The sequence below is a fragment of the Sinobaca sp. TMA16-18 genome (assembly GCF_059510535.1).
This window is the reverse complement of the sequence record NZ_JCAKFM010000006.1, coordinates 114,979-172,649: the sequence shown is the minus strand read 5'-3', so window position 1 is coordinate 172,649 and position 57,671 is coordinate 114,979. Positions and strand designations below refer to the sequence as shown.

55 protein-coding genes (2 of these 55 only partly in view) are annotated in these 57,671 nt (G+C 45.2%); 48 read left to right on the top strand and 7 right to left on the bottom strand.

Annotated features, from left to right (window positions below; genetic code table 11):
- The 7 genes from AC5W14_RS12465 to AC5W14_RS12435 form a co-directional block, all read left to right on the top strand.
- Window positions 1-1,221: the 3' portion of a polysaccharide biosynthesis protein gene (locus AC5W14_RS12465; RefSeq protein WP_496194593.1), read on the top strand. The gene continues 609 nt to the left of window position 1, outside the view; the window shows 1,221 of its 1,830 coding nt (coding positions 610-1,830); its start codon lies beyond the left edge, outside the window; it ends in the stop codon at window positions 1,219-1,221.
- Window positions 1,222-1,298: 77 nt separating this feature from the next.
- Window positions 1,299-2,621: a UDP-glucose dehydrogenase family protein gene (locus AC5W14_RS12460; protein ID WP_496194592.1), complete on the top strand. Its 1,323-nt coding sequence runs from the start codon at window positions 1,299-1,301 to the stop codon at window positions 2,619-2,621.
- A gap of 53 nt (window positions 2,622-2,674) precedes the next feature.
- Window positions 2,675-2,902, top strand: a complete 228-nt coding sequence (locus tag AC5W14_RS12455; protein ID WP_496194591.1) for a hypothetical protein — start codon at window positions 2,675-2,677, stop codon at window positions 2,900-2,902.
- Window positions 2,903-3,140: 238 nt separating this feature from the next.
- The gene (locus AC5W14_RS12450; RefSeq protein WP_496194590.1) at window positions 3,141-3,776 is read left to right on the top strand and encodes a CpsB/CapC family capsule biosynthesis tyrosine phosphatase; all 636 of its coding nucleotides are present in this window, start codon (window positions 3,141-3,143) and stop codon (window positions 3,774-3,776) included.
- Between the two features lie 139 nt (window positions 3,777-3,915).
- Window positions 3,916-5,013 (top strand): alanine racemase, encoded by a 1,098-nt coding sequence (locus tag AC5W14_RS12445; protein ID WP_496194589.1) that lies wholly within the window; start codon window positions 3,916-3,918, stop codon window positions 5,011-5,013.
- A gap of 287 nt (window positions 5,014-5,300) precedes the next feature.
- The gene (locus AC5W14_RS12440) at window positions 5,301-5,942 is read left to right on the top strand and encodes a CpsB/CapC family capsule biosynthesis tyrosine phosphatase (RefSeq protein WP_496194588.1); all 642 of its coding nucleotides are present in this window, start codon (window positions 5,301-5,303) and stop codon (window positions 5,940-5,942) included.
- Window positions 5,943-6,051: 109 nt separating this feature from the next.
- Window positions 6,052-6,576: a 5' nucleotidase, NT5C type gene (locus AC5W14_RS12435; RefSeq protein ID WP_496194587.1), complete on the top strand. Its 525-nt coding sequence runs from the start codon at window positions 6,052-6,054 to the stop codon at window positions 6,574-6,576.
- Window positions 6,577-6,652: 76 nt separating this feature from the next.
- Here the strand turns inward: AC5W14_RS12435 and AC5W14_RS12430 are convergent, their stop codons facing one another.
- The gene (locus tag AC5W14_RS12430) at window positions 6,653-7,786 is read right to left on the bottom strand and encodes a type II asparaginase (RefSeq protein WP_496194586.1); all 1,134 of its coding nucleotides are present in this window, start codon (window positions 7,784-7,786) and stop codon (window positions 6,653-6,655) included.
- Window positions 7,787-8,126: 340 nt separating this feature from the next.
- On the opposite strand from AC5W14_RS12430, the gene AC5W14_RS12425 reads away from it, so the two are divergent.
- The 5 genes from AC5W14_RS12425 to AC5W14_RS12405 all read left to right on the top strand — a co-directional run bounded on the left by AC5W14_RS12425 (window position 8,127) and on the right by AC5W14_RS12405 (window position 14,464).
- Window positions 8,127-9,719, top strand: coding sequence for an L-lactate permease (locus AC5W14_RS12425; RefSeq protein WP_496194585.1), 1,593 nt, complete (start codon window positions 8,127-8,129; stop codon window positions 9,717-9,719).
- A 337-nt stretch (window positions 9,720-10,056) separates the two neighbouring features.
- Window positions 10,057-10,959, top strand: coding sequence for a macrolide 2'-phosphotransferase (locus AC5W14_RS12420; RefSeq protein ID WP_496194584.1), 903 nt, complete (start codon window positions 10,057-10,059; stop codon window positions 10,957-10,959).
- A gap of 94 nt (window positions 10,960-11,053) precedes the next feature.
- Window positions 11,054-12,286 (top strand): hypothetical protein, encoded by a 1,233-nt coding sequence (locus tag AC5W14_RS12415; protein ID WP_496194583.1) that lies wholly within the window; start codon window positions 11,054-11,056, stop codon window positions 12,284-12,286.
- A gap of 101 nt (window positions 12,287-12,387) precedes the next feature.
- A complete protein-coding gene (locus AC5W14_RS12410) occupies window positions 12,388-14,124 on the top strand; it encodes a SulP family inorganic anion transporter (protein ID WP_496194582.1) in 1,737 nt (578 codons plus the stop codon).
- Between the two features lie 106 nt (window positions 14,125-14,230).
- Window positions 14,231-14,464 carry an alpha-L-arabinofuranosidase C-terminal domain-containing protein gene (locus AC5W14_RS12405; RefSeq protein ID WP_496194581.1) on the top strand — a complete coding sequence of 78 codons (234 nt, stop codon included), beginning with the start codon at window positions 14,231-14,233 and terminating at the stop codon, window positions 14,462-14,464.
- Between the two features lie 39 nt (window positions 14,465-14,503).
- On the opposite strand, the gene AC5W14_RS12400 is transcribed toward AC5W14_RS12405, so the two are convergent.
- A complete protein-coding gene (locus tag AC5W14_RS12400) occupies window positions 14,504-15,337 on the bottom strand; it encodes an STAS domain-containing protein (RefSeq protein WP_496194580.1) in 834 nt (277 codons plus the stop codon).
- A gap of 460 nt (window positions 15,338-15,797) precedes the next feature.
- Between AC5W14_RS12400 and AC5W14_RS12395 the strand changes: the two genes are divergently transcribed.
- The 9 genes from AC5W14_RS12395 to AC5W14_RS12355 all read left to right on the top strand — a co-directional run bounded on the left by AC5W14_RS12395 (window position 15,798) and on the right by AC5W14_RS12355 (window position 23,116).
- Entirely contained in the window at window positions 15,798-16,031 is a 234-nt protein-coding gene (locus AC5W14_RS12395) for an AbrB/MazE/SpoVT family DNA-binding domain-containing protein (RefSeq protein WP_496057650.1), read from the top strand.
- Window positions 16,031-16,372 (top strand): type II toxin-antitoxin system PemK/MazF family toxin, encoded by a 342-nt coding sequence (locus tag AC5W14_RS12390; protein ID WP_496194579.1) that lies wholly within the window; start codon window positions 16,031-16,033, stop codon window positions 16,370-16,372. The genes AC5W14_RS12395 and AC5W14_RS12390 overlap by 1 nt, the downstream gene beginning before the upstream one ends.
- A 115-nt stretch (window positions 16,373-16,487) precedes the next feature.
- Window positions 16,488-17,351: a MurR/RpiR family transcriptional regulator gene (locus tag AC5W14_RS12385; RefSeq protein WP_496057648.1), complete on the top strand. Its 864-nt coding sequence runs from the start codon at window positions 16,488-16,490 to the stop codon at window positions 17,349-17,351.
- A 169-nt stretch (window positions 17,352-17,520) separates the two neighbouring features.
- Window positions 17,521-18,198: an RraA family protein gene (locus AC5W14_RS12380; RefSeq protein ID WP_496194578.1), complete on the top strand. Its 678-nt coding sequence runs from the start codon at window positions 17,521-17,523 to the stop codon at window positions 18,196-18,198.
- Window positions 18,199-18,209: 11 nt separating this feature from the next.
- Complete coding sequence (locus AC5W14_RS12375) at window positions 18,210-19,079, top strand: DUF1932 domain-containing protein (RefSeq protein ID WP_496057646.1); 870 nt, start codon at window positions 18,210-18,212, stop codon at window positions 19,077-19,079.
- A gap of 19 nt (window positions 19,080-19,098) precedes the next feature.
- The gene (locus AC5W14_RS12370) at window positions 19,099-20,439 is read left to right on the top strand and encodes a TRAP transporter large permease subunit (protein ID WP_496194577.1); all 1,341 of its coding nucleotides are present in this window, start codon (window positions 19,099-19,101) and stop codon (window positions 20,437-20,439) included.
- Window positions 20,440-20,457: 18 nt separating this feature from the next.
- A complete protein-coding gene (locus AC5W14_RS12365; RefSeq protein WP_496194576.1) occupies window positions 20,458-20,691 on the top strand; it encodes a hypothetical protein in 234 nt (77 codons plus the stop codon).
- Between the two features lie 354 nt (window positions 20,692-21,045).
- Window positions 21,046-21,909, top strand: a complete 864-nt coding sequence (locus AC5W14_RS12360; protein ID WP_496194575.1) for an NAD-dependent epimerase/dehydratase family protein — start codon at window positions 21,046-21,048, stop codon at window positions 21,907-21,909.
- Window positions 21,910-22,075: 166 nt separating this feature from the next.
- Window positions 22,076-23,116 (top strand): aldose epimerase family protein, encoded by a 1,041-nt coding sequence (locus AC5W14_RS12355; RefSeq protein WP_496194574.1) that lies wholly within the window; start codon window positions 22,076-22,078, stop codon window positions 23,114-23,116.
- 175 nt (window positions 23,117-23,291) lie between these two features.
- On the opposite strand, the gene AC5W14_RS12350 is transcribed toward AC5W14_RS12355, so the two are convergent.
- Entirely contained in the window at window positions 23,292-24,464 is a 1,173-nt protein-coding gene (locus tag AC5W14_RS12350) for an ROK family protein (RefSeq protein WP_496194573.1), read from the bottom strand.
- Window positions 24,465-24,711: 247 nt separating this feature from the next.
- On the opposite strand from AC5W14_RS12350, the gene xylA reads away from it, so the two are divergent.
- The 11 genes from xylA to AC5W14_RS12295 all read left to right on the top strand — a co-directional run bounded on the left by xylA (window position 24,712) and on the right by AC5W14_RS12295 (window position 36,133).
- Window positions 24,712-26,040, top strand: coding sequence for a xylose isomerase (xylA, locus tag AC5W14_RS12345; RefSeq protein ID WP_496194572.1), 1,329 nt, complete (start codon window positions 24,712-24,714; stop codon window positions 26,038-26,040).
- Window positions 26,041-26,100: 60 nt separating this feature from the next.
- Window positions 26,101-27,597 carry a xylulokinase gene (gene xylB, locus AC5W14_RS12340; RefSeq protein ID WP_496194571.1) on the top strand — a complete coding sequence of 499 codons (1,497 nt, stop codon included), beginning with the start codon at window positions 26,101-26,103 and terminating at the stop codon, window positions 27,595-27,597.
- Window positions 27,598-27,845: 248 nt separating this feature from the next.
- Entirely contained in the window at window positions 27,846-28,607 is a 762-nt protein-coding gene (locus tag AC5W14_RS12335; RefSeq protein WP_496194570.1) for a GntR family transcriptional regulator, read from the top strand.
- A 16-nt stretch (window positions 28,608-28,623) separates the two neighbouring features.
- On the top strand, window positions 28,624-29,487 hold the full coding sequence (locus AC5W14_RS12330; RefSeq protein ID WP_496194569.1) for a BtpA/SgcQ family protein: 864 nt from the start codon (window positions 28,624-28,626) through the stop codon (window positions 29,485-29,487).
- A complete protein-coding gene (locus tag AC5W14_RS12325; protein WP_496194568.1) occupies window positions 29,477-30,394 on the top strand; it encodes a ribokinase in 918 nt (305 codons plus the stop codon). Before AC5W14_RS12330 ends, AC5W14_RS12325 begins: the two co-directional genes overlap by 11 nt.
- 21 nt (window positions 30,395-30,415) lie before the next feature.
- Window positions 30,416-31,441, top strand: a complete 1,026-nt coding sequence (locus AC5W14_RS12320) for a substrate-binding domain-containing protein (RefSeq protein ID WP_496194567.1) — start codon at window positions 30,416-30,418, stop codon at window positions 31,439-31,441.
- Between the two features lie 28 nt (window positions 31,442-31,469).
- Window positions 31,470-32,225 carry an ATP-binding cassette domain-containing protein gene (locus tag AC5W14_RS12315; RefSeq protein ID WP_496194566.1) on the top strand — a complete coding sequence of 252 codons (756 nt, stop codon included), beginning with the start codon at window positions 31,470-31,472 and terminating at the stop codon, window positions 32,223-32,225.
- On the top strand, window positions 32,222-33,223 hold the full coding sequence (locus AC5W14_RS12310) for an ABC transporter permease (RefSeq protein WP_496194565.1): 1,002 nt from the start codon (window positions 32,222-32,224) through the stop codon (window positions 33,221-33,223). Before AC5W14_RS12315 ends, AC5W14_RS12310 begins: the two co-directional genes overlap by 4 nt.
- A 12-nt stretch (window positions 33,224-33,235) precedes the next feature.
- Window positions 33,236-34,270, top strand: a complete 1,035-nt coding sequence (locus tag AC5W14_RS12305) for a phosphotriesterase family protein (protein ID WP_496194564.1) — start codon at window positions 33,236-33,238, stop codon at window positions 34,268-34,270.
- A gap of 4 nt (window positions 34,271-34,274) precedes the next feature.
- Entirely contained in the window at window positions 34,275-35,378 is a 1,104-nt protein-coding gene (locus AC5W14_RS12300; RefSeq protein ID WP_496194563.1) for a M28 family metallopeptidase, read from the top strand.
- Window positions 35,375-36,133 (top strand): glutamine amidotransferase, encoded by a 759-nt coding sequence (locus AC5W14_RS12295; protein ID WP_496194562.1) that lies wholly within the window; start codon window positions 35,375-35,377, stop codon window positions 36,131-36,133. The genes AC5W14_RS12300 and AC5W14_RS12295 overlap by 4 nt, the downstream gene beginning before the upstream one ends.
- A 55-nt stretch (window positions 36,134-36,188) precedes the next feature.
- On the opposite strand, the gene AC5W14_RS12290 is transcribed toward AC5W14_RS12295, so the two are convergent.
- Window positions 36,189-36,974, bottom strand: a complete 786-nt coding sequence (locus AC5W14_RS12290; RefSeq protein ID WP_496057638.1) for a formate/nitrite transporter family protein — start codon at window positions 36,972-36,974, stop codon at window positions 36,189-36,191.
- 130 nt (window positions 36,975-37,104) lie between these two features.
- On the opposite strand from AC5W14_RS12290, the gene AC5W14_RS12285 reads away from it, so the two are divergent.
- The 3 genes from AC5W14_RS12285 (at window position 37,105) to AC5W14_RS12275 (ending at window position 41,717) form a co-directional block, all read left to right on the top strand.
- Entirely contained in the window at window positions 37,105-38,664 is a 1,560-nt protein-coding gene (locus tag AC5W14_RS12285; protein WP_496194561.1) for a PTS sugar transporter, read from the top strand.
- A 221-nt stretch (window positions 38,665-38,885) separates the two neighbouring features.
- The gene (locus AC5W14_RS12280; protein ID WP_496194635.1) at window positions 38,886-39,929 is read left to right on the top strand and encodes an HD-GYP domain-containing protein; all 1,044 of its coding nucleotides are present in this window, start codon (window positions 38,886-38,888) and stop codon (window positions 39,927-39,929) included.
- Between the two features lie 21 nt (window positions 39,930-39,950).
- Complete coding sequence (locus AC5W14_RS12275) at window positions 39,951-41,717, top strand: bifunctional diguanylate cyclase/phosphodiesterase (protein WP_496194560.1); 1,767 nt, start codon at window positions 39,951-39,953, stop codon at window positions 41,715-41,717.
- Window positions 41,718-41,743: 26 nt separating this feature from the next.
- Here AC5W14_RS12275 and AC5W14_RS12270 read toward each other — a convergent pair whose 3' ends face one another.
- Entirely contained in the window at window positions 41,744-42,613 is an 870-nt protein-coding gene (locus AC5W14_RS12270) for a YitT family protein (RefSeq protein ID WP_496194559.1), read from the bottom strand.
- A gap of 187 nt (window positions 42,614-42,800) precedes the next feature.
- On the opposite strand from AC5W14_RS12270, the gene AC5W14_RS12265 reads away from it, so the two are divergent.
- The 3 genes from AC5W14_RS12265 (at window position 42,801) to AC5W14_RS12255 (ending at window position 44,890) form a co-directional block, all read left to right on the top strand.
- The gene (locus AC5W14_RS12265; RefSeq protein WP_496057634.1) at window positions 42,801-43,850 is read left to right on the top strand and encodes an NAD(P)/FAD-dependent oxidoreductase; all 1,050 of its coding nucleotides are present in this window, start codon (window positions 42,801-42,803) and stop codon (window positions 43,848-43,850) included.
- Window positions 43,851-43,881: 31 nt separating this feature from the next.
- Window positions 43,882-44,385 carry a ferritin gene (locus tag AC5W14_RS12260; RefSeq protein WP_496057633.1) on the top strand — a complete coding sequence of 168 codons (504 nt, stop codon included), beginning with the start codon at window positions 43,882-43,884 and terminating at the stop codon, window positions 44,383-44,385.
- Window positions 44,386-44,557: 172 nt separating this feature from the next.
- On the top strand, window positions 44,558-44,890 hold the full coding sequence (locus AC5W14_RS12255; RefSeq protein ID WP_496194558.1) for a hypothetical protein: 333 nt from the start codon (window positions 44,558-44,560) through the stop codon (window positions 44,888-44,890).
- Window positions 44,891-44,956: 66 nt separating this feature from the next.
- On the opposite strand, the gene AC5W14_RS12250 is transcribed toward AC5W14_RS12255, so the two are convergent.
- Window positions 44,957-46,339 carry a DHA2 family efflux MFS transporter permease subunit gene (locus AC5W14_RS12250; protein WP_496194557.1) on the bottom strand — a complete coding sequence of 461 codons (1,383 nt, stop codon included), beginning with the start codon at window positions 46,337-46,339 and terminating at the stop codon, window positions 44,957-44,959.
- Window positions 46,340-46,402: 63 nt separating this feature from the next.
- Here AC5W14_RS12250 and AC5W14_RS12245 point away from each other — a divergent pair, with 63 nt between their 5' ends.
- From AC5W14_RS12245 to AC5W14_RS12225, 5 genes are read left to right on the top strand one after another with little or no spacing between them, the layout of a single operon-like run.
- A complete protein-coding gene (locus AC5W14_RS12245) occupies window positions 46,403-46,762 on the top strand; it encodes a hypothetical protein (protein WP_496194556.1) in 360 nt (119 codons plus the stop codon).
- Between the two features lie 38 nt (window positions 46,763-46,800).
- Window positions 46,801-49,149, top strand: coding sequence for a glycoside hydrolase family 31 protein (locus tag AC5W14_RS12240; protein ID WP_496194555.1), 2,349 nt, complete (start codon window positions 46,801-46,803; stop codon window positions 49,147-49,149).
- Between the two features lie 18 nt (window positions 49,150-49,167).
- Window positions 49,168-50,157, top strand: a complete 990-nt coding sequence (locus AC5W14_RS12235; protein ID WP_496194554.1) for a TRAP transporter substrate-binding protein — start codon at window positions 49,168-49,170, stop codon at window positions 50,155-50,157.
- Between the two features lies 1 nt (window position 50,158).
- Window positions 50,159-50,650: a TRAP transporter small permease gene (locus tag AC5W14_RS12230; RefSeq protein WP_496194553.1), complete on the top strand. Its 492-nt coding sequence runs from the start codon at window positions 50,159-50,161 to the stop codon at window positions 50,648-50,650.
- A complete protein-coding gene (locus AC5W14_RS12225; RefSeq protein WP_496194552.1) occupies window positions 50,647-51,945 on the top strand; it encodes a TRAP transporter large permease in 1,299 nt (432 codons plus the stop codon). Before AC5W14_RS12230 ends, AC5W14_RS12225 begins: the two co-directional genes overlap by 4 nt.
- A 12-nt stretch (window positions 51,946-51,957) precedes the next feature.
- Here AC5W14_RS12225 and AC5W14_RS12220 read toward each other — a convergent pair whose 3' ends face one another.
- Window positions 51,958-53,142: an ROK family transcriptional regulator gene (locus tag AC5W14_RS12220; protein WP_496194551.1), complete on the bottom strand. Its 1,185-nt coding sequence runs from the start codon at window positions 53,140-53,142 to the stop codon at window positions 51,958-51,960.
- Window positions 53,143-53,235: 93 nt separating this feature from the next.
- On the opposite strand from AC5W14_RS12220, the gene uxaC reads away from it, so the two are divergent.
- The 5 genes from uxaC to AC5W14_RS12195 form a co-directional block, all read left to right on the top strand.
- On the top strand, window positions 53,236-54,636 hold the full coding sequence (gene uxaC, locus AC5W14_RS12215) for a glucuronate isomerase (RefSeq protein WP_496194550.1): 1,401 nt from the start codon (window positions 53,236-53,238) through the stop codon (window positions 54,634-54,636).
- Window positions 54,637-54,700: 64 nt separating this feature from the next.
- Window positions 54,701-55,696 carry a PfkB family carbohydrate kinase gene (locus AC5W14_RS12210; protein ID WP_496194549.1) on the top strand — a complete coding sequence of 332 codons (996 nt, stop codon included), beginning with the start codon at window positions 54,701-54,703 and terminating at the stop codon, window positions 55,694-55,696.
- A gap of 18 nt (window positions 55,697-55,714) precedes the next feature.
- Window positions 55,715-56,779: a mannonate dehydratase gene (gene uxuA, locus AC5W14_RS12205; RefSeq protein WP_496194548.1), complete on the top strand. Its 1,065-nt coding sequence runs from the start codon at window positions 55,715-55,717 to the stop codon at window positions 56,777-56,779.
- Entirely contained in the window at window positions 56,779-57,627 is an 849-nt protein-coding gene (locus AC5W14_RS12200; RefSeq protein WP_496194547.1) for an SDR family oxidoreductase, read from the top strand. The genes uxuA and AC5W14_RS12200 overlap by 1 nt, the downstream gene beginning before the upstream one ends.
- A 15-nt stretch (window positions 57,628-57,642) precedes the next feature.
- On the top strand, window positions 57,643-57,671 hold the 5' portion of the coding sequence (locus AC5W14_RS12195) for a bifunctional 2-keto-4-hydroxyglutarate aldolase/2-keto-3-deoxy-6-phosphogluconate aldolase (protein ID WP_496194546.1). Its footprint extends 598 nt past the window's final position; 29 of the gene's 627 nt are visible here — the first part of the coding sequence; the start codon lies at window positions 57,643-57,645; the stop codon falls past the right edge of the window.

Genomic DNA, 57,671 nt, shown 5'->3' with positions numbered 1-57,671 from the left:
GAACATATAGTTATAGCCATTCCTTCCTTGCAACGTGGCGATATACAAAAAATCTATCAAGAGTGTCAAAAAACAAAAGTGCATACGCAGATTATGCCGATGATGGAAGACATTTTGAACGGTCGGGTGTCCGTTAGTCAATTCCGTGAAGTTCAAATCGAAGATTTGCTAGGTCGTGAAACAGTAGAGCTCGACACTTCCAGTGTTTCAAGCTATGTGGCTTATAAAACGGTTATGGTCACAGGTGCCGGTGGTTCCATTGGTTCAGAAATTTGCAGACAGGTTGTGAAGTTTCATCCCGATAAGATTATTCTATTAGGACACGGTGAAAACAGTATTTATGATATTGAAATGGATCTAAGACAGCGTGACCTCACATGCGAGATCGTTACCGAAATTTCCGATATCAAAGACAAAGTAAAAATCGATGCCATCATGAAGCGTCATCAGCCAGATGTTATATTTCACGCGGCTGCTCATAAGCACGTACCGTTAATGGAACGTAATCCGGAAGAAGCGGTTAAGAATAACGTGGTCGGCACGAAAAATGTGGCGGAGGTGGCTTCTGACAATCATGTTAAAACGTTTGTGATGATATCCAGCGATAAAGCGGTTAATCCAACAAGCGTGATGGGAGCGACCAAGCGTGTTGCCGAAATGGTGGTGCAGCACATGGATACGATCAGCGAAACAAACTTTGTTTCGGTCCGTTTTGGTAATGTGCTTGGCAGTAGGGGCAGCGTGGTTCCTCTTTTCAAAAAGCAGATTCAGCAGGGCGGTCCAGTTACGGTAACCGATCCAAAAATGACGAGATACTTTATGACCATTCCGGAAGCCTCACGCCTTGTCATTCAGGCCGGTGCTTTGGCTAAAGGCGGTGAAATCTTCGTGCTGGATATGGGTAAACCCGTTAATATAACCGACCTGGCGAAAAACGTGATTGAACTCTCCGGTCATACGGTAGAAGAAATTGGGATTACATACACCGGCATGCGACCGGGTGAGAAGATGTATGAAGAGCTTCTTGGCGATGAAGAAGTTCACAGTGATCAGGTGTATCCGCAAATTTATGTTGGAAAAACCCTGCCTGTCGATGTAAACTTAATTACAGAGTTAATTAATGATGTAAACTCACACGATAAAGAAACATTAAAAGCGCACATTTTTGATACCGCGGATTTGCGGAGACGCACCGTGACGAAAGTGAAGTTTAACCAATAAAAGAAAGGGAAGGGAGCTGCTGCTTTCCTTCTCTTTTTCTTCATTAAACGAAAATAGTGTAAAGGGGTTATTGTATAATGAATATTTCCGTAGTCGGCACTGGTTATGTGGGATTGGTTACAGGTGTTTCTTTATCCGAAGTAGGACACCATGTAACGTGCCTGGATATAGACAAAGAAAAAGTGGCGAAGCTTCTTCGCGGAGAATCTCCTATTTATGAACCAGGTATTGAAGAAATGATGAGGCAGAATATCGAAAGCGGTCATCTTCACTTTACAAGTGATTATAAAGAAGCCTGTGAAAAAGCAGAAGCCTTGTATATTGCGGTCGGTACACCGGAAAAAGAAGACGGGACGGCGGATCTTCGTTTCGTGGAAGCTGTTGTTCAGTCCGTTGCTTCCAATATTAAAGCGCCGCTTACTGTGGTGACAAAAAGCACGGTGCCGGTAGGAACAAACGATAAAATCCAGTCTCTTTTCGATGAATTGGCTGACGTGCCGGTCCATGTAGTATCCAATCCAGAGTTCTTAAGGGAAGGATCGGCTATTCATGATACGTTTTACGGTGACCGTATTGTTATTGGCTCGGATAATGAAGAAGCAGGCGACGTTGTAGCTCTTATTAATAAAGCTTTCGGTATTCCTATTTTTCGGACAGACCGCCGCAGCGCAGAAATGATTAAATACGCATCCAATGCCTTTCTTGCTACGAAGATCAGCTATATTAACGAAATTTCTAACTTATGCGAGTTTACTAACGCCAATGTAGAAGATGTGGCTAAAGGAATGGGCCTGGACAAGCGGATTGGCGCTAATTTCCTTAGTGCTGGTATCGGCTACGGTGGTTCCTGCTTTCCAAAGGATACATCAGCCCTTTTAAAGCAGGCCGAAAATCAAGGGATGGCTTTTCCATTAATGAATTCTATTATCACAACTAATGCCATGCAACAACTCAAACTAATTGAGAAAGCAGAAACGCGTTTTGGCAGCTTAAAAGACAAAAGAATAGCGGTACTGGGATTAGCGTTTAAGCCTAACACTGATGACATGCGTGCAGCCCCGTCTATTCCTGTTACAGAGAAATTAGTGCTGGATGGGGCAGAAGTAAGTGTATACGATCCTATTGCCATGGACGCAGCGAAGAATGTTCTTCCGAAGGCTATCTCGTACGCCGATACGATGAAAGAATGTATCGAAGACGCAGATATCATTTTCATTCTGACAGAGTGGAAAGATATTGTCGCTGACCTTCTTCCTCTTATTAAAGAAAACGGTAAGCGAATTGCTTTATTTGATGGCAGAAACTGTTATGGTTATCAGGAACTAAAGGACATCAATATGGAGTACTATTCCATTGGACGTCCCGGACTTACAGCAAAGTTGGAAATGGTTAATCAATAAACACAATAAATCAGACCTGACGAGACCACTCGTCAGGTCTTTTTTCAGCTGATATGCCTGTTTTTGTGGACAAAGGAGAAGTAGCGTTCGTTGTGGTAAAAGGCTTTACGGTAGTAACGGCCTCGTTCGCTTTCGGTTTTGCTTTTATTCGCCAGTTGGAGGAAATGGTTGCTGGAGTAGTTATGGTATTTGATGTATGCGTTATCTTTTATTTTGGTGAACACGCGGACACCTCTTTCTTAATAAAGGATAAACTGTTCGTTAATAAGAATTACTATTAGTATACACGGATTCTGGTGAAATGAAACCTTTGATAACTAAAATAATAATGCTTTTTATTTTACTCATTTAATGCGTTGATTAACTAAAATAATTTATCCCCTTTTAATAGTATTTTCCTTTTCCTGTTTTTGTGTTTGGTCATTTGGTCATAACAGACGGATTAATTGTAGATGGGACTTTTCTATGGTAAGCTGTTCAACACTAGAGAACAAATTGAATAAAGGGAGATTACTACACATGATTGATTCCGAATTTTCTGATAAAAATCCTGTGTCTTTGACCGAGCGGCAGAAGCGATTAAAAGAAACCTTGTCCCAGCCGTTTTCTGATCAGGCGGTGCATCATTCCGGGGTTGGTTCTATTGTCTATACCATCGCTTATGAAGATCATACCGTGTACATTAACGATACGAGATACGCCTATATAGATATTGCACCTATTCAACGTCTGGCTTCTATTGATTCGCTCCTGTATGATCTGGAGCTTGCCGGGTATTCTCCGGTTATACTATATCCGGAACTCTCAGAGGCATTATTAACGCACGAAACGCCGTTCTACCGCCTAGTCCGGAAAGGGTGCCTCGGTATGGTCAGCGCATCGTCCATTCTTGGCCATAACCCGGGAAAAGCAGAGATGATCGCGCTCAACATGGTGCGGGCCAATCTTGCCCATTTTATCGGCTCTCCGGTTGACGAGTCGAGAGAGGACGATATTGAAGCGGCCTACGCGAAAATTGAAAGCAAAATAGACACGACGTCTGCGGAGACATTGCGTAATAACCGGACGCGCGTGATCGCAGATGATGATGTTGAAGTCGATTCCCCGGTGAAGATGGATTACATGAAAAAGCCGAAGCGGCGTTTTTTTAAATGATAGCTCAAGGTAATAGGAATCAGAAGTCCGGCAGCGCAGCTGCTGGGCTTTTTCTTTTGGAAGAATACTAGTTGGAGCAGTGGGAAGAACGAGAAAAATCATGTAGTATTATAGGCAGAAGAGGAAGCTTGGGGAAAGGATGAAGACGATGGATACGCCGTACATAAAGGTAAAAGAACACATAGTAAAAGACAATATCGCCCGGATGCAGCAGATGACGGATCAAAACGGGGTTCAGCTGCGGCCGCATATCAAAACCCACAAGATTCCGATGATTGCCCACTGGCAGCTGGACGCCGGGGCGGTTGGCATTACCACCGCTAAAATCTCGGAAGCAGAAGTCATGGTAGAGGCAGGAATTACGAATATCTTTATTGCGTATCCGATTGTTACGGAGAAAAAAGTGCAGCGCTTATTGGAGCTGCATCAAAAATGTACGCTTGTTGTAGGGGTGGACAGTCTGGAAGGGACCAGGCTTTTATCCAAAATGGCGGGGGAAGCCAAGCAAATGCTACACGTGCGTCTGGAAGTCGATACCGGCCTGAAGCGCACCGGCATAAGAAAAGAACAGCTCACCGATACAGCAAAGGCAATCGCTGCGCTGCCTTCGCTTGTGATCAAAGGCATGTATACGTTCAAAGGACCGGTCCTGGAGAACAAGCCAACGTTGGATGTAAAAGGCGCAGGGCTGGAAGAAGGAAAGCGGTTGATCGAGTATAAAAACGAGCTGTTCCAGGAAGAGATCGGTCTGGGTGTGATCAGCGCCGGATCTTCTCCAACGGCTGCTGCTGTCGCCGAAGTGGACGGGATCGATGAAATACGCCCGGGAACGTATGTGTTTAATGATGCGATGCAGGTAAAATTAGGATTATGCAAGGAAACGCAGTGTGCGGCAACCGTGGTGGTGACGGTCGTCAGTACGCCGGATGACACCACACTCGTCATTGATGGCGGCAGCAAGACGTTCGCCACAGACGTGCAGCCGAATACAGCGCCGCTGTTTCTGGCCGGATTTGGAAAAGTGGTCGGGTATGAAGACGCTATACTTGAGCGCATGAATGAAGAGCACGGCATCATAGGAATACCGTCCGGCCATGGACTTCGTGTCGGCGATCAGCTGGAAATCGTTCCGAATCATATTTGCAGCACGGTAAATCTGCATAATGAGCTGTATCTGCTGAGAGAAAATCAGGAGATGGAAGCAGTGCCTGTAGCAGCACGCGGCCGTTTACAGTAGGAGAAACAGCACAAAAAAACTCCCTGTTCTATAAAAGAACAGGGAGGTCGTGAAGATCGTGCACGTAAAGTGAAACGTGTATCACGGGGGTGATAGTTCATACTATTACCATTATAGGAAATATTAAAACGTCTTTTTGTGATTGATTATGATACCCCTTCCAATGATGTTTCTGGAATCAGGTTTCTCCCGGGTAACTAGGGGGAATAATAAAGTAATTGTTTTTAAATCACATCGTACGTTTTTTGCTTATTTCCCCACCCAAGTCTAACAAAGAGGATGGATGCATGATGATAGATTCGGAATCTTCTCATACACATGCTGCATTAACGGAAAGGCAGAAACGGTTACAGGAAACGCTCGAAAAGCCGCTGTCCGCAGAAGCGTCGTACCATGCCGGAATTGGAACCCCCGTCTACGAGGTGAAATTTGAGGACTATACGGTGTATGTGAATGAAACGAGATATGCGTATATCGATATGGCATCAATAGAAATGGTCTCGAGTATGGAGAGTGTGCTGTATGACCTGGAGCTGGCCGGGTACTATCCGGTGATTATGTATCCGGAGCTGGCCGGGGCTCTGCTGAACCATGAAAACCCGTTTTACCGTCTTGTCCGCAAAGGCTGCCTTGGCATGGTGAGCGCGGCATCGATTGTCGGCCGGAACCGCAGCCAAACCCAGATGATTGCGATGAATATGATCCGCGGCAATCTGGCTCATTTTATTCACGGCCCGGCTGAACGGCAGGGGGAACTTGAAGAGGCATATGCGAAAGTGGAAAGCCGGATCGGGAAAGAAGCGGCCGAGTCGCTGCGGCAGAACCGCGAGCGGGTGATGGCCGATGACCACGTAGAAGTCGACCTCCCCGACAAGATCGATTATATGAAAAAACGAAAATGGCGTTTTTTTGGGTTAAACAACCAGTGAGACGCAAAAAGCAGCCTGTGAGACGGCTGCTTTTTTAGATAGGGCTTTAGCTTTGTCCCGGCGCACGATAAAATAAAAGAAACGTACATAGACCCAGGAGGAGAAACAGATGAAACGAATTGCAATTGATATGGATGAAGTCATGGCTGACCTTATCCCGAAACATTTAAAGCTCTACAATGAAAACTTCGGAGAAGCGCTGACGCTGGACGACCTGCACGGCCGGAAGCTGCGGGAAGTCCGTCCCCACGCGGTGGAAGAACTGCGCGGCTACCTGAGTGACCCCGGCTTCTTCCGCGACCTTGAGGTGATGGAAGGCGCCCAGGACGTTATCCGGGAGCTGCATGAAGACCACGAGGTGTTTATTACGACCGCGGCGATGGAGTTTCCGACATCGTTTAATGCCAAGTACGAATGGCTCAAAGAACACTTCCCGTTTTTAAACGACCTGAACTTTGTGTTCTGCGGTGATAAGGGCATCATTAACGCCGAGTACCTGATTGACGACAACGCCCGCCACTTCAAACGCTTTGAAGGCACCGGGCTGCTGTTTACCTCCCCGCACAACGTGCATGTTACCGGCTACGAGCGGGTGGACAGCTGGGGAGATGTGAGGGAGTATTTTTTGAAATAGGTGTTTGGTTAGACATAAACAAAAAGCTGACGTGGAAGAAATCCCACGCCAGCTTTTTTATTTGTATAAATGAACCTTAGTATTCATTGAAATATTCCTGTATTTCTTCCTGGTCATCCGTTTCCGTCAAGGCAAGCGTCAGGAGGATTCTGGCTTTAACCGGATTTAATGTATCGGCAGTCAGAAATTCGCTCTCCTCATCAGGCGTTACAATGCCGCTTCCGGTACGCGACGATCTTACTACGTTAATGCCGCTTTCTGCTGCTGTTTCGGCGCCTTCCCGTGCATTGGTGGACAGTCCGCCGTCACCGGCTCCTGCAACAACCAGGCCATCTATACCTGCCTCTACGACAGCATCATACAGGTAAGAGCTGTCACTTTGATGGGTATAGAGAATATCTACTTGAGGAAGCTCTTCCAGCTCCGATACATCAAAGACAGAGTCTGTTGTATGTTTTCTTGTAGTGTCTGTATAAAACCTTGGCTCTCCATCAATAATACTTCCGAGGTTACCCATTTCAGCAGATTCAAACGTGTCGATGTGCATCGTGCTCGTTTTTGTTACATCACGGGCGGAACCGATGCGGTCATTCTGTGAGATCATTACCCCTCTATCTTTTGCTTCTTCATTTCCAGCAAGCAGCACTGCATTATAAAGGTTCAGTTCTCCGTCTGCGCCCATTGCCGTGTCCGGTCTCATCGCACCGACCATGACGACCGGCTTTTCGCTGTCGACGACGAGGTTAAGAAAATATGCCGTTTCTTCGAGCGTATTGGTGCCATGAGTGATTACGACACCATCTGTGTCATCCGAAGCAAGCTGTTCATTTACTTCTTTAGCGAGGCCTAGAAGAATCTCATTATCGATGTCGTTGCTGTTAACGCCTGTAAAATCCTGTCCGGTTACGTTGGCAATGTCATCGAGCTCAGGTACTTTTTCAATTAACTCATTTATTTCTATTTCGCCCGCGGTATAGTCTGCCAGATCCGTTCTTTCGTCTCCAACCGCAGCAATGGTGCCTCCGGTTGCGATGATTTCAATATTCGGTTTGTTTTCTTCAGCAGCGTCCGGTGATTCGTTCGTTTCCTCGACGGCAGCATCGGCTTCAACTGATTCCCCCGGTTCGCTCGCATACACAGCCCATGAGCCAAATCCTAATACAGATGCCAGAGCTAACGGCACCACTGCAGCTTTATGTTTCTTACGCATAACTAATCGCTCCCTTTTATGTAGTTGTTTTAAGTGTAACGTAATAATAGTAAAACTTTACAAGTCATGTGATATTTTATACCAATGAATCTTTACAGCTGGTAAAAATTCCTTAGTAACTAACCTTTTATAATAAATAAAGAAGGGTGAAAATTAAAATTGAAAGCGATTTCCTGTCATGATAGAATAGAGATAGGTTAACCTAGTCATCAGATGACCTGATCTTATATACCGGGTTTTTTCATTACTGGATATACATATAGGCTGCATACGTTTCATGGGCATTCATCCGCTTCCAAAAAATGAAAGCGCATTTTTAACTGTTGAAGGAGATACCGTTATGCTAATGCTGACCGCTTTGAGCGCTGTTATTTTTCCATTTCTTTTTCTTGTCCTATTACGCATGCCTGCGATTAAGGGGATGTCGCTGAGTGCCGTTATTGTTATTGTGCTGTCGGTGCTGTTCTGGGGCATGGAAAGCCGGGTTATTTTCTCTTCGATTCTGCAGGGAGCCCATAAAACACTGACCATTCTGCTGATTTTATTCGGGGCACTCGTGCTGCTGAATACGCTGCGGAAAAACGGAGCCGTGGACCGGATCAACCAGGGATTTCAGAGCATATCCGCCGATATGCGGGTGCAGCTCGTTATCGTTGCCTTTTTGTTCGGCTCGTTGATTGAAGGCGTCGCCGGCTTTGGTACGCCCGCGATGATTACGGCGCCTTTAATGGTAGCACTTGGATTCAAGCCGCTGGCCGCTGTTGCAACGGCTCTGATTGCGGACAGCTCGGCTGTTGCTTTTGGTGCCGTTGGAACCCCGGTGCTTGTCGGCCTGAGCACCCTGGATGAAGCCACTCCTGCCTTTTTTCAGGAGGTGGGGGTGACCGTGACGTTAATTGATTTATTCGGCGGCACCTTTGTGCCTTCCATTCTGGTCATCGTGCTCGTATTGTTTTTCGGAAAAGGAAAAGGAAAAGGGGTCAAGGACGTATGGCCGTTGCTGCCGTGGACGCTGATGATTGGTGCGGTGTATACGAGCTCCGCGCTTCTGTATGCGTTTCTGTTCGGCCCGGAATTTGTAGCCATTCTCGGCTCGCTCACCGGCCTGGCTGTTGCCACCATTACGGCGAAGAAAGGGCTGCTGCTGCCTAAAGAAACGTGGACGGATGCCCTGCAGGATGACTTTACGATCAACACGGAAAAATCAGACATGAGCCTGCTTACGGCCTGGTCGCCGTATGTGATTGTCGTAATATTGCTGCTGCTGACGAGAGTCGTGCCTCCGCTTGAGGAATTTACGACAACCGCGATTAACTTATCGTGGATGAATATTCTAGGCGTGGAAGGGGTCAACTCGGAGTGGGAGCTGCTGTACTCGCCCGGGGCGATCCTGACGGTAACGGCGATTCTTGCCGTACTGATTCACCGCCGCTCGTTCCGCAATTTCACCGCGTCGGCGAAAGATGCGCTGTCTACGATTAAGATCACCGGGATTACGCTGTTTGCGACACTGGCGATGGTGCACGTGTTCAGCAACTCCGGCATGAACGCCAATGACATTATCAGCATGCCCGACTATATTGCAGAAAGCATGGCGGCGGCTTTCGGACCGATGTGGATCTTCGCCGCGCCGTTTCTAGGCATGCTCGGCTCGTTTATTACCGGCAGCGCCACCGTTTCAACGCTTACGTTTTCTCCGATTCAGTACAGCATCGCCACCTCCACCGGGGTGGACGTGAATACAGTATTGGGCGCGCAGCTCGTCGGCTCCGGCGCCGGGAACATGATCTGTATTCATAACGTCGTGGCCGCAAGTGCAGTCGTTGGAATGGAAGGCAAAGAAGGCAGTGTGATCCGAAAAACACTGGCCCCGGCCTTGATTTACGGCGTGCTTGCAGGAATCGGCGGCTTTATCGTAATGAATGTGTTTTAATAATCAATAGAAAACGGCACTTTGACTTCCGAATAATCTCTCGATATAATAAGCAGTACTAGAAAGAAAAGGAGGGTTATTGAAAATGTCTGCAGCTATCAGATTGCGTCACCTGGCTTTGAACAAGTAATTTGATACGTTCAAAGGCTCTGTTTCAAGAAGCAGAGCAAACGGGAGCAGTCTGCACATTTTTAATAATCTTCGCCGGACGCAAAGGTATCCAGGGAAGAAGGGCAGATTTTTCTGCCTTTCTTTCTTTTTTTGTGACTAAAATCAGCAGGGTTTGTTCTTTTGTTTGCTCTGGACTGTATGTATACAAAAAGGAGATGTGGAAAAAATGAATAAACAGGAAGTAAAGCAGCTTGCCGCACAAAACGGGCTGGATGTAACAGAAGACACGATGCAGGGAAATGAGTCAGGACTCGATTTTCAGGTGTTTCACGCAGAGGACGAGTCAGGGGAGAAGTGGATTCTGCGCATTCCCCGCCGAAGCGATTCAATGGCAAAAGCCAGCCGGGAAAAAGCCGTGCTCGATGCGGTAAACCAGCATACGTCGATAGAAGCGCCGGACTGGCAGGTATTCACGGAGGAGCTGATTGCGTACAAGCAGCTCGGCGGCGTGCCCGCGGGAACGATTGATCCTGCCATTCAAAACTACGTGTGGCAGTTTGATATCGAAAACAGCCCGGATGCCTATCATTTCTCCTTAGGACGACTGCTTGCGGAGCTGCATCACATGCCTGCAGCACACGTGAAAGAAGCAGGAATCGTCGTACACAACAGTGACGAAGCGAGACAATCGATGGCTGCGAGAATGGAACAGGTCAAGCAGACCTTCGGCGTTGATCAAAAGCTGTGGGAGCGCTGGCAGGCGTGGCTTGCCAATGACGACTTCTGGCCGGATCATACCGGGTTAACGCACGGCGACGTGCACCCGGGCCATATTATCATCAACCCGCAGATGGAAGCGACCGGTTTGATCGACTGGACTGAAGCGGCGGTAACCGATGTGTCCCGTGATTTTGCGGCGCATTATCTTATTTTTGGGGAGTCCGGCCTGGATAAAGCGATCGATGCCTATGAAAAGGCAGGCGGGATCACCTGGCCGCACATGAAAGAGCACATTATTGAACTACGAGCGGCCGAGGCGGTGGTCGTAGCGGAGTACGCCTTGTCTTCCGGCCTGCAGGATATGGAAAACATGGCGAGAGAGATGCTCGGAGCAGCGGAAAAGCCATAGCCTGAAAGATGGTATCATGAGTGTAGTGGAAAGATAAAAGCAGCCGGATTTGGGCTGTTATTATGTCACATCGTTAAAATACGAGGAGGAGAGCATGGACAACAACAGCCGGACGGTCACAGAACAGGGCCCAGCAGGCAATACAGCCAGTATCGGCCTGGTAGCGAGCCCGGAAATGGCTTCCTCTATAGCACAGGCCATAGAACCGGATTTTTCTTTCTTTTTGGAGTTATACGTAGAAAATAAAGTATCGTGGAAGATAGAAGTGATTACCGATGCGTTTGCCGGCTCCGCGGAAAAGGCCTCGGATATTATGAAAGAAGCGGAAGCTGTAAAAGAAGCCCACGGCTGGGATTATGCCGTTTGTCTTACCGATCTTCCCTTTTTTCGAGAAGGCAATTTTCTTGTCGCAGAAGTAAACGGAGAGCGGAAGATTTCCCAGCTGTCGATTCCTGCACTGGGAGCTGTGCCGATGAAAAAACGGGTGCGGGAAGCCTCGCTTCAATTGCTCAGTGAAATGTACCATGGCAGCTCGAAAGAAGTAAGAGACAGGGAACAGGAAAAAATGGAACGAATCCAACGCCGGAGCGAGCAGCATATTCTTAAAAAGAACGCCCGGGATCTGGTTAGAAAAGGATGGTTTGAGCGGTTGGCTCCTATCGATCGTGTTCAGCCCGAAGAAAGCAGCAGGGAGTCTGATGTTCGTTTTATGGCCCGTGCGAAATGGAACGGATACGTTCGTTTAATTACGGGGATGGTTCAGGCCAATAATCCGTGGACCATTTTTTCCACATTTAAAAGTGTAATCGCGCTGGCGTTTGCCTCAGGGGCCTACGCGATGATATTCCCTACCCTCTGGCAGCTCGGGGATGCCTATGAATGGCAGCGTTCCCTTTTATTAATGATTGCTGCTTTTACTGCCCTGACAAGCTGGATTATTATTTCGCACGGCTTGTGGGAACGCCCGTCAAAGGCAGAATCACCGACGATGGTGAAGCTGCATAATACGACGACTATTCTAACGCTGAGTCTGGGCGTGCTTGGTTACTATGTAGTCCTGTTTTTCCTCTTCTTTTTCGCAGTATTTCTATTTATTCCCGTTACGCTGCTGGAATCGAGTGTCGGGTTGGACAGGGAGGTCGGCCTTGCTTATTTCCTTTCTCTTGCATGGATGGTCACGTCGCTTGCGACATGCATCGGAGCGCTTGGAGCGGGCCTTGAAGATGAAGAAGCGGTGTTAAACGGCACCTACGGCTACCGCCAGCGCCAGCGGAAAAAACTGGCAAAAAAAGAACAGGAACAAAAAGAGTACGAGGGAAAAAGATAGGAAATATGATATAAAGGCAAATGAATAAAAAGAGGGGTATTCGTTATCGAGCGGATTCTCCTCTTTTTATGTTTTAATAGAAGAAGACATATATTGGACGAGTGGATAGAAAGAAGGGAACGCACGTGAACCGCACCTATAAAGAACGTCTTACATATAATAAAAGTCTGCTGAAGCAGGACAGTATCGCAAGCTTGACGCTGCTTGTGATGATTATTCCGCAGGGGATGGCGTATGCGCTGCTTGCCGGCGTGCCGCCGGTAATGGGGCTGTACGCCGCGACCATTCCGATGCTTGTCTATGCGCTGCTCGGCTCGTCCCGGCACTTGTCGGTCGGTCCGGTGGCGATTACCTCATTACTTGTGTTTACCGCCGTGTCCGCCTATGCGCCGGCCAATACCGGTGCATACATTCAGTACGTGATTGTGCTCGCCGCGATGGTCGGGCTGATTCAGCTGGTGCTGGGGCTCAGCAAAGCCGGATTTATTGTAAAATTTATTCCGCACTCGGTGTTCAGTGCCTACACATCCGCCGTCGCGATTATTATCGGATTAAGCCAGCTCAATCACCTGCTTGGGGTAAACTCGGAAGGAAACCTGCGGGCGCATTCGATTCTTCTGGACCTCGGCAGCCAGTGGAACAGTATTAATGGCTATACGGTGCTGCTTGGCAGTCTGAGCCTCGTGCTGATTCTCTGGCTGAAAAACAAATGGCCGCGCCTTCCCGCGCCGCTGCTGGCGATCCTGTTAGCGATAGGCGCCGTCGTGTTTCTTGGCCTCCAGGACGCCGGGGTCGCCATCGTCGGGCAGATACCGGCAGGGCTTCCTGCATTTGCACTGCCGACAGTAACCGGCAGCATGATCGTCAATCTGCTGCCGATGGCGGTCGTTATTGCCTTAATGGGCTTTATGGAGTCCCTTTCCATAGGACGTGCCATCAGCAAAAAGGAACACTATGCGGTGCGGCCGAACCAGGAGCTCAAAGCACTGGGGCTGTCGAATCTCGTAGGCTCCTTTTTCCAGGCGTTTCCGGTGAACGGCAGCTTTTCCCGGACGGCAGTCAACCATGAAGCAGGCGGGCAGACAAAAGCCGCATCTGTGCTGACAGCCGTTGGCGTATTGGTCGTGCTGTTATTTTTTACTTCGTTATTTTACTACCTGCCGAACGCAGTGCTCGCCGCAATCATTATTTCGGCCGTGTATAAACTGGTGGACATCCGCCAGGCTAAGCACCTGTTTGACGTCCGGCCGCTCGAAGGCTGGGTATGGGTGCTGACATTTCTTGCTACGCTGATCGTCGGCATTCAGTGGGGCATTATTATCGGAGCGGTGTTTACGCTGCTGTTTATTATCCGGCAGAGCATGCAGCCCAATATCGCCGAGCTCGGCTATTTAAGCGAGCAGGGCGAATTCCGGGACCGGCGCCGGTTCCCGGAGGCGCTGACGTTTCGAAACGGCATGCTTATGCGGATTGATTCCAACATTCACTTTGCCAACTACTCCTATGTGGAAGAGCACATCCGGGAGCTAGCTCGTAAGCGCCCCGGTGTTTACTGGATGGTCATTGACATGTCCGGCGTGAATGACATAGACAGTTCCTCGGTCGAGCAGCTGGAGGAATTCCTGCTGCAGCTGGAAAAAGAAACCGGACTGTCCTTTCACTTAGCGAATGTGAAAGGCTCCGTGCGGGATACGATCGCCAAAGCGGAATGGAAAAAAGACCTCCAGCAGCGCGTCAGCTACCAGAGCGTCGAGCACATTCTCGAACAGATGAACGTCCGTCTGCCGTCTCCCGGCAACAAGCAGACAGCTAAAGGACCAAATGATTTTATGATATAAGTACACTAAGCAGCCATTCCTGGAAATAGGAGAGGCTGCTTTTTAATAGATAGTAGGAAAAGAATCCTTGTACTAAAAAGTAAATTTTAGTACAGTTTTGCTGTTTATGACCAACAGGCATTTGGAAGAAGAATTGTTGATTACGTATGACCTGCGCTCCTTTGAAACCGCAGAAATCATTGAGCATATCGTCTTGGAGCACGACGATCCAAAAGCGGTCAATACGAAAGACCGGGAAGAAGTCGCTCCTCACAATAAAGGAAATGCCATGTTGGAAGAGACAACGCTGCAGGCCGAACTGCCCCGTATGTCCTGGAGTATGGTGCGCGTGAAGCTGTAAAGAAAAAACCGGCTGCTGAACCCAGCGGCCGGTCTTTATTTATGTGTTGGAATCTATCTTCAGTCCAATGGACAGCAAAGCATCCGGCAGGCTCCGTGTAATGCGGAGAGCCTTTAACGAAATGCCCATTCTTACGATCTGCTGGGACAGCTCGGGGCGCATCCCGGAAAGAATCACCTTAATTCCAAGAAGCTTCAGGGCCTGGTGCAGCTGGAGAATGCTTCGGGACACCACGTTATCCATCTGATGGACACCGGACAAATCGACAATCAGATAAGACAGCTCAAGCTCGCTGCCTTTCTGCAGTGTTTTTTCCATCAGCTGCTGGGCCCTCGAGGCATCAAGCGTGCCGATCAGTGTCAGCACGGCCACATCTTCGGTAAGCGGTACGATCGGTACGGACAGCTCCAGAATTTCCTGGCGCGTCAGCTCTGCCGCTTTTCGGTTGTAATCGACGTAGGCTTTGGAAAACGTATAGACCGCCTCATCAATGGCTGTATTCACCTTTGATTCAATCGCATGGTATTCCGTAAATGTGAGACGGCCGTCTCCAATCTCCCGCTGAATATAGCGGAAGACGGCTTCCCGGTAGTGGGGCAGAAACTGGAGCGCTTCATCGAGGGGAAGTTCCTGCTTCGCGGAAAAGGTCCCGATTTCCCTGCCCCAGCGGCTGATTTCCTCCAATGCTTCTTCCCGTTCATGCCTCGACATCGCCTGCCCGACAAGCCCAAGAAACGTGGAGCGGATTTTTATTAATTCTTCGTTTTCCAGGCCGTGCCTGGACGAACGGAGAATTTCCCCGATTTCTCCGGCAAGTTGTTCTCTATGTTGAAAAATGCCCTCTCCTAAAGAGGCAATCTGTACAGCATTCATTGTCACAGCTCCTTGAAGTTTGTAAATGAAGAAGGAGGAATAACCCTCATTTGTAAAGATAAGTCATATTTCTATTTTAGCAGAAGCTTCAAAAACTGGCGAACGATAACATAGGCTGAAGCAATGATAGTTTTTTAATTATAAAAAAACCGATAGAAATAGGATGTAAAAGGAAATATGCTGAATAAGAGGGATTATTGTTTCATCTATGACAAAACAAAAATTGGCCGGCATGAGTCCGGTACATTACCGAACACATGCCAGCCAATCAGCTGCATAATTCTACACTCTAACTTTAAGGGGTCACTACCAGACCGTTAAACATACGGTTTGCTTTTTTTATAGTGTAAGATACTGCCTCATAGAAAACATACTATCTCATTTCTCAAAAGATATACTTATGTATATCTTTTATAGTATAATAAAAAAAGAAAAGATTATAATGAAGGAGGTTCTTGAGATGGCAACTGTACAAAAATGGGGAAACAGCCTGGGTGTACGTATACCTTCTAATATAGCGAAAAATTTTAAATTTACGGACGGAACCAAAGTGGAAATAAAGCAAGTGGGAGGGGCAATCGTTATAGAACCTCTAAGAAAGAAGCCTACGCTCGACGAACTTCTCTCCCGGGTGACGGAGGAAAACAAACATGAAGCAATAGAAGCACCTCCGGTTGGAAAGGAACTTATTTGATGACGCAGGTGCCGGAGCAGGGAGATTTTATTTATATAAACTTTAATCCGCAGGCAGGACACGAACAGGCGGGAAGACGTCCCGCACTCGTTATGTCTCCTGCTTCTTTTAACGAGAAAACAGGTTTTGTGTTTGTATGTCCCATTACAAATCAAAAAAAGAACTATCCTTTTGAAGTAGATATACCAGAAGGAAGCGGTGTCTCGGGTGTTATCTTAACCGATCAAATGAAATCATTGGATTGGAAAAGCCGGGATTTACGTATTAAAGGAAAAGCCCCAGCTGTTACTCTGGTGGAGTGCTCAGACCTAATAAAAACGATTTTGCAGATGGATGATTAGTAATGCATCCATTCGTGCCATCATAGAAATAAATGTAAAGCTGAAAAATACTATGGGAAAATTGGTATTTACTTTCTTGTAGAGATCTTAAATAAACATATAGATGGAGAATGCTATGACAAATCCTTTGGAAGATTTAAAGAATAAGGTATCGAATCTAACCAGCGCACAACGCAGTATTGCTGACTATATACTTAAGAATTCCTCTGAAGCTGCTTTTTTAACGATTAACCAGCTGGCAAAACGTGTGAATACCAGTACTACTACTATTATGAGATTAACATCCAACTTGGGGTACTCCGGCTACAGTGAGTTTCAAAAGGGTTTGCAGCAGCTGCTTCGCGACCGCACGGCTCCCCCAAATCGACTGGAAGATAATTTAAAAAATGTAGGAAGCGATGATTTATGGGGAAAAACAATCGATCATCACCTCAATCATATTCAACAAGTAAGAAGCCAGTTGTCTAAAAATCAGCTGGATGAAGTAGTAAATCAAATACTTTCTTCCCATCAGATCTTCTGCACGAGTGTGCGAAGCGGTCTCCCGGTAGGACAATATCTAACACACGGGCTGAACAGAACAATGGGAAATTGTAAGTTGGTATTGGCGGACACAGTCGACTGGGTGGACGAAGTTATTTCTATGCAATCCGGTGATTTAATTATTGCAGCCAGCTTCCCTCGTTATGCACGAAGAATTATTGACTTTATAAAAGCAGCCAAACTTCGTGATGTAAAAGTGGTGGCTATTACAGATAGTTATTCTGCTCCTATTGTGGAATATGCTGATATCGTTCTCCTTTGTGATTCCAAAAGTCTTGCCTTCCATAATTCTCCTATTGCAGCCATGGTAGTCGTCGATTATCTGATTAACGCTACGGCTATAAGTCAATCAACGAAAACAAAACAGCGGTTAGACGATGTAAACAATGTATTAACGAGCATGAATTATCATTATAAAGAAACGGATGAAGAATGAAATAGTTTGTTTCTCTATATAAAATAAAGATTCCTAAGAGGCTGACAATCCTTTTAGGAATCTTTATTTATTTTTTTGAAAGGGTTTACATTATAAGATTGTGTTGTTATAGTAATAAATATTACTTATAAATTAAATAAAGTAATAAATATTACTAAGGGTGATGAATATGAAAGAAAACCTGCAAGCGGATGAAAATAAAATAATCAGCAGGATGGAAAAGATCGGATCTTCTATTTTTGCTGATGTAATGGAAATGAATAATGTGATGAATTACGCCATAAAACCTGTTAATTTTACGAAGCCCCTTATTGGGAGGGCAAGAACGGTAGACTTAGCCCCGGGCGATAATTTGTTTTTACATCACGCTATTTACCAGGCAGAACCAGGGGAGATACTTATAGTAGACGGAAAAGGATTCACCAATGCCGCCTATTTAGGTGAATTAATGGCAGGAGCTGCAGAGGCTCTTCATATTCAAGGAATTGTAATAGATGGTTTCGTTCGGGATCACCGGGAGCTTCGTGACAGCACTATTCAAATATATGCAAAAGGGTTTGTTCCTGCCGGGCCAAGCAAAGAGGGTCCAGGTTCACTTGATAATATAATCTCCTGTGCCGGCACGATAGTTTCTCCTGGTGATTATGTGGTGGGAGATGAAGATGGGGTAGTAATCATTCCGCAGCAGAAAGTCGAAGAAATTCTGCAAAAGGCAGAGCAGAAGCTCCAGTATGAAACAAATCGTTTACAAACCATCAAGAACTTTGTGGAAAAAACAGATCAAAAAGATAAAACATCCCTTCAACCAGATTGGCTGGAAGCGAAAATAAAAAAATTCACTTATTAGGAGGATAAAACATGAATATCGGTTTTATTGGATTTGGCGAAGTGGGTTACGAAATGGCAAAAGGGTTTCGTGCTCAAAACAACAGCAGCAAAGTATATGTCTACGACCACCTTCATGATCATCCTAAAACGATAGAAAGAGCTGAATCCATCGAGGCTGTATTGTTCGATGAACCTGAAAAAGTGGCCCGGCAAACGTTGAGTGTATTATTTGCAGCAGTGCCTGCGTCTTTCACCAAAGAAGCCTGGTCTTCGATAGAACCGTATATAAATAAAGAGACTATTTATGTCGATTTATCTACGGCGTCAGCGGAGGTAAAGAAACAAATAAACGATGACATGGCAGATAAAAGTCAGTTTTTTGTAGATGGTGCCATTATGGGGCCTTTAAAAGGAAACCAGCACAAAGTGCCGATAATGGTTAGCGGGAATGGAGCAGAATCATTCATTGAATGGGGCAGAGGAGTAGAAATGGATCTGGAATATGTAAATAAAACCCCAGGAGATGCGACGAACATTAAATTTATTCGAAGTATTTTCACGAAAGGCCTGTCTACTCTTTTGCATGAAGTAATGGAAACAGCCTCTGCGCTTGATTTAGAAGATACTATTCTACAATCTATTACAAATACAATGGACAAAGAGCCGTTTGAAAATATACTTAATCGATTGATCACTGGAAATGTACAACACTCTGAAAGACGGGTAAAAGAAATGGAAAATGTTGCTGACTTTATGCTGGAGAACAATATACAGCCTGTAATGACAAAAGCGACGCGTGATAAATTGAAAGCCATCACAGACAGAAATGTGAAAGAAGCTTTTAATGGTAGAACACCTAATGACTGGAAAGAAGTTATACACCTGATGAATCAAAAATAGAAATGAAGGAGGGAGCTTAATGGGCATCATTGCTCTCGTTATATTTGTAAGCGTTTTAGTATTCTGGAGTATTGTGTTAAAACGTAATTTAGGGGAAGCGGCACTGGTAGGTTTTTTAGCTATCGTTCCTCTGGGAGGATGGGAAGCACCGGCTTTGTTTATTCAAGGTATTACGTTTGCTTCTACTTTCTCTGTACTGTATGCTGCTATCGCTTTTGTGTTTATGGCATATATAATCGATAAGTTTGGTATCGTTGAGCGGCTTTTAGCTATTTTAAATTCTTTAGTAGGAAGACTTCCCGGCGCTCCTGCCATTATGGATGCGGTTGGTTCTTCCGTAATGGGTACCCTATCCGGCGGCGATTCAGGAAATACCGCGGCAACAGGATCGATTACCGGTCCCTGGATGCTTCGGAATAAATGGAATAAAGAAATTGCGGCTTCTGTAATGGTGGGAAATGGAGGTATGGCTTCAGCGCTGCCACCAACAACCTCTATGTTTATTGTTCTAGGGTTTGCACCGGTAGCAGCAGCAATAACAACAGGTGAATTTTTTCTTGCTTTGTTGATAGCCGGGGCCTATCAGTTTCTCCATCGGCTTCTGTTAATCGGTTATTTTGTGAAAACACAAAACATAAAAGCATTTCCGTCCGAATCGTTGGATCCTTTACGTACTTCTTTCAAAAATGGCTGGTCTTCTATTCTTATCTATTTAGGAGCTATTATTCCGTTGATTTTAACCATCGGTCCTCTGGCTGATTGGATAGAAGGGATCCCTTCTCTTGGAGAAGAAGCATTAGGCAGTATTGATATTGTGATATGGATTCCTACATTGATGATAGCTATTTCATTTCTGCTGGCCAGAAAGGAAGCGCCTAAATCAGCAGGAGAGTTGTTTGCGCTTATTCAAAGGTCAATTCCGCGTTTTACTGTAATCGGCTCTCTAATATTTTTTGCTGTAGCTTCAAGTGAAGTGTTAACCACATTAGGATTATCTGATAATATAGCGCAGATCATGGGTGCTATTAATGCACCGGGCTGGATTACCGTTCTTATAATAGGATTTGGTATAACGGCCATTGCTGGTCCTTTAACCTCAACGGGCACTTTAACAGCTGTAGGATTAGTTTCCTATGAGATTTTAGTCTCTACTGGATTCTCTCCATTAATTTCAGCAGTAGTGGTAATGACGTTTGCTTCCACTTCGGCTCAAATGCCCCCAGCCTCTGGGTCCATTTATATTGCTTCAGGGATTGTAGGAGCCCGCCCGGAAAAAACGTTTGCCATCTTAATCGCATATTATGCTTTACCGGTTATTCTTATAGGCTGGCTGATTGCCATGGGCATCCTGCCAATTTAACAAGGAGGTATCAAGATCATGCAAAAATTGTTGGAGCGTCTATTTACTATATGTTTAATATTATCGCTGCTGTTAGCATTGATTATGGTAGCAGCCCAGATGATAGGTCTAATTATTGGAAATGGAAACTTAATGATTCAAAGCAGCGAAATGCTGACACAGCCGACGATCGTATTAGCTGCCTTATTTTCAGGCATTGCTTTTATTTTAGGGTACTTCCCCAATTATAAAGAAACAAAAAAAGAACAATAAGAAAAAAGAGCTGTTCCGCGCGGAACAGCTCTTTTTTCTTATTGTCGATAAACTATTCCACCTTGTATATCCATACATGATATCGAATATTTTTAAAGTCTTTTGTGAAAAGAAAAGAAGAAAAATAAACAGGGGTGACTCCTGCAGAACAGCCATAGGAGAAGATAAAGAGGCGTTTTTCCCTCTTTAGCTGAGGCATGGCCTGCGGAAAGCACCCCTGTTCAGGCTGCCGGTTTTCCTTTTTTCTGCAATTGACAAACAGCCGCAATCAAAATACACTTAGTTTAGTAAAGAAACGAAGTTTTTAAGAAAGTAAATTGTAAGCGAATACATAACATAGCGGGAGGAACCAACATGAAAGTAGTAGTAACGGGAGGGAACGGTCTTGTCGGCCGGACCGTCATTCAGGAAATGCTCGCCTACGGATACGACGTAGTCAACTGTGATCTGCGTCTGCCGGAGAAATCACTTTGTCATACGATCATTGCTGATTTAACAAATCTCGGGGAAGTGTATGGTGTGCTGGAAGGCGCCGATGCGGTCGTCCATCTGGCAGCCATTCCAAGAGCCTATGATTTTCCAAACGAAGTAACGTTTCAAAACAATGTAATGTCAACGTACAATGTTCTGGAAGCGGCGGCCGGTCTTGGCATCAGAAAGGCCGTCCTCGCATCAAGTGAATCGTCCTACGGCATCTGTTTTGCCAAGGAGCCATTAGAGCCGCTCTATGTTCCAATGGATGAAGAGCACCCGCAGCTGCCGGAAGACAGCTACGGCCTGTCCAAAATAGTTAATGAACAAACTGCAGAAGCGATGAACCGGCGGACCGGGATGCAGGTCGTGTCTTTCCGTCTCGGCAATGTGATTTCGCCGGAAATGTACGAAAACTTTCCATCATTCATTCATGACCCTGCCCAGCGGGACCGGATTTTGTGGAGCTATATTGATACGAGGGACATTGCCTCTGCCTGCATCCTGGCGATCGAAAAAGAGGGGCTTGACGCGGTGGCACTTAACCTGGCAGCCGACGACACGAGCATGAATGTGGAAAGCCGCGAGCTGATGAAAAGACGGTATCCGGATGTACCGATCAAAGAACGCGTAACAGGCTATGACACGCTGCTTGACAGCAGCAAAGCCAAAGAACTGCTCGGCTGGAAGCCAAAGCATGAATGGCGCAGCTATGTTGCCTACGAGCAGCAGCCTATTAACGAATAAAGAACATCAGACGAAGACAGCTTTTCTCTAAGAGAAAGGCTGTTTTTCTGTTAAAAAGGAAAAAAAAGTATAAATACCCAATAAACAAAGTGGTATAATAAGTAAGCGCTACCTTTACCATTAAAAGGAAAATGAATCGTTGCTAACCAATAGAAAGGAAGATCATATGTTTAAAGAAACGCCTCTGCCGCATAGTGAAACAGCAGCTCTTAAAGAATTGGAGCTGGTAAACGAAACTGGCGCTGTCCTGCGTGTGCTGAATTATGGAGCCAGAATCACAAGCTGGTATCCTGCCGGCAGTCCCGGACAAAGCATTGTGCTCGGGTATCAGAACGTTACGGATTATCTGAAAGATGAGCATTACTTAGGAGCAGTGGTAGGAAGAACCGCCGGAAGAGTCGAGCGCGGGGAAATGAACATCCAGGACGCTTCCTACACGCTGCATCCGAATGAAGGCGGGCATCAGCTGCACGGCGGGGCCGACGGATTCAGCCAGGTGTTGTGGGACTATTCGTATAAAGAAACACCACAGGCGCTCGAACTGCACCTTACTTACTTATCAGAAGACGGCGAGATGGGATACCCGGGAAATCTGTCTGTCCGGGTCACGTACGCGCTCGATAAACACAGCGATGCGGTGACGTTCTCTATTAGAGCAGTATCGGATAAAGATACGTGGTGCAGCCTGGCGAACCACGCTTATTTTAATCTGGGGACAGGGGAGAACACCCATATTCTGGACCATGAATTAAAGGCGCCGGCTGCGTCCGTGCTGGAGCTGGATGAATCGCTTATCCCCACCGGAGAAATAGTGTCTGTGTCTGGAACGCTGTTTGATATAACCACATACAAACCGCTCCGGGATATAGTCGGAGCGGCGGAGGAACAAATTATTTTAGCGAGCCAGGGAGTGGATCATTTCTTTGTGCTCGATCCGGCGCAGGTGAAGAAAATAGAACTGACAGATCCCGGCACAGAACGGCGCCTGAAAATAGAAACAACAGAGCCCGGTGCAGTAGTGTATACGTCCCAGAAGCTGAACAGCACCTCGCCGCTTCTTGACGGAGAAGCCACACCTTACCGGGGCATCTGCATCGAAACCCAGCGCCTGCCGGCGGCCTTTGCCACTACCGGCCGGACGTGCCACTTGAAAGCAGGAGACATTTACTCCGCGGACACGGTGTATACGCTGGAAAAATGGGAATAACAAAAGCCGGAAGCGTCTGCTCCCGGCTTTTGTGCTGCTGTGATCCTTTGACGGTTCTTGAAGAAATACCTTTTATGACTCTGTAGCTGAAGAAGAAGAAAGCAATCATCACCTCAAGCACCGAATAGATTAATCTGCTGAATGCGTGCCATGAGCCTTTTTATCAGGTGATAAGCTATACAACGGTGACTTTATTTGTAGCAAAAAACTTTTCAATAGAAAAGGCCGCAGATCCGAGCGCGCAGGAATTGGTGCTCCGGTCCGTAAACGTTAAAGCAGCCGAATCCTGGAAATAGGGGAGAAGACGCTGGTTGAATACCCGCTGGATCGGATTGCGCAGCCACGGTTCAAGGCGGGCGAGGCGGTTGCCGATAATAATCTGCTCCGGGTTGAACGTATTCACAATGTTGGTCAGGCCGATGCCGATATATTCCCCGATCTGATCAAACGCATTGATTACGAGGGGGTTGCCTTCCTCCGCCTGTTTAATAAGAAAACTCAGATTCACATTCTTTTCATCAGGGAAAAGCGCTGTCGTTTTTTCGAGCAGCGCATGCTCAGAGCTGTACAGTTCCCAGCAGCCCCTGTTGCCGCACGAACACTTCCGGCCGTTAAACTCGATCGAAAAGTGGCCGACTTCCCCGGAAATACCGCTTGTTCCTTTATAAAGCTTGTCGTCAATAATAATACCGGAACCAATACCGATACCGATGCTTACATAAATAAGGTTGGACGAGGACCGGCCTGCACCGTATATTTTTTCGCCGTGGGCACCGGCTTTAGCTTCGTTCTCTATCGTAATCGGCACGTTGAAGTATTTCTCCATATACTGCTTTAAATGAACGTTGTGCCAGTCCAGGTTCGGTGCAAACAGAATCGCGCCGTCGTTGTTGATCATGCCCGGTACGCCGATGCCGATGCCGACGAGGCCGTATGGGCAGGCGGGTGTTTTATCTATTAAAAGCTGTGCTAAATCCTTCAGCTGGCCGAACACTACGTCTTCATCTGTATCAGTAATAACTATTTCATGTTGTTCAATCACATTGCCTTTTAAATCTGTAAGTACGCCAAACGCATAGTTCACCCCGAGGTCGATGCCAATCGTATAGCCGGCCTTCTGGTTAAAGAAAAGCATCATCGGCTTGCGGCCGCCGCTTGAAAGCCCGGCGCCAATCTCATCGACAAGACGTTCCTCAATGAGTTCGCTTACAAGACTTGAAACGGTTGCTTTATTTAAGCCCGTCACTTTCGAAATCTGTGCTCTTGAAATAGGACTCTGGGTTTGAATATTATTTAATACAATCGATTTATTTATTTTTTTTACTAGCCCCTGATCTCCTGTTTTCATAGCCGTGCCTCCACTCTTAGTTTATACATTAAACATTTAGTTGTATTAGATATTAAATATACCTTCATTATTTCATAATATGAGCGAATAATAAATGAAAATATGTTGACAATAAGTTTTCATATAAATATACTTAGTTTATCAGTAAAACTAAGTTTTCGCTTTTCATCTGCGGAAAATTGTTTTGCCTTTTAAAAGATTTTATATGTAAGCGTAAACATAATATACGACAAAAGGTGGTTAGTTTATGAGTTATTTCCATAATGTAGACAAAATTAAATACGAGGGAAGCGGCAGCCGAAATGAGCTTGCTTTCAAACACTATAACCCGGAAGAAATGTTTAACGGTAAAAGCATGAAAGACTGGATGAAGTTTTCCGTTGCCTACTGGCATACGTTTACGATGGATGGATCGGATCCATTCGGAATGGGGACCATGCAGCGTCCGTGGGATCATTACAGTGGAATGGATCTGGCAAAAGCCAGAGTTGAGGCCAACTTTGAATTTATCGATAAGCTTGGATTTGACTACTTTGCTTTTCATGATGTGGATATTGCACCGGAAGGTGACAACCTGAAAGAATATGGAGCCAATCTGGATGAAATTGTCGGCCGGATTCAGCCTTTAATGAAAGCACAGAACGTGTCAGTATTATGGAATACGTCCAACATGTTCCACCATCCGCGCTTTATGTTCGGTGCCGCGACGTCCAACAAAGCCGACGTGTTCGCCCATGCAGCAGCAAAAGTGAAAAAGCAGCTGGAAATCGCAAAAGAACTGGGCTCGAAAAACTACGTATTCTGGGGCGGAAGAGAAGGATACGATTCCCTCCTTTATACAGACACGAAGCTCGAGCTTGATAATTTAGCACGCTTCTATCATATGGCGGTTGATTATGCGAAAGAAATAGGCTACGAAGGCCAGTTCCTGATTGAGCCGAAGCCAAAAGAGCCGACGAAGCACCAGTATGATTTTGATACGGCAACAACCTATGCTTTCCTGCAGAACTACAACCTGGAAAACCACTTTAAAGTAAATATTGAAGCCAACCACGCTACCCTTGCAGGCCATACATTTGAACATGAGCTCCGCTATGCAAGAGAGCACGGCATTCTTGGCTCGGTTGATGCCAACCAGGGCGACATGCTGCTCGGCTGGGACACAGATGAGTTCCCAACCGACATCTATAACGCCACGCTCGCCATGTACGAAATTATTAAGAACGGCGGCCTTGGAAAAGGTGGATTGAACTTCGATGCGAAATTGCGCCGCCCATCATTTGAGCCAATCGATCTGGTCCACGGTCACATTGTCGGCATGGATACATTTGCGATCGGGTTTAGAGTAGCAAACCGGCTGATCGAAGACCACGTCTTTGAAAATATTTTGGAAAAACGCTACGAAAGCTATCAGTCCGGTATCGGCGAAGCGATTTTAAACAACAAAACGTCGTTCCGTGAGCTGGAAGCCTACGCCATGGAAAACACCATCAAGCATGAGTCCGGCCGCCAGGAAATGATTAAAGGCATGATGAATCAGTATATTCTGGAAGCAGGAGCGTTTGCGAAAGTATAAAAATAAAGAAGAAGCTGTTGCATAAAACAGCTTCTTTTTCTTAAAAGGAGAGAAAATCCATTGGAATACGTTATCGGATTAGACCTTGGCACGAGCAGCATTAAAGGAATACTGGTAGACCGGGAAGGCACGATCGCCGCCGAAGAGTCGGAAAGCTATCCGATCTATCATGAGCAGGACGGGCACAGCGAGCAGGATCCGGAGGACTGGGTCCGGCAGACTAAAAGCGTGTTAAAAAAGCTCATTCAAAACAACAGCCTCGCCGGCAGTGACATTAAAGGCATCAGCTTTTCCGGGCAGATGCACGGTCTTGTGCTGCTGGACGGCGACTACATCCCATTACGGCGCGCGATTCTCTGGAATGACACGAGAACGAGCCGGGAAGTAAAGGAAATAGAAGCGGCGGCCGGGCAGAATTCGCTCTGGGAGATTACGAAAAACAGTCCGCTTGAAGGATTTACGCTTCCGAAAATATTATGGGTGAAAAAGCATGAGCCGGACGTATTTGACCGGGCCGAGCTGTTTCTGCTGCCAAAAGACTACGTACGCTATCGGTTAACAGGAGAGGTCGGCATGGATTTATCCGATGCGGCCGGCACGCTGTTAATGGATTTGAACACAAACGAGTGGAGTGCGTCTCTTTTAGACACATTTGATCTTCCGGCTTCGCTTTGTCCGCCGTTATTTCCGGCCACCGAGCACGTCGGGGGCATGCTCGAAGACGCGGCGCAGGAAACCGGCTGTTCGTCTTCTGTGATGATCTTTGCCGGAGGCGCAGATAACGCCTGCGGCGCGGTAGGAGCAGGGATTCTGGAAAAAGGAAAAACGATGTGCAGCATCGGCACGTCCGGCGTACTGTTATCGTATGCCGGAGAGGAAAAAACATACTTTAACGGCAGACTGCATTTCTTTAATCATGCTCCGGCCGATACATATTATGCGATGGGAGTCACGCTTGCTGCCGGGTACAGCCTGCAGTGGTTTAAAGAAAGCTTCTTAAAGGAAGACGATTTTTCTGAGATGGTCCAGGTAACAGAAGCGGTACCCGCGGGAGCACGCGGGTTGTTGTTTACGCCGTACATTGCGGGCGAAAGAACGCCGCATAATGATGCGTTTGCCCGGGGGTCGTTTGTCGGGATGGACTCGTCCCATACGAAAACGGAATTTGTAAAAGCAATAATGGAAGGAATCACTTTTTCCTTAAAAGAATCGTTGAATATAATCGAACAGAACGGCATGGAGGTGGATACGATCGTGTCTATCGGAGGCGGCGCAAAATCGCGGGCCTGGCTGCAGATGCAGGCCGACATTTTTGGAAAAGAAGTCGTGAGCCTGCGCAACGAGCAGGGCCCTGCTATGGGCGCGGCCATTATTGCCGCCGCCGGATGCGGCTGGTACGCCTCCCTTCAGGAAGCAGCCGCCGTATTTGTACAAAATGATGTATCGGTTACGCCTGATCCGGACAAAACCAAACGCTACGAGCAGATTTTTCCTTTGTACCAAAAGGTATACACTCAGACAAAAGATATTACAAAAGAACTGGCAGCATTTCGTTAAAAGAATACCTAACAGAACCTGCCGGCGGACTTTAATTATAAAGAGCACTAAAAAAAGCAGGCTCCCCGGAGTCTGCTTTTTTCTATATTTATAAAGAGGCTGTATGTATTATCAATAAAGAAATAAGGTCGATTTAAGACATGGATGGTGAATAAATCTCACAATAAAATTCAGAAAATTCATTGATTTTTGATTATTTTGCGATATGATGTTTATAACAATATTTGTCATGACAACATGACGACATAATGAAAAGGGTGAAAAAATTGAAAGAGAGAGTGATTGATAGAAAAAATGCACTGCCTTTATACGTGCAGCTTAAAGAGATTATAAAATCAAAGATAGATCAAAAAGATTGGGAAGAGGGGGATCCGATTCCGACAGAAATGGAATTAATTGATAAGTATCAAGTAAGCCGTACTACGGTTCGCCAAGCATTAAGCGATCTCGTTATGGAAGGCGCACTTTATAAAATGCAGGGAAGAGGGACGTTTGTTGCTGAACCCAAATTGGAAGCTGTCCGACCTAAATTAACAGGGTTTATGGAAGATATGCAGGATGAAGGGCATTCTGTTGATTCTATTATTTTAAGAGAGGGGTGGGAATCGGTTAAAGGAAAAGAATGGAATACTTTTGGTTTAAAAGAAGGAGGACGGCTTTATAAACTAGACAGGCTAAGGCGAGTAAATGAAAAAGTAATTGGCATTCAAGAAACAACGTTAAATATGGGGTTGTATCCTGACCTGGATTTAAGTACTCACGATTTTAGAAGAGAATCCTTATATGAAGTGTTAAAAAGCCACGATATTCCATTAGGAGAAGCAAAGGAAACAGTAGAGGCATCTTACGCCGGACAGGTTTATGGAGATATCATGGATGTGCCACCGGAAACATTGATCCTCAAGCTAAACAGAAGAACAACGTTACAGTCTGGCGAACTATTTGAAATAGGAAACATGATTTTCCTGGCAGATAAATATAAATACAAAACTACATTACGTGGTTACTGAAAAGGGAGAAGATTAAATGAGCGATAAGATTTTTCCAGCCAAACCTAACTATATCGAAAGTATTTTTAAGAAAAATAAAGCGGCTATCGGAATGATACATTTACGACCGCTTCCCGGTGCTCCTCATTATAAAGGTGGAGGTATGGAAGAAGTATTCAGCTGGGCGGTGCGGGATGCTAAGTCATTGGAAGCAGGAGGCATCGACGGGTTTATTATCGAAAATGCATGGGATCTTCCTTTTTCTAAACCGGAAGATATTGGCTATGAAACGGTGGCTGCTATGACAGCTGTAGCAGAAAAGCTGAAACAACATACGAAACTACCTATTGGCATTAATTGTTTGGCTAACGGTTCAGTGCAAGGACTTGCCGTAGCTCAGGCAGCCGACCTTGCTTTTGTAAGAGTGAATCAGTGGGTTAATGCTTATGTAGCAAATGAAGGGTTTATTGAAGGTGGTTCTTCAAAGGCGATGAGATACCGGTCTCATATTAAAGGAGAACAAATTAAAATGTTTACGGATGTGCACGTAAAACATGGAAGCCATTCAATTGTAGCAGACAGGAGTCTGGCGGATCAGACTCACGATGCTGTTTTCTTTGACAGTGATGTGTTGATTGCCACAGGCACCAGAACAGGAAATGAAACAGAAATGGAGGAAATACTTGGAATTAAAAACGAAACGGAACTTCCAGTGATTATTGGAAGCGGGATGAATCAAGAAAATGCTCATCGTATTTTATCCATCGCCGACGGATGTATTGTAGGAAGCGCGATAAAAGAAGACGAAAAATGGTGGAATCCTATTTCTGAGGAAAAAGTGAAAGGTTTCATGAAAGAGGTGGAGCGTGCACGAAAGGGGGAGCTTGTAGGTGACCGGTAAAAAATTAGCTGTAGCAGGAACAATTAATATGGACCTATCAGCTCAGTTATCTGAGTTTCCCCAGGTTGGAGAAACCGTACCATCTCTAAGTTATCTGATCAATCCAGGCGGTAAGGCAGCTAATCAGGCAGTGGCAGCCAGTCGAATGGGGGCAGATGTTTCTTTTGTAGGGAAAATAGGAAAAGACGACTTCGGTAAAAACCTGAAAGCCGCCTTGAAACAAGAAGGTATTAATACCTCAAATTTATATATCGATAAAAAGAAAGCGACAGGAAATTCATTCATTGTATTAAATCGTGCTGGAGATAATTTTATTATTACTAATTTAGAAGCAAATACTGAGGTCACAGCCGAAGAAGTAAAGCAGGCTCTTTTGGCAGAAAGAGCACCAGATGCTGTCCTTCTTCAATTGGAAGTGGCCCCTGAAATCACTACTGATATTATAACATTTTTACATGAGGAACATATACCAATTTTCCTTAACCTTGCACCTGTTACGAAGATTCCTAAAGAAACCAGGAATCTTGTAGACGTTTTAATTGTAAACGAAATAGAGGCTTCTGAGCTGGCAGACATGAAAGTAAAGGATCGGCAGACTGCAGAGCAGTCTATTCAAAGAATAAACAAAAATGATAAACAAACGATTATTGTAACACTTGGAGAAAAGGGTGTTGTATTTCGATGGAACGGTTCTTTTTACTATATAAAAGCTCAAAAAGTAAAAGCGGTGGATACGACTGGTGCAGGTGACTGCTTCTGCGGTGTACTCGCAGCGGAATTATTGGAAAATAACGATATGGTGCATGCAGTAAAAACAGCGACTCAAGCAGCTTCTTTAGCCGTAGGCAGGTACGGAGCCCAAAGCTCTATGCCTTACAAAAAGGAAATGATTCAGGAGCAGCAATAAAACCAACAGGGGGAAGAAAAGATGAAAAAACACGGAAAATATCTACTAGGTTTGAGCTCACTTCTATTCGTTACGGCAGCATGTAGTCAGGTGGAAGAATCAGGAGGATCAGAAGAAGAACCAGAAGGTACAGAGGCGGAACCTATGTCCGGTGAAACAGTTGAGGTGGAAGCAGGGGATGACGCTCCAACGATTGGAATGACTGTTATTAACCAGGAAGCCCTGTTTTTTACTGAGATGGTAAAAGGTGCAGAACAGGCTGCAGAAGACGAAGAAGTTAATCTAACAGTATTTAATGCCAATAATAACTCGGTTGATCAATTTAACGGGGCAGAGGATTATCTAAGTTCAGGTGTAGATGCCATAGTAATCAATGCGATTGATGTTAGCAGCATGGAGCCTATCGTAGCAGACGCAGAAGAAGCTGGAATTCCGGTTATTTCTATCGATTCCGTTATAGAACACGAAGGAGTAGACGTGCAGGTCGGAGTGGATAACTACGAATCAAGTGTGGAACTTGGAGAATATTTTAATGAGTACGCAGAAGAAGAGTGGGGCGATGAAGACGTTAAGCTGGGCGCTGTGTCGGCGCTGAACTCCGAAATTCAAATTAATCGCGAAGAAGGCTTTATGGATACCGTCTTGGAAGAGGATAACATGGAGCTTGTGAACACAGTAGATGGAGAAAATGTGCAGGAAACAGCTCTCTCTGCTTCTGAAAATCTATTAACGAGCAATCCGGATCTGAACGCCGCCTTTATGACGGGTGAGCCTGCCTTTATCGGCATGACTTCAGCCGTGCGTTCCCAGCAGGCACAGGATTCGATTAAACTATTTGGATGGGATCTCAGTGAACAGGTTATTCAAGGTATTGATGATGGATACGTAGAAGCGGCCCTGCAGCAGCATCCAGATGAATATGGTGCGGAGGCTATTGAAGCAGCTACTGCACTGCTCAACGGAGAAGAAGTAGACGAGGAGATTGCTGTAGCAGCTACCGTTGTCACCAGTGAAAATGTAGATGATTTCCGTTACTTGTTCGAATAAACCTTCGATAAAAAAGGAGTAAATATCAATGGATAATCAACCATACCAAATGGAAATGAGTAATATACAGAAATCTTTTGGCGCTGTAAAGCCATTGCAGGGTGTTGATCTTAAATTAAAAAAAGGAGAATGTCTGGGACTGTTAGGAGACAACGGAGCCGGCAAATCCACATTGATGAAAATACTAAGCGGAGTGATTATGCCAGATGCTGGTGAATTCACGTTTGAAGGAGAAAAAATTAAAGTAAATAACCCACGTGAAGCAAAAAATCTGCAGATTGAAACAGTTTTCCAGGATCTCTCTTTATGCGATACGTTGAGTGTGGCAAATAATATGTTTTTAGGAAGAGAACCTGTCAAAATGAAGCGATTTATTGATTATAAATCGCTTCACGAAAAAGCGAGAGCAGAACTGGACAAGCTGGGCATCAATATTTCCTCTACAAAACTGCAGGTACAGAATATGTCGGGAGGGCAGCGTCAGGCTGTGGCAATTGCTCGAGCAATGATATTTAAGCCGAAAGTGCTTATTATGGATGAGCCGACAGCTGCTTTAGGTGTAAAAGAAGTTAATATGGTGCTTAACTTAATTAATACTGTGAAGGCACAGGGAGTCAGCGTTATCTTAATTACGCACCGTCTTCAGGATTTGTTTGAAGTGTGCGACCGTCTCATGGTTCTGCATGATGGAAAATGCATTGATGACCGAAGTATTGATCAATATACGCTTGAAACTGTTATTCAATCTATTATGGGGAATCCGCAGGGGGTGAATGCATCGTGAGCGGAAAAAGTGCAGAAGCCGTAGATGTAAAGCGTGTAGATATGAACAATACTTGGAAACAGTGGGCCGGAGAGCATAAGCAGATCTTAAGTATTTTTGGAATATTGCTTCTAATTAGCTTGTTTTTCGCTTTAGCCACCACATCCTTTTTCAGCTTTAGTAATATGATGAATCTGGTGCTTCAGCTTGCACCGAATTTAATTGTCGTTGTAGCGATGACTTTTGTTATTACGACCGGAGGAATTGATCTTTCTGTAGGATCAGTGCTAGCGCTTGCGAGTGCGTTAACCGCTGTGTTATTAAGTGCCGGCCTGGCAGGGCCTTTAGTGCTGCTTCTCGTTCTGTTGGCAGGGTTATCTACAGGTGCAATCAATGGATATGTAAGTGCATACCATGACATTCCTCCATTTATCGTTACACTTGCTTCCATGCTTTATATTAGAGGGCTGGCACTTCTAGTAACGGGTGGTTACTCAGTTGCTATTGCAAGTGATGCAGGTCTGATTAACATGGGTATAGGAGCGTTTTTGGGAGTGCCGGTACCTGCCATATTGGCTGTTGCTATTCTTATAATTGGAATTATTGCGATGAGAAACTCGAGATATGGCATTTATGTTACGGGGATTGGTGCTAATGAAGAAGCAGTGAGAAGATCCGGTGTTAATACAAGATTTGTGAAATTGATTACGTATATGTTCAGTGGTGCTGCCGCGGCTCTCGCTGGGTTAATTATTGCTTCTAGACTGGGGTCAGGTTCTTCCAACGTCGGTCTGATGTTTGAATTAGATATTATTGCCGCTGTTGTACTGGGAGGAACAGCGCTGTTCGGAGGAAGAGGCACCATCATAGGCTCACTTATCGGAGTTATGATGATCGGTATTATTAACAATGGCTTAACGCTGATGCAAGTTTCCCCCTACATTATTCAAATTGTAGAAGGTCTAGTACTGCTGGCTGCGATAATTATTAATATTCGTGTATTTGGACGAAAGAACTAAAAGAAAGAGGCGATGGACTTGCGGCAGGTAGAAACCGTACAAGGACCGATTGATATAGAAAATTTAGGTATTACGCTTATGCATGAGCATCTGCTGTTGGACCGTCGCCATGTTTGGGAAAAGCCGTGGGATACTTCTACGGCTTTTGCTGAAGCAGATGTCTCTATGAGCATATTAACAGAGCTTAAGCATCAGCCTTATGGAAATTACGATAATAATTTTATGCTGGATATCCCTATGGCCTGTGACGAAGTAACAATCTTCAAAAAAGCAGGGGGCACTTCTATTGTGGAGGTCACACCAGAGGGACTGGGTCGGGATCCGGAAGGTTTAAAAGAAATATCAATAAAAACCGACACTCCAGTTATTATGGGCTGCGGCTATTATTTAGAAAAATTGCATCCAAGCTATATGAAAGACTTTTCCAAGGAAAGAATTGCAGATAAGATCTGCAGTGATCTTCTGGAAGGTGTAGGGTATGACAAAATAAAAGCTGGAATTATAGGAGAAATTGGAATAAGCCCTGATATGACAAAAGCAGAGGTGAATGTCTTGAAAGGGGCAGTGCTGGCGCAGAAACAGACGGGGAAAATACTCACTATTCACCTTCCCGGCTGGGAAAGGTATGCCCACGAGGTTCTTAATATTGTTGAAAAAGAAGGCGGTTATCCTGAAATGGTGGTATTAAATCACATGAATCCCAGCATGTATGATCTGGACTATCAATTATCTCTTGCAGACCGTGGAGCGTTTTTGGAGTACGACATGATTGGAATTGATTTGCTGTTTCCGGAAGGGCAGTCTCCCACCGATGATGAAAATGCAAGAGCGGTCGTTCGACTGCTGGAAAAAGATTATCGCTCCTCCCTGCTGCTGTCGCAGGATGTGTTTTTAAAAAATCTAATGAAAACATACGGGGGCGGGGGATACAGCCACATTTTAATGAATTTCCTTCCCCGTCTGAAAGCATACGGTGTGACAGATGAAGACATACACGCAATATTGGAATTGAATCCTAAAGAAGTATTTAGAAGAGCTAAAGGGTAAGCGCATGAAGAATAACTGGCTTTCTATCGTTGAATATGGTCCGCGGCCGGCAGGAAGTTCCAATGAGCGTGAAGTAAGAGAATTTCTTAAGCGTGTGATCTATGATGAGGGCTTTACACCGATAATCGACACGTTTTCTTATACTTCCTGGAAACTGCTTTCTTTTTCAGGACTTGAGATGATTCATCCAGACAGAAGAAAAATCAAAGCATATCCAGCAGTTGGAAGCGGATCGGCGGAGAACGTTAGAGGGTATCTACATTTTACCGGGTACACGAATATTTGGGATATGTATAAATGGCCCCGCTATGCTGTAATAAATAACGCGGGGGAAACAGCAGGTTTTATTACCGCACGACCGGATGGCGAAGCATTGAGCCAGACGCTGCTGGAAAAATGGGACCTTCCCCACTTAATCGTAGGAGCATCTATCCACGATGAATGGAAAAAATCGTTAAAACATAATAACAATATTGAAGTGTCTTTTTCTGTGCGGTCTAAAACAGAACAGCGAACCGATGGTGAGAATATAAAGGTAAGCCTGCCTGGAAAAACTAAAGCGGATAAAGTAGTTATTGGAGCCCATTACGATAGTATGTATAACACTAGAGGCGCTTACGATAATGCGTCTGGTACAGCTGTAGTATTAGAGATTTTGAAAAAGACTAGAACGGCTGCTTTTGATTTCCCTATTGATATTCTTCTTTTCGGGGGAGAAGAACTGCTGCTGGCAGGAAGCAGCAGTTATGTAGAAAAGCTCCACTTAAAAGAAAAGCAGCAGATAAATTTCATGCTTAATATTGACGGAATAGGAAGAGGGGAAACACTGGAGTGGTGGAGCTCCATGAAGGCTTCCCAACTGTATTTAAATGTTAGAGCAATGAAAGATTTGTTTTCAGCTTCCGAGGTGCTCCTTCCGGCTCCTCCCGGTTCGGATCATTCTCCTTTTATGGCAGCGGGGGTAGAAGTCCTCATGTTGACCATTAATGATCAGGATATTATTCATACCGAAAGGGATGAACCAGTAGAAGATATATACATCAATATGGAAAAAATAATAGAAGTAATGTGGAGATTGCTACTACACCTACAAAAAAAGGATGGATGATGGTGAACGTTTTACTTGTTGGTGAATCCTGGACAAAACACACAATTCACGTAAAAGGATTTGATTCTTTTACTACATCTGAATATGAAGAGGGTGCCTCATGGTTTCAAAAGGCTATGGAGGATGGGGATATTGCATTAGACTACATTAGAGCTCATGAAATAGAGGAGAAATTTCCGGATACTCTTGAAATGTTAAAACAATACGATGCAGTTTTACTAAGCGATATAGGAAGCAATACTTTTTTGTTATCGTCCCAGACATTTAATCATTCTGAGCGTTCAGTTAATCGTTTAGAACTTATAGAAGAATATACGGCTTCCGGCGGTGGTTTCGGTATGATAGGAGGATATTTATCTTTTCAGGGAATAGATGCAAAAGCGAAATTTAAAGGGACTCCTATTGAACATATTTTACCCGTTACTCTGGAGATTGGAGATGATCGGGTAGAAGCGCCAGAGGGAAGAATTCCTAAAGTGAAGCGAACCCATAGTATTATTGAAGGAATGCCGGAAGAATGGCCTGCATTTTTAGGCTATAACAAAGTCCAAGCTAAAAAGGATAGTATTGTTATTGCAGAAATAGGAAGAGATCAAGATCCATTTTTAGTGACAGGAGAGTACAAAAGTGGCCGCACGCTGGCTTTTACCAGTGATATGGCACCGCATTGGGGACCGCTGGGATTTGTAGAATGGGACTATTATCAGCATTTCTGGCAACAGCTTGTAAAGTGGCTAGGAAAAGAAAAAGTGTAATAATTAAAAATACCATGCCATTCTTTTAAGAAATGGTATGGTATTTATTTTTTTACTATTCTTCTTCTTTCATTTCATGACGGTTTAATAGAAGATACGTGCCGGCCACAAATACAGCGCCGCCGATCATATTACCGATCGTGACAGGGATTAAATTGTAGATAATATCGCCAAAAGTTAAGATAGAATAAGAGTCATGCAGCCAGGCCATGCCAAGAATCGACATATTGGCAATGCTGTGTTCAAAACCGGACGCCACAAATGCGAGAATGACTCCGATTACCATAATAATTTTGGCGGCATCGTTTTCGGTGCGAAGGGTAAGCCAGATGGCCAGACAGACGATCCAGTTGCAGAGAATCCCCTGGAAAAACAGCTGATGCCACGGAAGCGTTGTTTTTTCGGCAGCTAAGGCAAACATGTAATGGTCAGCCGGGATACCTTGGAAAATGCCGGCACCGAGAACAATCAGGCAGATAAGAACGGCGCCGATGGCGTTGCCGACATAGCTTGCGCCCCATACGCCGAGTGTCTGCTTCCAGGACGTCACCCCGGAAAAGGTGGAGCTGGTCATAATCATATTGTTACCGGTAAATAAATCAGAGCCGCCGATTAAAATAATAATCAGGGCGATGCCGAACGTGGAACCTACGACCAGATCCAATATCGGCGACTGCACATCATAAAGCGGCGCTCCCAATGAAAACATAAGCAGCGCACCGATGCCTACATAACTGCCCGCGATAACAGCCGATACCATATAAAGCAGAGGAGAGCGTCTCAGCATCGTGCTTTTGGAAGCACCCTGCTCGTTCAGGGTGCGGATGGTTTCTTTATACATAGCTCTTGTCTCCTATTTAAATAGTAATGTTATATTTAAGTAGCTTATTAAATATAGACCAAGTGAAGCAGAATAACAAAGCCTGGTGTTCGATGTAATAGAATTATAATTAGAAGGGAAAACGTAAAAAATGAAAACAATTGCTATTATTGGAAGCAGTGGAGGTAATTTGTACAGTTTAGGCGGAAAAAAGCCGGAAAAGCTGTTAGAGGAAATTATTACGCAGAGCAGCAGTACAGAACTTCAAATAGGAGCTATTCAATTTATTGCAGCAGAAGAATCAATGGACTCAGCAAAAGAAAGCGTCCGTGCCAGGATTTTTACACAAAGTGCACAGGGGCAGCCGGAAGTTGCTTTTGAGGGAAGTCTGCAAGATGTAAATCAAGAGGCAGCGAGGCTCGATAAAGAAATAGCAGAGCAGATACATAACGGCCAATTAGACGGTTTAATCGTCATGAGTTCTGATCCGGAAGGGGTAAACCGGTTAACGATAGAAGCAGCAGCTGATAAAAAGCTGCCGATCGTCGGTACCGGCGGCACATCAATGGCTTTGATCGGAAGCAAAGGCGCGAGGGTTATTTCCCAATCAGGCACAACAGGCACTACCAGCCGGACAAGAGCTGTTTCTTTTATTGCCTCGCTGGCTAAACATTGGAATATGTCTTATCAGCCGGTGATTGGCAGCCGATCACAGCTGGAGGCGGGGAAACCGGCTAATGTATTTAAAAATATCAGCCTAAGGGGAATTATGGTGTCGGCGCTGCCCGGTTTTATCGCGATGGCTATTGTGCTTGCTCTGAGCCGGATTCCGGCTTTCAGCGCACTTGGAGAAGTATTTGATATTATGATTCAAGCACTCCCGGTCGTTCTGGCGGCTATCGCAGCCAAGCAGGTGTCCGATTTGGATGAAGTGTCGATCGCAGCCGGTGTTATAGCCGGAGTCCTGTCGGTGGAAGGCGGAATTATCGGTGGAATTATCGGTGGTATTCTAGCCGGAATATTTGTTCATTACTTGTTTAGAAAATGCGTGCAGTGGCGGTTTCCTATGACGACCGTTAATATCGTAGCAGGAGGGCTTTCCGGACTGGCAGCGGGTCTTATTGTGTACTTCCTGCTTGCTCCGATAGCGCTGCAGACTGGAAACGGTATTAAAGCTCTTATTGAATCTGCGATAGCTTTTAATCCAATTATGGCAGGTGCGCTTGCAGGATTGCTTATTTGGCCGGCTATACTTGGCGGTGTGTATCACGCAGCCATTCTTCCTATTGTTCTGCTGGAGATGGAAACAGCGGGAAACAGCTTCTTAGGCGCAATCGATATGGTGGGACTCGTGATGGTGTCAGCCGGCATTACCCTGGCCAATGTGATTTCTCCAAGAGATAAAGGGGAAGCAGCCGCGGCTGCTCCTGGTTTTTTAATAAATATGGGCTTTGGAACTTTTGTAGAAGCGGCATATCCATTTATGTTTTCCAATAAATTCGTTTTTGCCGGGGCTGTGTTTTCGGCTGGAGTGGGAGGAGCCCTCGTTGGGTTATTTAATGTGAGAGGCACAGCTTATGTGCCAACGTTTGCAGCACCGCTTCTAACGAATAATGCAGCTGGTTTTATTATCGCGATGGCTGCCGCCTTTATTTTAGCTTTAGTAATTACTGTTGCTGCGAATCGGGTTTCCAGCTTAAAAAGAAGCTAAACAGCAGGTATTCAAAAAGGGTTTAGGTCTGTATGCCTAAACTCTTTTTTGAGTGAAAAATATTAAGTATGTTTATATAAACTTAATATATTTATTTTTAAATAGTTATTTTTAATTATTAAATATACATAAACTTCACATATTTCCTTTCAATTGCTGTTAAGTAGGTATATAATAACAGGTAATAAGGTACAATTTAAGGAGGACTTAAATTGAGAAATGTGAAAATTATAGATCTAAAGGAAGGTGCAGTTGTAGCCGAAGATATATATAAAGGCCCATCTCTTATTGTTAAAAAAGGTCATAATGTAACAGCTGTTTTAATACGGAAGTTAAAGCAGTGGGACATCGAATTTGTTTCAATAGAAGCAGATGATCAGGAGCATTCGAAAGAAAGAAACATTGACTTACAATCATTATCCGAAGAAAAAAGGCAGACTCTTCTGACTTTTTTGCAGGATATGCTCCAGCTCGGGAATGAGTATCGGTTCGGCTATGCGGTAAATGATGTGGACGCCTATCTTTGGATTCAGAAACTGTTTATTGAAATTACAGCGGAGAAAAGTACCTACGGTCTGCTCCAGCAGCTGAAATCCTGGGACCTTAACACGTATCATCATTCGCTTGATGTGTTTATTCTTGGATCGCTGTTCGCAAAAAAGATGGAAGTGAAGCACGTGACGGAATTTTCCAAAGCCTGCCTGCTTCATGATATCGGCAAGCTGCGGGTGGAAAAAAAGATTCTAACCAAAACCACTGCACTGAGTTCAAAAGAAATGCTGCAGATGCGGGCCCATACAGGAGAAGGATATCATCTTCTGAAGCAAAAAGGGTACAGCGCTTATGTGACAGATATTTTGAAATATCACCATCATCCATTAAGTGTCCTCAGCAGCGGGGAAGAGGAGCAGAAAAAGACCCGTAAGAGGGAACATGACATCCTCAGGCTGGTGGACGTATATTCAGCGCTGACGCTGGAACGGCCTTACAGAAAATCCCTCAGCGCTCCAAAAGCATTAAAAATAGTGATACAAGAACATAAAGATGTGAATATTGATTATATGAAATCATTCTGTGAAATGCTGGAAATCTTCCCCTTACATGCCGTCGTCCAGCTCTCGAATGATACTATTGCCGAAGTGGTGGAAGTTGATGATAAGCTGCCTACATATCCGATCATGAAAGAAAAAGACAAGCTTAACGCTTTTTATATGCCTGTCGATCGGTCCGTTATTATCAGCAAAGTGCTTCGGTTCAAAGAGTAACACTAAAAGGGTGGGATTTACATGATTCAAGACGATATAAAGCATTACACGGGAATTCATACTTTTTTAGAAAGAGTTTTCGAAATGATGGCTCTGAATTTTCCGGATCATACGATTTTCTTTGCCACGAATGACAAAAAAATAAATGTTATTCGAAAAGTGCTCGATCAGGCGGCCCTTTGTATTCCGGAAGGGAATGAAGATCCTTATCAGGAAAGTTTCTGTCACTTAGCCATTGAGGCACCGGAACAGAATGTGGTCATACCCGATCTTACGAAGCACAGTTTCACAAAGGAACACCGGTTTACAATACAGACAGGCGGCGGCAGCTTTATGGGCGCAGCGGTTGCGGCGGAAGATGGAGACGCGCTGGGAACACTCTGTTTAGTAAGTGATCATCCAGCTCTATTTACGGAATCGCAGGTAACCTTATTGCAGGGGTATGCGTATATTATTGCAAGAGCGGTGAAAGTAGAGCAGAGCCAGGTGAGAGACAGCCTGACAGGTCTTTACCTGCCATCCACGTTAGCTGCGTTATTTGAAAAAAGGCAGGCCGATTATACGTCGTGGAGCCTGCTCTATATTAATTTGAGCGGCACCCGCATCTTTAATGAACGCTATGGGTTTGAAACAGGAAATTTCCGCCTGCAGAAGATAGCAAAAGCGCTCTATGAGATATTTCCGGTTAGCAGCATTTTCAGCCGGACCGCCCAGGATAAATTTATTGTCATGCTTCCGTTTACAGAAAGCGAAAACTCAAGAGACGCTACAGAACTGTATGTCAATAAACTGTTACAGCACTTGAAAGATACTCCCTGTATTGTAAATGAAGAAACATCCTATATCCGCATGGTTATAGGAGCAGCGATCAGCAGCGAAACGCTCGACAGCTTTAGTAAACTTCGCGATAAAGCAGAACAGCGGGCTGTGAGAGGGAACTTAAAAGGAAAAGAAGGACTTATTTTTACCGATAATGATGACCAGGAAAGAATGGAAATCCAGGAATTCACGATTCGTAATGCCATGCGGGAAAAAGGATTCTATGAGCAGCTTTCATTAGTCTATCAGCCTCAGGTTGATATACGTAAAGAAATGATTACCGGGGTCGAGGCTTTAATACGCTGGCATCACCCGATTCATGGTTTTTTTCCGCCGAATATCTGGATTCCGCTCGCGGAACAAACCGAAGCCATGCATTCTATTGGTCTCTGGGTGTTGGAAAGAGCCTGCAGCGAAATGAAAAAGGCAAACGCTGATTTAAAGCTTTCCGTTAATGTGTCCCCGGTGCAGCTGGAGGATCCAGCCTTCCCCTGCAATGTTCACCGCATCATAGAACAGGCCGGGTATCCTGCAGAGCAGCTCACCTTTGAAATTACGGAAAATATTTTTATGGAAAACAATCCTGTTATTATAAAGAATCTACTGGAACTGAAAAAAATAGGCATTATGCTTGCGGTGGATGATTTTGGAGTGGGCTATGCTTCCTTTCACCTGCTGCACCGCTTTCCGATTGATATCCTGAAAATTGACAGGCAGCTGAGCGCCGACTTAACGTCGATTTCCAGCAAAAAAATCGTCGAAGCGATTATTGAACTGGCCTATTCGCTCGACATGCAGTGCATCGTAGAAGGCATTGAAACAAAACAACAGCACCGCTACTACCAGAAACACAAAGTGGACTGGGGCCAGGGGTATTACTACTATAAGCCAATGCCTGCGGCTGAATTTACGGAGTTGTTTACGCCTGACAAACAAATAAATACGATTGAAAAACCGGCTTCCCGATAAAGGAAGACCGGTTTTTTCGTATTGTTTTATTTCTCCGCACCGTAAAATTTTGAAAAGGAAAATCCGCGGCCGATAATTTCGGAGGCATTCAGGAAGATCACAAATGAAGACGGTTCCTGCGTCTGCAGGATTTTCTTTAAATAGACCGCTTCCTGCTGCTCCATTACGCAGAGGATCATCGTTTTCTCATCGTTCGTGTAGCCGCCGACGGACCGGACTTTCGTTAAGCCGCGGTCGATTTCCTCACCGATAATCGTTTGAATCTGTTTTTCCCGTTCGGTAATAATAAGCACGAGCTTGGAGGGGGACGCCTGCAGCTGAACGAGATCGATAACCTTGCTCATCACAAAAATAGAAATCATTGCAAACAGGGCAATCTCCAGGCCGAACACGACAGCGGACGTGACGACCACGCACCCGTCTACGATAAACTGGGCGTATCCGCTCGAAAGGCCGGAATACTTTTTCACAATCTGTCCGAGCGTGGACAGCCCGCCGGTGGAGCCACGGCCCCGGTACACAATACCGAGTCCCACCCCGATCATCGAGCCGCCGTAAATGGCTGCCAGCAGCGGATTGTCGATGGCGAAGGGAAGATCAGCGCTTGCCCATATGACAAGCGGCACAAAAAAAGTGCCGAGCAGCGACTTCATTCCAAAATCTTTCCCAAGCAGAAGCAGGCCAAGGAAAAACAGGGGAATGTTAATGGCCCACTGCACGAAAGCGGGATTAAACTGGTAAAGCTCGTACACGATGGTGCTGATACCGGACACGCCGCCTGCTGCAAGGCGGGACGGCAGCAGAAAAATGTTGTAGGCTAATGCGATCAGGGTCGATCCAAACAGAACATAGCCAACCTCCGCGATGCGCTGTTTTTTTGTTACTATACTACTCATGTTCCTGATTCCTTTCCATCTCGCCTGAATCTGTCTCAGCTCTCCTAAAAAGTCCAATCGATTGTACCACAGTTTGGCAGGAACGAAATGAACTCATTTTATATGCAAATCCAAAAGGAATATGATATCCTTAACTTACCAATTGATAATGATAATCATTTACGGAATATAAAAGGAGGAAGTACATATGGCAGAGCACGAATTGTTTGATGTAACGATTGTGGGCGGAGGCCCGGCTGGACTGTATTCCGCTTTTTACAGCGGGATGCGCGGAATGAAAACGAAGATCCTGGAATACCAGCCGGTGCTCGGCGGGAAAGTAAACGTCTATCCGGAGAAAATTGTCTGGGATGTCGGCGGACTTCCTCCTACTTCCGGTGAAAAGCTGATTGCCCAGATGGTGGAGCAGGCAATGACGTTTCAGCCGACCGTCTGTTTAAATGAAAAAGTAACCTCTATTATTAAAAACGATGCCGCCGTTTTTGAGATTACGAATGACCGGGGGGAAGTTCATTATTCCAAAACGGTCATTATGGCGATAGGCGGAGGAATTCTCAATCCGCAGAAGCTCGAGCTCGAAGGCGCGGAAAAATACGAAATATCCAATCTGCATTACACAGTTAAGTCATTGGCCCGTTTTAAAGGCAAAAACGTCATTATTTCCGGCGGAGGCAACTCCGCAATCGACTGGGCCAACGCGCTCGAGCCGATTGCAGGGAAAGTATTTCTGACGTACCGGAAGGAATGCCCGGCGGCCCACGAAGCCCAGGTGGACAAACTTATGTGCAGCTCGGCCGAATGCTATTTTAACACGTGCATTTCCAAGCTGATCGCTGAAAAATCAACAGAGAATATCGACCAGGTGGAGCTGACCAACGTGGAAACCGGGGAACGGAGTACGCTTCCGATTGATGAAGTAATCATCAACCACGGCTACGAGCGGGATAAATCGCTTTTGGAGAGCAATACGCTGAAAATTGATATGATTGACTCTCATTTTATCGCAGGCGATCCGTTGAACCATACGTCTGTCCCGGGCATGTTTGCCGCAGGCGATATCGTCAAGCATGACGCGAAGCTGAACCTGATTGCCGGCTGCTTCCAGGATGCGGCGAATGCGGTCAACCAGGCCAAATACTATATTCAGCCGGAGGCGGGCGACCGGGCGATGGTCTCCTCCCATAATGAAGCATTTAAGGAAAAAAATAAGAAATGGCAGAAGAAAAGTATGGCATAATAGAAGAAACGAACGAAAAGGAGGAGATCATATGATCAGCGAAACATTAAAGCAGAACTTAAATGATCAAATGAATTATGAGTTTTATTCTGCGAATGCCTATCTGGCAACAGCAGCCTACTGCTCCGCAGAAGGTCTGGATGGATTTGCTAATTTCTTCCTTGTACAGGCAGAAGAAGAACGATACCATGCGATGAAGTTTTACCACTTTTTAAACGACATGGGCGAACGGGTGATGGTGGACGGCAGCATTACGCCGAACAACAGCTTTTCTTCTTTTCTTGACTGTTTCGAAAAAAGCCTGCTTCAGGAAAAAGAAGTCACCAAGCGGATTTACCACCTGGCAGATATTGCGCTCGATGAAAGAGAGCATGCGACAATGGCTTTTCTAAACTGGTTTCTGAAAGAACAGGTGGAAGAAGAAGCGCTTTTTGACAACCTGATTCAAAAGCTGAACCGGATTGACCAGGACAGCAACGCGTTTATTATGATGGATCAGGAATTGGCGAAACGCTCGTTTACACCGGAAGATTAAAGCAGTAGTTAAGAAAGGAAGGCCGCGGCCTTCCTTTTTTGTATATACACACTCTCTATTGTGAAAAAATCGACAGGAGAAAATCGTAAAAATAGGCATTATGTACTGACTAAAGTACTAGTAATTAGGAGGCGTTATGGTAGAATGGGGGCATGAGTAAAGGAGATGCATCATGCGAGGATATACGTATTACGTAGAGTGCAAGTATCACGGGCGCTGGATCCGCCTGTTCAATCAATCCATTATCAGCGCAGATGAATATAAGGCGCTGAATGACCACCATCTTTTTCTTCCTTTTTATAAAAATTGGGAATGGGGAGAAGATAAGCTGCATTATGTCCGTCAGCTGGAAGAGCGTTCGCTTCGCATAACCAAAAGGGTGAAATACGACTGTCTCCCGCACTGCCTGAAATCTAAATCGATATTTGAATTAAAAAAATGGCAGCTAACAGCAGAGGGTATCGTAGCGACCGAATATAAAACCCTTCATGCGATGCATGCATAACCAGCAAAAGATCAGCCGGAGAACGTAATTCCCGGCTGATCTTTTTTTTAAAACATACGGACCGGCTTACTTTTTTTCTACACGAAAAATCAGCAGGTACAGGGAAAAGGACACAACGCCCAGGACCGCCATAATGATAAAAGCCTGACGTATGCCGAGAAACAGCGAATCCTCATAACTCATAGCGGGACCGCCAGCTGCGCTGACCACGGTGGAAAGCAGCGTAACGCCGAGGGCCATGCCAAACTGGCGGATCGTACTGCTTAAAGCGGTACCGTGAGCCAGTTCCTCCCGGGGCAGGTCGTTCATGCCGGCGGCCACCTGCGGCATCATTGTCATCCCAATGCCCGCCATAAACAAACAGAAGATGGCAGCAATAAGAATGACCGACGTATCCGGCTGCATGAAGATAAATAGAATCACGGAAGCAATCAGCAGAACAAAACCGGTATTAATTAACAACCGGCCGCCGTATTTATCATAAGCCATACCGCCGGCAAGAGACATAAAAGCAAGTACGGCCGTGCCGGGCATTAATAGAAAACCGGATACAAACGCGCTGCTGCCCTGCACGTCCTGCGCAAACAGAGGCAGAATCGTTTCTGTCGACAACAGCAGAATCCCTACAAAAAATACCGATCCTGTTGTAAGGGCGTATACCGGGTAGCGAAATACCCGCACGTTTAGTATAGGAGCCGTCAGCCACAGCTGTCGTCTGCCAAACACATACAGACTGATAATGCCGGCAGCTACAGGCACCCATACACTCCAGTGCAGCAAGCCGGCTGTGCTGATATAGCTGGAACCGACGAGCAGACCGGTCAGGCCGAGCGTAGAAAGCAGCACCGAAGGAATGTCAAAGCGGGTTCTGCGCTGCTCGGTTATATTTTTTAAATAAAACATGGCTAAAAGCAGGAGCAGAAGCGTCGGCGGCAGAATAATCCAGAATAAATGCTTCCATGTATACACATCAATAATATAACCGGAAACCGCAGGTCCGGTGGCCGGCGCCACATTCATCACAAGACCGAGGAGCCCCATTGCTTTGCCGCGCTGCTCGATCGGAAAAATGAGCAGCAGCACCGTCTGAACGAGAGGGAGCATAATGCCCGCGCCGACCGCCTGGATCACCCGGGACAAAATGAGCATGGCAAAGCTGTCGGACACAAGCGCAAGAAGCGTACCCGCTGCAAGAAATAAAAACGATGTCAGCACGAGGCCTCGTGTCGTAAACCGGTCAATTAAATAGCCGCTCATTGGAATAAACACAGCAGATGTTAACAAAAACGCGGTTGTCAGCCACTGCACCTGAGCCGCGTTGACGTTGAATTCTTCCATCAGCGTCGGGAACGCCGTAATCAATAGAAACTGATTAAATAAAAACAAAAAGTTCCCTCCGACAACAATAAAGATAATCAGCCGCTTCTGCGCGGTATTCAGCGTGACCATGTCTGTTTCCTCCTTTAAAGCATTCTTTCCTATTGTAACAAGGAAGGGAAAGAATAAAAGGGAATGCAGCATGTACCATTTTTTTACATCTTTTCTTTTGAAAAGGAAACAGTACACTTAGGAAGAATTGTATTTATTAAAGAGTTCGGCGGTGCAGAAGCACTGCCTGTGGTAGAGGAAGCAGCAGAACAAATCATCGCAGCAGCGCCTTCCGGTTCTGTAGAAAAACCTGCAGTACCAGTTGAGAAAGAGGACGGCAAGCTGCCGGCCTTGACTTCCTGCTTTTGCTGCGAAAAAAAAGAACAGCATAAACAATCCCCTGCGAAGAAAATCTTCACAGGGGATTGTTATTGGAAAGACAAGCTCCTTAAGATTCTAGTTGCCAAACGATCCAAAAAGGATTATTATGAAGGAAATAATTAATTTGTTTAGTAAACAAATTAAAAAAGGGTGATTTATTAATGAGTAAAGACGTTACCTTTCATATGATAAAAAGCGAAATGAACACGCTTACGCTATACTGCCCGTTCTATGAAGTATATGCCTCTATCTATGTATTAACAGCAGATATTATTAGAGTGGCTGTCACCAAACAGGCCTCGGATGTTCCTATTAATTCATGGGCGGTTGCTCCAGGAGATACAGCCATGCCGTTGGAAGGAATACAAAGGGAGAAAATTTCAGAGCTTTTTGAACTGCCTTCTTATGAACTGGAAGAAAGTGATACGCAGCTGATCGTTACAACGGAAAAGATTAAGGTTGTGATCAATAAAGCGCATCTGCATTTTACCTGGTATGCGATAGATGAAAAAACAAAAAAGGACAGATGGATAGCAGAAGACCGAAGCACCCAGGCCTATTTTTTTCAAATTGCCAAAAAGGCACCGGTTTCTCATTACCTGACGAGAAAAAACGGGGAATTATATTTTGGGCTTGGAGAAAAAACGGGCAATGTTAATAAATACGGGGAACGTTTCCGTATGCTCAATATTGACGCGATGGGATATGACGCAGAAAAGACAGATCCGCTGTATAAGCATATTCCTTATTATGTGACCTATTCCGAGACAAGCGGCCTTGCCTACGGCCTCTACTACGATGATTATAATGAATGCGCTTTCGACCTGGGAAAGGAAAAAGATAATTATCACGGCAGCTACCGCTATTTTGAAACGCGCTCTGAGTTCCTGGATTACTATTTCATTCTGGGACCGAGCGTGCCGGAAGTAACGAAAACATTCTCCTGGTTAACCGGTCGGCCGGCGCGGATGCCTAAATGGAGCTATGGCTATTCCGGCTCTACGATGACGTATACGGATGAACCCCGATCTCAGGAACGCCTTGGAGAATTTATTGAAAACTGCAAAACGCATAATATACCATGCTCTTCCTTTCACTTATCCTCCGGCTATACGTCTATTCAGGATAAACGGTATGTCTTTCACTGGAATCGAGAGAAGTTTCCGGAGCCAAAACGGTTTACCGAAGATTTTCATGAAGAAGGCATAAAGATTATCGCTAATATCAAACCAAGCCTGCTCGTTAATCATCCTAAATTCAAAGAAGCATCCGAGCAGGGAATGACGATTAAAAACGAAGACGGGGAGCCGTTGCAACAGCAGTTTTGGGATGACCTTGGCGTTTATTTGGACTTTACGAATGAAAAAACAATCTCATGGTGGAAAGAAAATGTAACAGAACAGCTGCTCCATAACGGAATCGACTCAACCTGGAATGATAACAACGAGTTTGAAGTATGGGATCCGGATGCGGTTATTGATTTGTTCGGCAAAAAGGGAAGGTTTCAAGATCATCGTGCCATTTTTCCAATGCTTATGACTAAAGTGTCATTAGCAGCCCAGCTCGAACATGACCCTGGACGCCGTCCTTTTCTTGTTACCAGGTCGGGCAGCGCAGGAATCGGCAGATATGCGCAGACATGGACAGGCGATAATGACACGAGCTGGCACACGCTGAAGTACAACATCAAAATGGCGATTGGACTCAGTCTCTCTGGTGTGTATAACTTCGGTCATGATACCGGCGGTTTTGCCGGAGGAGCGCCGGAGCCGGAACTTCTTCTGCGCTGGATTCAGAGCAATATTTATTATCCGCGCTTTACCATTCATTCCTGGAACGATGACAATACAGTAAATGAACCCTGGATGTATCCGGAAATTACGGAAAAAGTATCGAGTACGATGAATTGGCACCGCCGGCTTGCTGGTTATTTATATTCTATAGGCCACCATTCGTCAACCTCGTATGAACCTATTATCCGTCCGGTCTTTTACAATTTCCCGGAAGATCCGGTCTCCTATAAAGAGAATGATGAATTTATGCTTGGCGGAGATCTGCTCGTCTGCACGATCGTCGAGCCGGAGCAGCGGGAGAGAACGGTATACCTTCCAACACACGACGGAGGATGGTATGACCTTTATACGGAAAAATGGTATGAAGGGGGGCAGAGTGCTGCTGTGCCGGCTCCGCTGGAGTACACGCCAGTCATGGTGAAAGGCGGAAGCATTCTTCCTGTAGAAGAAAAGGAGGAAGTGCGGGTACAGCTTTATCCGGGCGCTTCCGGGACCATGGCTTCTTTTTCCTACTACACCAGCACTGAAGAGTATGGAAAAGAAGAGATCACTCAGTTCAATATGACAATGGAAACGAGTGACTCTTCCATTTCTCTTTCTATTAATAAAAAAAGTTCGATAGAAGATGTACCGCAGCGGTTTGCTTTTCATATACCTTCCTCTGAAACGAGAGCGCTTTGGATCAATGGAGAAGAAACAGCGTTATTTCACACATAATGAGAGGGGTAACATACGATGAAAAAAAGTTATATCTGGCTGCCTCTGCTGCTTCTCGCAGCAGCAGGCTGTCAACAGGCAGCGGGAGAAGAAGAGGCCAAAGAGTTAACACTTGCCCATAATCAGCCTACGGATCATCCTATTCATTTGTCACTGGAACGTTTTGCAGAGCTCGTCGATGAGAAATCAGATGGAGAGCTCCTCATTGATATTTATCCAAATGGAGAGCTCGGCAGTGAAAGAGAAGTAATAGAAAATACGCAGATTGGCACGGTTGATATTTCTAAAGTAAGCGCAAGTGCCCTGGAAGGGTTTGATCCGATCTATTCTATTTTTAGCCTGCCCTATATGTTTGAAAGCGAAGAAAGCTTCAAGCAGGTGATGTCAGATGAGGAAGTAACGGATGAAATTTACCTGAATACAACGGATATTGGGTTCAGAGGCCTTACGTATTACGATGCAGGAGTACGGAACATGTATACGAAAGACCGGATTATCGAAACGGCGGAGGATATGAGAGGGTTAAAAACAAGAGTGCAGCCCAGTCAGACAAGCGTGCAGATGATCGAAGCGCTTGGAGGAACGCCAACCCCAATGAGCTACGGAGAAGTTTACACAGCGCTGCAGTCCGGTGTTATTGACGCTGCGGAAAATAATGAAACCGCATTAGTAAATAGCAGCCACGGAGAAGTAGCCAAACATTATTTTATAACAGAGCACGCTATTGTACCGGATATGCTCATCATGAATGAAGACACATACAGTGATTTAACCGAGGAAGAAAGTCAGATTATCGAAGAAGCCTCTGAAGAATCCACGGCTTACCATGAAGATGTCTGGGCGGAAATGGTTGAGGAGTCAGTCGAAATTGCTAAAGAAGAAATGGGTGTAACATTTTACGACATGGATAAGCAGTCATTTATTGACGCTGTACAGCCGCTGCATGAACAATTTCAGGAAGATCCTGATACTGCAGATATTTATTCCCGGATAAAGGAGGAATCATAAGGTGAAACAGGTCAAAAAAACGCTGGATAAACTGCTTCTGATCGTTAATGCATTTCTTATTACGGCGATGACTACGCTGTCGATCTGGCAGGTTATTGCACGATATTTCCTGGACGCGCCAAGCACCACAAGCGAAGAAATTATTCGTTTTATGCTCATATGGTTTACGCTCTTGACTGCGACATACGTTCTCGGTCAGCAGCAGCATATTTCGATTACGTTTATTAAAGAAAAGCTGAGTTACGGCTGGCAGATAGGGTTGAACCGATTCGTAAACATATTGTGGATTGTCTTTGGAGTAGTGGTCATGATCGTAGGGGGCATATGGCTGCTTTCCTATACGTTTACCGAAGTCGCGCCGGCCACAGGGTTATCTATGCTGTTTGTTTACAGTGCGCTGCCTGTATCCGGACTGTTGATGACTATTTATGCTGTCGGTCATCTCATTACGCCGGAAACATATTCTGAAAATAGAGAGGAGACGGGTCAATGACTTTACTAGCCAGCCTCATGTTATTTGGCATTTTAGGGGTTCTGCTGCTGCTCGGTGTACCCATTGCCCTATCCATCGCTATAAGCTCGGTGTTAACAATCAGTCTTGTCCTGCCCTTTGATGTATCCATCATTACAGCGGCACAGCGGCTGGCAACCGGGGTTGATAATTTCACGATATTGGCTATTCCGCTGTTTGTGTTAGCCGGTACGATTATGAACAATGGCGGCATCGCCTTCAAATTAATTAATCTGGCAAAAGTGCTGGTAGGACGCCTTCCAGGCTCGCTTGCCCATACTAACGTTGTCGGTAATATGCTGTTTGGTTCTATTTCCGGTTCCAGTGTAGCAGCTGCGGCTGCGATGGGCCGGATTATGACGCCGATGGCTCTTCGCCAGAATTATTCCCGGACATATACGGCAGCGGTAAATATCGCTTCTGCTCCGGCAGGACTTCTGATACCGCCGAGCTCAATGCTGATCGTCTATTCCCTCGTTAGTGGCGGAACGTCAGTAGCAGCTTTGTTTATGGCCGGATATCTGCCTGGTATTTTATGGGGCCTGGCCGTTATGACTGTCGCTTACGTATATGCGAAAAAAAGAAAATACCCGGTATCGGAGAAAATCAGCTGGAAGGACCGCGCTTTTATTGCTGTAGATGCGATCCCGAGCCTGTTGTTAATCGTCATTGTTATCGGGGGTATAGTAGCCGGAATATTTACGGCCACTGAGGGTGCGGCAGTAGCTGTACTTTATGCTTTAGTGCTTTCTCTCATCTATAGACAATTGAAATTAGATCAATTTAAAACAATTTTTAAAGAGACCATTGAAATTACAGGTATGATTTTATTTCTTATCACAGCATCCTCTCTATTTTCACTCGTGATGTCCTATACGGGGATTCCATCAAGTATCAGCGAAAGCCTGCTGTCCCTGACAGAAAGTACCATTGTGCTGCTGTTAATTATTAATCTGATTTTGTTAATAATGGGAACATTTATGGATATTACGCCGGCTGTATTAATCTTTACGCCAATATTCTTCCCGGTTATTACAGAGCTTGGTGTAGATCCTGTGCATTTTGGAATCATAATCGCGTTCAACCTTTGTATTGGTAATATCACGCCTCCTGTAGGAAGTGTTCTGTTTGTCGGAACGAGTGTGGCTAAAGCCAGGCTGGAAGATGTGATAAAGATGCTGGTGCCTTACTTTATCGTACTGATCATTATGGTCATTGTTATTACATTTGTGCCGCAGATCAGCCTCTTCCTTCCAGGACTGTTTGATCTTCTATAACATCAATTCACATCACAGTGTATCAATTTTCATCTGCTGGGAGTGCCGCTTGGAATGGTCGACAATAGTAATATCAAAAAATCCCTTAAAAGCTAAAGCGGCGGCTCCATAAGCACAGGCATCCTCATTTAGGCGGGAGATCTTCAACTCGTCATAGTTATTGAATTTAGACTGGAACCTGTCAGTTAACGCCGACAGCAGTTCCGGCCGGGCTGAAAAAAGAGCACTGTTAATAACAATACGTTCCGGATTGAAAATATTAATGACATTATTCAATCCTAAAGCCAGATAGTTTAGATAGTCTTCCAGGATGGTACCCTTAACCTCCTCATGAAACAGGGCGTTCAGGCTTTCTGTTGTTAACGAAGCAGTCTCCTGATTCAGATTCTTTAAAAGGGCTTTATTGGAAGCATACAATTCCCAGCAGCCATGATTGCCGCAGGGGCAGGGAAGGCCTTTTGGTTCAACAATCATATGGCCGATTTCGCCGGCGAAACCTTGGAATCCCCGGTAGATATCAAAATCCTTTATGATACCAAGTCCAATTCCAGAATGAAGTGTCAGGCAGAATAAATCAGAAACCTGCTCGTAGTAAACCTGCTCGGCGAAAACAGATAGGTTGGCACTATTGTCGACAAAAACAGGAACATTTATTTCCTGTTCTAATTTGCTTTTGATATTTTCATTGGCCCATTCCTGTTTCGGAGTAAATACAATCTGATGATCATTATTTACAATGCCATGAATACCGACGCCAATTCCGACCAATGGTATTTCCTGCAGCAGGGAGCTGGCTGGAAGAATCTCCTCTTTTAATATATTTAGGAGGGATTCTGTCATCTCCGCAAAGTGATGAGTGTCCAACGTCACGGACTGCCGGTGAATAAGCTGTCCCTTCAAATCACAGCACAGTATATTGATAACCTGTTCATCAATGTCAATGCCAATGGTAAAGCCGGCTCGTTCATTAATTTCAATCATAATGGGCTTTCGTCCTCTTGTCACAGAAGCCCCGGTTTCCCGTTCTACGATATGTCCTTCTTCCATCAGTTCACCAACCTGGGAAGAGATAGTTGCTTTATTTAACCCCGTAATGCGTGATAATTCGCTTCGGGAGAGCGAGACATGTTTGATGACATTTTCGATAATGATTCGTCGGTTCATACGTTTAATGTAGTGGGTATCTCCGGTATTCATATACATTCCTCCAGGCGTCATAGTATGGCAGCGATTGTCATCATTATATAAGTTTTAGTTTGTCTAGTAAACAAATCAAAAGGAGAAGATAAAATGAATACATTTATGCAGGAAGATTTTCTATTGAATACGAAAATGGCCAAAAAACTGTATCATGACACGGCTGCCCATCTGCCCATTATTGATTACCATAATCACCTGCCTCCAGAGGAAATTGCGGAGGATAAATCATTTCAAAATCTAGGTGAAATTTGGCTGAACGGAGATCACTACAAATGGAGAGCCCTTCGTGCCAATGGCATAGAAGAAGCTTATGTAACAGGAAATGCGGGCGACTATGAAAAGTTTATGGCCTGGGCCGGGACCGTACCAAAGACGCTTGGAAATCCGCTTTATCATTGGACCCATTTGGAATTAAGACGTTATTTCGGTATTACAGATCCTTTAAACAAAAGTACGGCTGAAAAAATATGGGGGGAGACAAAAGAAAAGCTGCAGTCCCCGGAGTACTCGGTTCAGTCATTGCTGAAAAAAGATAAAGTGGAATTTATCGGCACGACAGATGACCCGGCCGATCCGCTGCTTTCTCATAAAAAGCTGGAGGGTCACAGCGATTTTCAAGTATCGCCTTCCTTCCGGGCAGATCCTGCTATTTTTATTGATCAGCCGGATTACCTAAATTGGATAGAAAGAATGGAACAGACGACCGCCGCTTCCATTCAAAACTATGATCAGCTGTTGGATGCACTGGAAAATCGAATCGACTGGTTTGATGAAATGGGGTGCCGGAGCGCTGACCATGGTATTTCACATGTGTTTTTTGAAAAGGCAACGAAAGAAGAAGCAGCTGAAATTTTCCAGAAAAGAAAACAGGGAAAAACTTTGTCTCCCAAAGAGGTAGAGCAGTACCAGACTCATATTCTGCTTTTCCTCGGCGAAAAATACGCAGACAAAAACTGGGCGATGCAGCTTCATCTTCATCCCCAGCGCAACAACAATAAGAAAATGCTGGAACTCGCAGGAAAAGACACCGGATTTGATTCCATCGGTGATGGCGGTGTTTCAGAAAAACTGGCGAAGCTGCTTGATCAGCTGGAGTACAAACAAAAGCTGCCTAAAACCATTTTATACAGCGTGAACGCGAACAATCACGATATTTTGGCTTCCATGGCCGGTAATTTTCAAAGCGGCAGCCTGCCCGGCAAAATTCAGACGGGTACGGCGTGGTGGTTTAATGATCATATTGATGGAATGGAAAAACAGATGAGCTCTCTTGCCAACATCGGGCTGATTTATCACTTTATTGGAATGTTGACAGATTCCAGAAGTTTCCTGTCTTTTTCCAGGCATGAATATTTCAGAAGAATACTATGCAATATGATCGGTAAATGGGTCGAAGAAGGAAAAGCGCCAAACGATGAAGCGCTGTTAAAAGAATATGTAGAAAATATCTGCTATTACAATGCGAAACGATATTTTTCCATTGGATCCTAATATCCATTTACTAATTTCAGAAAATAGATTGCGGGGAAAGTACGTATTGAACAGGAGGGAAAGCATGGGACGAATTGTTACGTTGGGAGAGCTGCTGATCCGCTTGTCACCTCCCGGAGAGCGGACGTTGAAACAGACAGATCAATGGAATGTTTATGTAGGAGGGGCGGAGATGAATGTAGCCGTCGCTTTCAGCAATCTGGGAGGGAATGCACGTGCTTTGACAGCCCTCCCCGATAACGCCGTTGGCGGGATGGCACTGGCTGCCCTGCAGAAAGAGGGAGTCGATACTTCTTTTATTGCCCGGCAGGGATCGCGGGTAGGACTTTATTTTGTGGAAAAAGGAACATCCGAAAGACCATCGAAAGTGACCTATGATAGAGCTTTTTCTTCATTTACAGAATGGACGCCGGAGGACCTGGCCTGGGATGAGCTTTTTGACGGAGTCGAAGTTCTTCATACGACTGGGATAACGCTGGCTTTAGGTCGTGAAGCGAAACAGGCGGCTCTCGCCGTCGTGAAAGAAGCTTCGCGCAGGGGCATCAGCATCAGCTTTGATTTCAACTACAGAAGCAAGTTATGGGAAATAAATGAAGCAAAGCACGCCTTTCAAGAGATTCTGCCATACGTGGATATATGTTTTGGCAGTTCCAAAGATTTAACTCATATTCTCGGATACAAGAAAGAAGAACATGCGGATATGACTGCTTCTTTTATGAAAGAATATGACATCGGCCGCTTTGCTTCTATGACAAGAACCACCTGCTCGAATACAAAACATACGCTGCAGGCCTCTGTCGTGCACAAACAAAAAGGAACGGCTCATTCCCCGGCTTTTAATATCACGATCCAAGATCGAATTGGAGGCGGAGACGCTTATGCCGCCGGGTTCTTATATCAATTTGTGCATCATGCCGACAGAAGCCTGGAAGACCAGATCCAATTTGCTGCTGCCGCAGGGGTATTGGCCCATTCTATTGACGGGGACGCATTTGTTTTAGCAAAAGACGATGTAGAAGCTTTTATTCAAAGCCAGGATGGCAGTGGAGTTGTTCGATAATTAAAGGAGGAAAGCAAAATGGATATGGGATTTCGATGGTACGGGAGAGGAAACGACAGTGTAAGTCTGGCTGACATCCGCCAAATTCCCGGTACTTCTCAAATTGTATGGGCGCTGCACCATAAGCAGGCAGGCGAGCCGTGGAAGAAGAAGGAAATAGAAGAAGAAGTGCACTATATACAATCCTATGGCTTTAAAGCAGAAGTGGTAGAGAGCGTCAATATACATGAAGATATCAAGCTCGGCCTGCCTTCCAGAGATGAGTACATCGATGCTTATATGGAGACGATCCGAAACCTTGGGGAAGCAGGAGTGAAAGTGATCTGTTATAACTTTATGCCGGTATTCGACTGGATCCGGACCGACTTAGCGAAGGAAATGGAAGACGGATCTACCGCATTGTTTTATGAAAAAAATTTAGTGAATGATGTAACGCCGGAGCAGCTCGTGGAAAGAGTGCTGCAGAATCCTGATTTCACGATGCCCGGGTGGGAGCCGGAGCGGCTTGCCCATATTCAGCAGGTGATCAAGCAGTATGCAGACGTTACGGAAGACGATTTGTTTGATAACCTTCAGTATTTTCTGGAACGTGTCATACCGGTTTGCAAGGAACATGACATCAAACTGGGCGTGCATCCGGATGATCCGCCCTGGACGGTCTTTAAGCTGCCGCGGATTGTTTCCACTCATGAACAGCTAAGACGTATCATAAGCCTTGTAGATAGCAAATACAACGGATTGACGCTTTGCAGCGGCGCGCTCGGAGCGCTTCCGGAAAATGATATTCCATCGATGATCTATGAATTTAAAGACAATATTGCATTCGCCCACGTTCGAAACGTATACCGGTATCCAAACGGAGACTTTATTGAAACATCTCATAGAGAACAGGACGGTTCGGTGCCGATAACCGACATTATTAAAGCGTATCATGATATCGGTTATACCGGGTGTATTCGTCCGGACCACGGCAGGCATTTATGGAATGAAAGCTGCCGCCCGGGGTATGGATTGTATGACAGGGCTCTGGGGATTATGTATATGCTCGGCGTATGGGATGAAAGAGAAAAGAGGAGGATATAATGTTAGCCAAACACGAAGAACTTAAGGGGAAAACGGCGATTGTGACAGGAGGCGGAGGCATTCTCTGCGGAGAAATGGCAAGAGCACTTGGACGTCAAGGAGTGAAAGTTGTTGTCTTAAGCCGAAAGCTGGAGAATGCACAGGCTGTTGCGGACGATATTACGAAAGAAAATGGGGAAGCTGTCGCATTTGCGTGCGATGTGTTGGATAAAAAAGATATTGAACAGGTGAACGAACAGATACAAAAGATTTATCCGGTGTACGACATATTAATCAATGGAGCGGGAGGCAATCATCCCAATGCGTCTACCTCCGGAGAGGCGTTTGATTGGGAAGATGTAGAAAATCCTGAAAAGAACTCTTTTTTCGATTTGGAAGAAACAGCAATCCGCCACGTATTTGATTTGAACTTTACGGGAGCCGTATTAACTACGCAGGTGTTTATGAAACATATGTTTTCCGAAAAGGGGAGCAGTGTCATTAATATTTCTTCGATGAGCGCACCGAGCCCTATGACGAAAGTGATGTCCTACAGCGCGGCTAAAGCAGGAATAGATAATTTCACCCAGTGGCTGGCCGTTCATATGGCAAAACAGAATATCCGCTGCAATGCGATTGCTCCAGGGTTCTTTTTAACAAACCAAAACCGAAAGTTATTACTGACGGAAGAAGGCGAACTGACAGAACGTTCGCAGAAAATCATGTCGCAGACGCCGATGGAGAAATTCGGCGAACCGGAAGATTTAATTGGAACACTTTTATGGCTCGTCGATCCCGCCTACTCTTCTTTTGTTACAGGTATCACTGTACCTGTTGACGGCGGCTTTATGGCGTATTCGGGTGTGTAGAAAAGGGAGGATACAATGGCCGGAAAATTAGAAACGCTTCAGAT

Bases quoted from the DNA above. Each gene is read 5' to 3' on its own strand.
- AC5W14_RS12460 (WP_496194592.1), top strand. From the start codon at position 1,299: ATGAATATTTCCGTAGTCGGCACTGGTTATGTGGGATTGGTTACAGGT.
- AC5W14_RS12455 (WP_496194591.1), top strand. From the start codon at position 2,675: ATGCCTGTTTTTGTGGACAAAGGAGAAGTAGCGTTCGTTGTGGTAAAA.
- AC5W14_RS12450 (WP_496194590.1), top strand. From the start codon at position 3,141: ATGATTGATTCCGAATTTTCTGATAAAAATCCTGTGTCTTTGACCGAG.
- AC5W14_RS12445 (WP_496194589.1), top strand. From the start codon at position 3,916: ATGAAGACGATGGATACGCCGTACATAAAGGTAAAAGAACACATAGTA.
- AC5W14_RS12440 (WP_496194588.1), top strand. From the start codon at position 5,301: ATGATGATAGATTCGGAATCTTCTCATACACATGCTGCATTAACGGAA.
- AC5W14_RS12435 (WP_496194587.1), top strand. From the start codon at position 6,052: ATGAAACGAATTGCAATTGATATGGATGAAGTCATGGCTGACCTTATC.
- AC5W14_RS12430 (WP_496194586.1), bottom strand. From the start codon at position 7,786: ATGCGTAAGAAACATAAAGCTGCAGTGGTGCCGTTAGCTCTGGCATCT.
- AC5W14_RS12425 (WP_496194585.1), top strand. From the start codon at position 8,127: ATGCTAATGCTGACCGCTTTGAGCGCTGTTATTTTTCCATTTCTTTTT.
- AC5W14_RS12420 (WP_496194584.1), top strand. From the start codon at position 10,057: ATGAATAAACAGGAAGTAAAGCAGCTTGCCGCACAAAACGGGCTGGAT.
- AC5W14_RS12415 (WP_496194583.1), top strand. From the start codon at position 11,054: ATGGACAACAACAGCCGGACGGTCACAGAACAGGGCCCAGCAGGCAAT.
- AC5W14_RS12405 (WP_496194581.1), top strand. From the start codon at position 14,231: ATGACCAACAGGCATTTGGAAGAAGAATTGTTGATTACGTATGACCTG.
- AC5W14_RS12400 (WP_496194580.1), bottom strand. From the start codon at position 15,337: ATGAATGCTGTACAGATTGCCTCTTTAGGAGAGGGCATTTTTCAACAT.
- AC5W14_RS12395 (WP_496057650.1), top strand. From the start codon at position 15,798: ATGGCAACTGTACAAAAATGGGGAAACAGCCTGGGTGTACGTATACCT.
- AC5W14_RS12390 (WP_496194579.1), top strand. From the start codon at position 16,031: ATGACGCAGGTGCCGGAGCAGGGAGATTTTATTTATATAAACTTTAAT.
- AC5W14_RS12385 (WP_496057648.1), top strand. From the start codon at position 16,488: ATGACAAATCCTTTGGAAGATTTAAAGAATAAGGTATCGAATCTAACC.
- AC5W14_RS12380 (WP_496194578.1), top strand. From the start codon at position 17,521: ATGAAAGAAAACCTGCAAGCGGATGAAAATAAAATAATCAGCAGGATG.
- AC5W14_RS12375 (WP_496057646.1), top strand. From the start codon at position 18,210: ATGAATATCGGTTTTATTGGATTTGGCGAAGTGGGTTACGAAATGGCA.
- AC5W14_RS12370 (WP_496194577.1), top strand. From the start codon at position 19,099: ATGGGCATCATTGCTCTCGTTATATTTGTAAGCGTTTTAGTATTCTGG.
- AC5W14_RS12365 (WP_496194576.1), top strand. From the start codon at position 20,458: ATGCAAAAATTGTTGGAGCGTCTATTTACTATATGTTTAATATTATCG.
- AC5W14_RS12360 (WP_496194575.1), top strand. From the start codon at position 21,046: ATGAAAGTAGTAGTAACGGGAGGGAACGGTCTTGTCGGCCGGACCGTC.
- AC5W14_RS12355 (WP_496194574.1), top strand. From the start codon at position 22,076: ATGTTTAAAGAAACGCCTCTGCCGCATAGTGAAACAGCAGCTCTTAAA.
- AC5W14_RS12350 (WP_496194573.1), bottom strand. From the start codon at position 24,464: ATGAAAACAGGAGATCAGGGGCTAGTAAAAAAAATAAATAAATCGATT.
- xylA (WP_496194572.1), top strand. From the start codon at position 24,712: ATGAGTTATTTCCATAATGTAGACAAAATTAAATACGAGGGAAGCGGC.
- AC5W14_RS12335 (WP_496194570.1), top strand. From the start codon at position 27,846: ATGAAAAGGGTGAAAAAATTGAAAGAGAGAGTGATTGATAGAAAAAAT.
- AC5W14_RS12330 (WP_496194569.1), top strand. From the start codon at position 28,624: ATGAGCGATAAGATTTTTCCAGCCAAACCTAACTATATCGAAAGTATT.
- AC5W14_RS12320 (WP_496194567.1), top strand. From the start codon at position 30,416: ATGAAAAAACACGGAAAATATCTACTAGGTTTGAGCTCACTTCTATTC.
- AC5W14_RS12315 (WP_496194566.1), top strand. From the start codon at position 31,470: ATGGATAATCAACCATACCAAATGGAAATGAGTAATATACAGAAATCT.
- AC5W14_RS12305 (WP_496194564.1), top strand. From the start codon at position 33,236: ATGGACTTGCGGCAGGTAGAAACCGTACAAGGACCGATTGATATAGAA.
- AC5W14_RS12300 (WP_496194563.1), top strand. From the start codon at position 34,275: ATGAAGAATAACTGGCTTTCTATCGTTGAATATGGTCCGCGGCCGGCA.
- AC5W14_RS12295 (WP_496194562.1), top strand. From the start codon at position 35,375: ATGATGGTGAACGTTTTACTTGTTGGTGAATCCTGGACAAAACACACA.
- AC5W14_RS12290 (WP_496057638.1), bottom strand. From the start codon at position 36,974: ATGTATAAAGAAACCATCCGCACCCTGAACGAGCAGGGTGCTTCCAAA.
- AC5W14_RS12285 (WP_496194561.1), top strand. From the start codon at position 37,105: ATGAAAACAATTGCTATTATTGGAAGCAGTGGAGGTAATTTGTACAGT.
- AC5W14_RS12275 (WP_496194560.1), top strand. From the start codon at position 39,951: ATGATTCAAGACGATATAAAGCATTACACGGGAATTCATACTTTTTTA.
- AC5W14_RS12270 (WP_496194559.1), bottom strand. From the start codon at position 42,613: ATGAGTAGTATAGTAACAAAAAAACAGCGCATCGCGGAGGTTGGCTAT.
- AC5W14_RS12265 (WP_496057634.1), top strand. From the start codon at position 42,801: ATGGCAGAGCACGAATTGTTTGATGTAACGATTGTGGGCGGAGGCCCG.
- AC5W14_RS12260 (WP_496057633.1), top strand. From the start codon at position 43,882: ATGATCAGCGAAACATTAAAGCAGAACTTAAATGATCAAATGAATTAT.
- AC5W14_RS12255 (WP_496194558.1), top strand. From the start codon at position 44,558: ATGCGAGGATATACGTATTACGTAGAGTGCAAGTATCACGGGCGCTGG.
- AC5W14_RS12250 (WP_496194557.1), bottom strand. From the start codon at position 46,339: ATGGTCACGCTGAATACCGCGCAGAAGCGGCTGATTATCTTTATTGTT.
- AC5W14_RS12245 (WP_496194556.1), top strand. From the start codon at position 46,403: ATGCAGCATGTACCATTTTTTTACATCTTTTCTTTTGAAAAGGAAACA.
- AC5W14_RS12240 (WP_496194555.1), top strand. From the start codon at position 46,801: ATGAGTAAAGACGTTACCTTTCATATGATAAAAAGCGAAATGAACACG.
- AC5W14_RS12235 (WP_496194554.1), top strand. From the start codon at position 49,168: ATGAAAAAAAGTTATATCTGGCTGCCTCTGCTGCTTCTCGCAGCAGCA.
- AC5W14_RS12225 (WP_496194552.1), top strand. From the start codon at position 50,647: ATGACTTTACTAGCCAGCCTCATGTTATTTGGCATTTTAGGGGTTCTG.
- AC5W14_RS12220 (WP_496194551.1), bottom strand. From the start codon at position 53,142: ATGAATACCGGAGATACCCACTACATTAAACGTATGAACCGACGAATC.
- uxaC (WP_496194550.1), top strand. From the start codon at position 53,236: ATGAATACATTTATGCAGGAAGATTTTCTATTGAATACGAAAATGGCC.
- AC5W14_RS12210 (WP_496194549.1), top strand. From the start codon at position 54,701: ATGGGACGAATTGTTACGTTGGGAGAGCTGCTGATCCGCTTGTCACCT.
- uxuA (WP_496194548.1), top strand. From the start codon at position 55,715: ATGGATATGGGATTTCGATGGTACGGGAGAGGAAACGACAGTGTAAGT.
- AC5W14_RS12200 (WP_496194547.1), top strand. From the start codon at position 56,779: ATGTTAGCCAAACACGAAGAACTTAAGGGGAAAACGGCGATTGTGACA.